Annotated in this window: 46 protein-coding genes, 1 tRNA gene and 2 pseudogenes; 24 read left to right on the forward strand and 25 right to left on the reverse strand. The window is 60.2% G+C overall.

Going from position 1 to position 57,671, the window contains the following annotated elements; genetic code table 11:
- Window positions 1-173: 173 nt before the first annotated feature.
- Both HBO11_RS25770 and HBO11_RS25775 read left to right on the forward strand, forming a co-directional pair.
- On the forward strand, window positions 174-1,736 hold the full coding sequence (locus HBO11_RS25770) for a hypothetical protein (RefSeq protein ID WP_170059006.1): 1,563 nt from the start codon (window positions 174-176) through the stop codon (window positions 1,734-1,736).
- Window positions 1,737-1,932: 196 nt separating this feature from the next.
- Window positions 1,933-2,844 carry a DUF4365 domain-containing protein gene (locus tag HBO11_RS25775; protein WP_169957067.1) on the forward strand — a complete coding sequence of 304 codons (912 nt, stop codon included), beginning with the start codon at window positions 1,933-1,935 and terminating at the stop codon, window positions 2,842-2,844.
- Window positions 2,845-2,863: 19 nt separating this feature from the next.
- Here the strand turns inward: HBO11_RS25775 and HBO11_RS25780 are convergent.
- Window positions 2,864-3,079 (reverse strand): annotated as a pseudogene (locus HBO11_RS25780) (DUF4113 domain-containing protein); the annotation flags it as partial.
- Between HBO11_RS25780 and HBO11_RS25785 the strand changes: the two are divergent.
- A pseudogene (locus HBO11_RS25785) lies at window positions 3,077-3,289 on the forward strand (hypothetical protein); the annotation flags it as partial. The pseudogenes HBO11_RS25780 and HBO11_RS25785 sit on opposite strands and share 3 nt — an antisense overlap.
- A gap of 5 nt (window positions 3,290-3,294) precedes the next feature.
- The gene (locus HBO11_RS25790) at window positions 3,295-4,071 is read left to right on the forward strand and encodes a tyrosine-type recombinase/integrase (RefSeq protein WP_262381119.1); all 777 of its coding nucleotides are present in this window, start codon (window positions 3,295-3,297) and stop codon (window positions 4,069-4,071) included.
- A gap of 99 nt (window positions 4,072-4,170) precedes the next feature.
- On the opposite strand, the gene HBO11_RS25795 is transcribed toward HBO11_RS25790, so the two are convergent.
- From HBO11_RS25795 to ggt, 3 genes are all read right to left on the reverse strand, one after another.
- A complete protein-coding gene (locus tag HBO11_RS25795; protein ID WP_169957068.1) occupies window positions 4,171-5,052 on the reverse strand; it encodes a serine protease in 882 nt (293 codons plus the stop codon).
- 192 nt (window positions 5,053-5,244) lie between these two features.
- Window positions 5,245-5,318, reverse strand: a tRNA-Cys gene (locus HBO11_RS25800).
- Between the two features lie 239 nt (window positions 5,319-5,557).
- Window positions 5,558-7,282, reverse strand: coding sequence for a gamma-glutamyltransferase (gene ggt, locus HBO11_RS25805; RefSeq protein WP_169957069.1), 1,725 nt, complete (start codon window positions 7,280-7,282; stop codon window positions 5,558-5,560).
- A gap of 144 nt (window positions 7,283-7,426) precedes the next feature.
- On the opposite strand from ggt, the gene HBO11_RS25810 reads away from it, so the two are divergent.
- Window positions 7,427-8,713 (forward strand): MFS transporter, encoded by a 1,287-nt coding sequence (locus tag HBO11_RS25810; RefSeq protein ID WP_169957070.1) that lies wholly within the window; start codon window positions 7,427-7,429, stop codon window positions 8,711-8,713.
- Window positions 8,714-8,819: 106 nt separating this feature from the next.
- Here HBO11_RS25810 and HBO11_RS25815 read toward each other — a convergent pair whose 3' ends face one another.
- From HBO11_RS25815 to HBO11_RS25880, 14 genes are all read right to left on the reverse strand, one after another.
- Window positions 8,820-9,323, reverse strand: a complete 504-nt coding sequence (locus tag HBO11_RS25815) for a nitrous oxide reductase accessory protein NosL (RefSeq protein ID WP_169957071.1) — start codon at window positions 9,321-9,323, stop codon at window positions 8,820-8,822.
- A gap of 26 nt (window positions 9,324-9,349) precedes the next feature.
- Complete coding sequence (locus HBO11_RS25820) at window positions 9,350-10,180, reverse strand: ABC transporter permease subunit (protein ID WP_169957072.1); 831 nt, start codon at window positions 10,178-10,180, stop codon at window positions 9,350-9,352.
- Entirely contained in the window at window positions 10,177-11,088 is a 912-nt protein-coding gene (locus HBO11_RS25825) for an ABC transporter ATP-binding protein (RefSeq protein ID WP_169957087.1), read from the reverse strand. Before HBO11_RS25825 ends, HBO11_RS25820 begins: the two co-directional genes overlap by 4 nt.
- Window positions 11,088-12,335: a nitrous oxide reductase family maturation protein NosD gene (locus HBO11_RS25830; RefSeq protein ID WP_169957088.1), complete on the reverse strand. Its 1,248-nt coding sequence runs from the start codon at window positions 12,333-12,335 to the stop codon at window positions 11,088-11,090. The genes HBO11_RS25825 and HBO11_RS25830 overlap by 1 nt, the downstream gene beginning before the upstream one ends.
- A 189-nt stretch (window positions 12,336-12,524) precedes the next feature.
- Window positions 12,525-14,447, reverse strand: a complete 1,923-nt coding sequence (gene nosZ, locus HBO11_RS25835; RefSeq protein ID WP_169957073.1) for a TAT-dependent nitrous-oxide reductase — start codon at window positions 14,445-14,447, stop codon at window positions 12,525-12,527.
- A gap of 38 nt (window positions 14,448-14,485) precedes the next feature.
- On the reverse strand, window positions 14,486-16,666 hold the full coding sequence (locus HBO11_RS25840; protein ID WP_169957074.1) for a NosR/NirI family protein: 2,181 nt from the start codon (window positions 16,664-16,666) through the stop codon (window positions 14,486-14,488).
- Window positions 16,667-16,776: 110 nt separating this feature from the next.
- The gene (gene dctM / locus HBO11_RS25845) at window positions 16,777-18,057 is read right to left on the reverse strand and encodes a C4-dicarboxylate TRAP transporter large permease protein DctM (RefSeq protein WP_169957075.1); all 1,281 of its coding nucleotides are present in this window, start codon (window positions 18,055-18,057) and stop codon (window positions 16,777-16,779) included.
- Window positions 18,057-18,689, reverse strand: a complete 633-nt coding sequence (locus HBO11_RS25850) for a TRAP transporter small permease (RefSeq protein WP_169957076.1) — start codon at window positions 18,687-18,689, stop codon at window positions 18,057-18,059. The genes dctM and HBO11_RS25850 overlap by 1 nt, the downstream gene beginning before the upstream one ends.
- Before the next feature lie 145 nt (window positions 18,690-18,834).
- Window positions 18,835-19,818, reverse strand: a complete 984-nt coding sequence (locus tag HBO11_RS25855) for a TRAP transporter substrate-binding protein (protein ID WP_169899204.1) — start codon at window positions 19,816-19,818, stop codon at window positions 18,835-18,837.
- 123 nt (window positions 19,819-19,941) lie between these two features.
- Window positions 19,942-20,763, reverse strand: coding sequence for a CoA ester lyase (locus HBO11_RS25860; protein ID WP_169957077.1), 822 nt, complete (start codon window positions 20,761-20,763; stop codon window positions 19,942-19,944).
- Between the two features lie 14 nt (window positions 20,764-20,777).
- A complete protein-coding gene (locus HBO11_RS25865) occupies window positions 20,778-21,974 on the reverse strand; it encodes a CaiB/BaiF CoA-transferase family protein (protein ID WP_169957078.1) in 1,197 nt (398 codons plus the stop codon).
- 9 nt (window positions 21,975-21,983) lie between these two features.
- Complete coding sequence (locus tag HBO11_RS25870; RefSeq protein WP_169957079.1) at window positions 21,984-23,333, reverse strand: MmgE/PrpD family protein; 1,350 nt, start codon at window positions 23,331-23,333, stop codon at window positions 21,984-21,986.
- Between the two features lie 10 nt (window positions 23,334-23,343).
- Window positions 23,344-24,507, reverse strand: a complete 1,164-nt coding sequence (locus HBO11_RS25875) for an acyl-CoA dehydrogenase family protein (protein ID WP_169957080.1) — start codon at window positions 24,505-24,507, stop codon at window positions 23,344-23,346.
- Between the two features lie 28 nt (window positions 24,508-24,535).
- On the reverse strand, window positions 24,536-25,354 hold the full coding sequence (locus tag HBO11_RS25880; protein WP_169957082.1) for a MaoC family dehydratase N-terminal domain-containing protein: 819 nt from the start codon (window positions 25,352-25,354) through the stop codon (window positions 24,536-24,538).
- Between the two features lie 131 nt (window positions 25,355-25,485).
- Between HBO11_RS25880 and HBO11_RS25885 the strand changes: the two genes are divergently transcribed.
- Complete coding sequence (locus HBO11_RS25885; protein ID WP_169957083.1) at window positions 25,486-26,373, forward strand: LysR family transcriptional regulator; 888 nt, start codon at window positions 25,486-25,488, stop codon at window positions 26,371-26,373.
- Between the two features lie 92 nt (window positions 26,374-26,465).
- Complete coding sequence (locus tag HBO11_RS25890; RefSeq protein ID WP_169957084.1) at window positions 26,466-27,257, forward strand: MipA/OmpV family protein; 792 nt, start codon at window positions 26,466-26,468, stop codon at window positions 27,255-27,257.
- Window positions 27,258-27,819: 562 nt separating this feature from the next.
- On the opposite strand, the gene HBO11_RS25895 is transcribed toward HBO11_RS25890, so the two are convergent.
- From HBO11_RS25895 to miaE, 3 genes are all read right to left on the reverse strand, one after another.
- Window positions 27,820-29,100, reverse strand: a complete 1,281-nt coding sequence (locus HBO11_RS25895; RefSeq protein WP_169957368.1) for an ATP-binding protein — start codon at window positions 29,098-29,100, stop codon at window positions 27,820-27,822.
- 4 nt (window positions 29,101-29,104) lie between these two features.
- Window positions 29,105-29,812, reverse strand: a complete 708-nt coding sequence (locus tag HBO11_RS25900; RefSeq protein ID WP_169957369.1) for a winged helix-turn-helix domain-containing protein — start codon at window positions 29,810-29,812, stop codon at window positions 29,105-29,107.
- Between the two features lie 161 nt (window positions 29,813-29,973).
- Entirely contained in the window at window positions 29,974-30,576 is a 603-nt protein-coding gene (miaE, locus tag HBO11_RS25905; protein ID WP_029294839.1) for a tRNA isopentenyl-2-thiomethyl-A-37 hydroxylase MiaE, read from the reverse strand.
- Window positions 30,577-30,733: 157 nt separating this feature from the next.
- On the opposite strand from miaE, the gene HBO11_RS25910 reads away from it, so the two are divergent.
- Window positions 30,734-31,600: a universal stress protein gene (locus HBO11_RS25910; protein WP_169957370.1), complete on the forward strand. Its 867-nt coding sequence runs from the start codon at window positions 30,734-30,736 to the stop codon at window positions 31,598-31,600.
- 655 nt (window positions 31,601-32,255) lie between these two features.
- On the opposite strand, the gene HBO11_RS25915 is transcribed toward HBO11_RS25910, so the two are convergent.
- Window positions 32,256-32,726, reverse strand: coding sequence for a DUF1289 domain-containing protein (locus tag HBO11_RS25915; RefSeq protein WP_170059007.1), 471 nt, complete (start codon window positions 32,724-32,726; stop codon window positions 32,256-32,258).
- 395 nt (window positions 32,727-33,121) lie between these two features.
- Here HBO11_RS25915 and acnB point away from each other — a divergent pair, with 395 nt between their 5' ends.
- The 5 genes from acnB (at window position 33,122) to HBO11_RS25940 (ending at window position 39,688) form a co-directional block, all read left to right on the forward strand.
- Entirely contained in the window at window positions 33,122-35,731 is a 2,610-nt protein-coding gene (gene acnB, locus HBO11_RS25920; protein ID WP_169955792.1) for a bifunctional aconitate hydratase 2/2-methylisocitrate dehydratase, read from the forward strand.
- A 315-nt stretch (window positions 35,732-36,046) separates the two neighbouring features.
- Window positions 36,047-36,940 carry an alpha/beta hydrolase gene (locus tag HBO11_RS25925; protein WP_169955741.1) on the forward strand — a complete coding sequence of 298 codons (894 nt, stop codon included), beginning with the start codon at window positions 36,047-36,049 and terminating at the stop codon, window positions 36,938-36,940.
- A 25-nt stretch (window positions 36,941-36,965) separates the two neighbouring features.
- Window positions 36,966-38,237 (forward strand): glycosyltransferase, encoded by a 1,272-nt coding sequence (locus HBO11_RS25930; RefSeq protein WP_169955742.1) that lies wholly within the window; start codon window positions 36,966-36,968, stop codon window positions 38,235-38,237.
- A 118-nt stretch (window positions 38,238-38,355) separates the two neighbouring features.
- Window positions 38,356-39,081 carry an autoinducer binding domain-containing protein gene (locus HBO11_RS25935; RefSeq protein ID WP_170059008.1) on the forward strand — a complete coding sequence of 242 codons (726 nt, stop codon included), beginning with the start codon at window positions 38,356-38,358 and terminating at the stop codon, window positions 39,079-39,081.
- A gap of 28 nt (window positions 39,082-39,109) precedes the next feature.
- A complete protein-coding gene (locus HBO11_RS25940; RefSeq protein ID WP_169955744.1) occupies window positions 39,110-39,688 on the forward strand; it encodes an acyl-homoserine-lactone synthase in 579 nt (192 codons plus the stop codon).
- Window positions 39,689-39,730: 42 nt separating this feature from the next.
- On the opposite strand, the gene HBO11_RS25945 is transcribed toward HBO11_RS25940, so the two are convergent.
- Entirely contained in the window at window positions 39,731-41,008 is a 1,278-nt protein-coding gene (locus HBO11_RS25945) for an HAAAP family serine/threonine permease (RefSeq protein WP_169955745.1), read from the reverse strand.
- 237 nt (window positions 41,009-41,245) lie between these two features.
- Here HBO11_RS25945 and HBO11_RS25950 point away from each other — a divergent pair, with 237 nt between their 5' ends.
- The 8 genes from HBO11_RS25950 (at window position 41,246) to HBO11_RS25985 (ending at window position 47,933) form a co-directional block, all read left to right on the forward strand.
- The gene (locus tag HBO11_RS25950) at window positions 41,246-41,440 is read left to right on the forward strand and encodes a hypothetical protein (protein WP_169955746.1); all 195 of its coding nucleotides are present in this window, start codon (window positions 41,246-41,248) and stop codon (window positions 41,438-41,440) included.
- 433 nt (window positions 41,441-41,873) lie between these two features.
- Window positions 41,874-42,368, forward strand: a complete 495-nt coding sequence (locus HBO11_RS25955; protein ID WP_169955747.1) for a DUF4822 domain-containing protein — start codon at window positions 41,874-41,876, stop codon at window positions 42,366-42,368.
- A gap of 54 nt (window positions 42,369-42,422) precedes the next feature.
- Window positions 42,423-42,842 (forward strand): hypothetical protein, encoded by a 420-nt coding sequence (locus HBO11_RS25960; protein ID WP_169955748.1) that lies wholly within the window; start codon window positions 42,423-42,425, stop codon window positions 42,840-42,842.
- 157 nt (window positions 42,843-42,999) lie between these two features.
- On the forward strand, window positions 43,000-43,953 hold the full coding sequence (locus tag HBO11_RS25965) for a 2-hydroxyacid dehydrogenase (RefSeq protein WP_169955749.1): 954 nt from the start codon (window positions 43,000-43,002) through the stop codon (window positions 43,951-43,953).
- A gap of 129 nt (window positions 43,954-44,082) precedes the next feature.
- Window positions 44,083-45,150, forward strand: a complete 1,068-nt coding sequence (locus HBO11_RS25970) for a phosphotransferase family protein (protein ID WP_169955750.1) — start codon at window positions 44,083-44,085, stop codon at window positions 45,148-45,150.
- Between the two features lie 17 nt (window positions 45,151-45,167).
- Window positions 45,168-45,935 carry an SDR family oxidoreductase gene (locus HBO11_RS25975; RefSeq protein ID WP_169955751.1) on the forward strand — a complete coding sequence of 256 codons (768 nt, stop codon included), beginning with the start codon at window positions 45,168-45,170 and terminating at the stop codon, window positions 45,933-45,935.
- A gap of 72 nt (window positions 45,936-46,007) precedes the next feature.
- Window positions 46,008-47,441: a PLP-dependent aminotransferase family protein gene (locus HBO11_RS25980; protein ID WP_169955752.1), complete on the forward strand. Its 1,434-nt coding sequence runs from the start codon at window positions 46,008-46,010 to the stop codon at window positions 47,439-47,441.
- A gap of 84 nt (window positions 47,442-47,525) precedes the next feature.
- On the forward strand, window positions 47,526-47,933 hold the full coding sequence (locus HBO11_RS25985; RefSeq protein WP_169955753.1) for a cupin domain-containing protein: 408 nt from the start codon (window positions 47,526-47,528) through the stop codon (window positions 47,931-47,933).
- Window positions 47,934-47,962: 29 nt separating this feature from the next.
- On the opposite strand, the gene HBO11_RS25990 is transcribed toward HBO11_RS25985, so the two are convergent.
- Window positions 47,963-48,592, reverse strand: a complete 630-nt coding sequence (locus HBO11_RS25990) for a DNA-3-methyladenine glycosylase I (RefSeq protein ID WP_169955754.1) — start codon at window positions 48,590-48,592, stop codon at window positions 47,963-47,965.
- A 217-nt stretch (window positions 48,593-48,809) separates the two neighbouring features.
- On the opposite strand from HBO11_RS25990, the gene HBO11_RS25995 reads away from it, so the two are divergent.
- The 3 genes from HBO11_RS25995 to HBO11_RS26005 all read left to right on the forward strand — a co-directional run bounded on the left by HBO11_RS25995 (window position 48,810) and on the right by HBO11_RS26005 (window position 51,682).
- The gene (locus HBO11_RS25995) at window positions 48,810-50,135 is read left to right on the forward strand and encodes a C4-dicarboxylate transporter DctA (protein ID WP_169955793.1); all 1,326 of its coding nucleotides are present in this window, start codon (window positions 48,810-48,812) and stop codon (window positions 50,133-50,135) included.
- 152 nt (window positions 50,136-50,287) lie between these two features.
- Window positions 50,288-50,989, forward strand: coding sequence for a FadR/GntR family transcriptional regulator (locus HBO11_RS26000; protein WP_169955755.1), 702 nt, complete (start codon window positions 50,288-50,290; stop codon window positions 50,987-50,989).
- A gap of 15 nt (window positions 50,990-51,004) precedes the next feature.
- On the forward strand, window positions 51,005-51,682 hold the full coding sequence (locus tag HBO11_RS26005) for a GntR family transcriptional regulator (RefSeq protein ID WP_169955756.1): 678 nt from the start codon (window positions 51,005-51,007) through the stop codon (window positions 51,680-51,682).
- A gap of 1,003 nt (window positions 51,683-52,685) precedes the next feature.
- Here HBO11_RS26005 and HBO11_RS26010 read toward each other — a convergent pair.
- Window positions 52,686-57,545 carry an NAD-glutamate dehydrogenase gene (locus HBO11_RS26010; protein WP_169955757.1) on the reverse strand — a complete coding sequence of 1,620 codons (4,860 nt, stop codon included), beginning with the start codon at window positions 57,543-57,545 and terminating at the stop codon, window positions 52,686-52,688.
- Between the last annotated feature and the right edge of the window lie 126 nt (window positions 57,546-57,671).

The raw sequence follows: 57,671 nt of genomic DNA on the forward strand, positions 1-57,671 counted from the left end.
GCGACATCAGCTATTACCTGATGCATCGGTACAACTGGATTAGACCGCATCAGTTCAATAATGGGCTGGCCCCGGCTCAGGCCGAGAAAAAACTTAACGTCGTGTCCGGGATTAGTTGACCACTACAAATGGTATTTTGACATTCCTAAAAAACTCCGAAGGAAGGGAGCAGAATGAACATCGCGCAGAGCCTAGGTCTCAAGGGAAATCCTTTTGAGCATTATAATGCTGAAAAAGAACCCGACATTGCTGCTTACGCAGTTCGACCTCCTTACCTAGAAACCATTGCGCAACGCTCAATAGGACTTAGTTCGTTTATATTATTTGGAGATCGTGGCGCCGGAAAAAGCGCCACGAGACTGACTGTATATAAAGAGGCTTGGGAAGCTGCCGCCAGCGACCCTACTATCGCTCAGCCTTTTATTGTAAACCTTACAGACTTCGGACAAATTCTTGATAAGTTCAAACGCGGCCACCTAACAGACAAAGACATCTGCGCACTTGCTGCATTTTTTGTAATAGAACAGATGTTTGCCTGGCTTTCTTCTTTAGAAGACAAAGATCGCGAAAAGCATTTGAGCGAACTGGACGAACACGACAAAGCATTAATTCTAGCGTTACTCGAAGGCTTGTATTTAACAATTCCAGAAATGGATAGGGATACGTCCACATCAGAAGCATTCAAACTACTCGGCAGCGCATGGACCACTAAAAGCAAGATCTGGCTTACTAGACGATGGGGATCTGTAAGCAACATATTCGCAGGACTTCTTCACGCTTTTGTCAAAAACAAAGTGGATGAGAGTCTAGACATTAAAGATTCTGCTGAGCGCATATTGACTAGCCTGATTAGTGACTCCGCCAATACCCCAAGGGCCATTCTTTCTAAGCTAGTCGAACTAAGTCGAATGTTTGGGTTTACAGGCGTGTGTGTTCTTGTCGACAAGCTTGATGAAACCAATGAAACAGACAATTCTGTAGAGGCCACTGCCCGCCTAATCCATCCTTTACTTGCAAATATTCAGCTCCTTGAAGTGGACGGATTCTCGTGGATGTTTTTCGTCTGGGGCAATGTGGAGGACCATTTCAACAACAAATTAAAAATTCGACTCGACAAAATTGCCAACGCCAAAATCGTATGGACAGCCGAACAACTCCAACAGATGTTGGATCGCAGAATTCAGTTCTACTCTGAAGGCTCCACTAATTTTTCCAATATGTTTTCTGATGACTTAAACTCAGACGTCATCTTTAATCAGTTTTGCGCACTAACGTTACGTTCTCCACGAGAGTTGATCAGACTAATGGATACTGTCTTCAGGGAGCATGATGCTCGCGGAAGTGAAGCCCCTCCAAAAATTGACTCAATCTCTATCGAACTTGCCCAAGACAAATACGCAAGAGACACCATTCAAACCTGGTACAAAAAAGACACTCTACTTCAGCTTTATCGTCTTGGAAAAACGACCTTCATAAACAAGGACGTTCAAACAACATTTCGGATCGGTGATCAAGGCGCACGCAACAAAATCACAAAATGGAGCGATGTTGGCTTAGTCCGTCAGAGCGGCTCCGTGCCCGGCGACTCCGGAGGAAAACCCTCCTTTTTATACGAAGTTTCGGATCCCCGAGCAGCTAGAATTATTGAAAGAGGGCTTGATGATTTGGTCGGAGCCTCTCTAGAAACAGCAGGTATCAGAGACGAGGACCATATTTCTGATGAAGCCGAAGCATGACATTCAGAATGACAGCCCCTTAGCTTAAGCACTCTGGCAGCCAACATCCGACCGCTCAGTTCATGGACGGACAGACGGTCCGATGCTAGCCAGCACTGTGGGTTTTCAGTGCCCATACGTGAAAGGCCGCTCAGGGTCGAAAACAGTCCGCCCCGACATAGAGGCACACACATAAACTTAAGGACCATTGCCGTCGATGAGTCGATACAACAAGACCGAACGCCTAGGTATAAATGCAGTTTCAACTGTCATCACCAGTGAGCTTGAGTGGATATTTAGAGAGCAGCCCATTGTCGACATGGGCATTGATGCACAGATAGAATCGGCTATGGATGGCGATCCAACTGGAAAACTAATCGCAGTCCAGATAAAGTCTGGCAGAGGAAACTTTTCTGAGTCAAAAGATTCATTCACCTATCGCGGCGATCTGGTACACCTTGATTACTGGATAAACCACTCTCTCCCCGTTATTTTGGTGGCTCATTTACCTGACACCAATACAACGCTTTGGCAACACGTATGCAAAAATAACATTCGCAGAACTCCAAAGGCCTGGTCCATAAAAATTCCAAAAACAAAAATACTTGACCGAAAATCTCTCCGCCACCTATCAGAAATCATTGATGGCCCACCACACGAGCAAAAACTTAGACGACTCACATTAGACCTAGAACTTATGAAACTCATAAAGTCGGGCCTCAAGGTTTCTGTCGGATTTGATCACTGGTACAATAAAAGTCTTGGGCGCTCTGAAATTGAAATATTTGCACATGACAAATATGGAACAGAAACCCTTTCAAGGGAGTGGTTTCAATACTATGTCTGCTCCGACCCGAAGAAGCTCATGAAATTGATCTTTCCTTGGGCCATTGCCAGAGTCGACGAAGAGTTTTACGACGATAACGTTGAGCATGAAGAGTCCGATCACGAAAGGTTAATGAGAGCAACAGATATTGACAACGGATTTGATCCGTATGTACCTAACCCTAATGATATCTATCCGTACAGCGACTCAGCAGGCGAGGTTGCCTCCTATAGAGTACGCTTACATCTCAACAATTTAGGAAAAAGTTTCCTGACACTAAATAATTATCTCGAGCTTGAATAAAAAATTCAGTCATCACTAGTCAAATACAACTTACTCTCCAAAGCTGGTCTAATTTAGTTGTATAGCTTTGACTCATCATTTCACGACGCATACCCCAGTCAGGATCAACCGGCACACTGGCCGAACGCAGCGTGCCCCTGGCCCATCGTTCGTTTATCTGGTCCAGCACCACCATCACCCGGCTCGTCTCAGCCCGCTGTGATATAGCAAATAAATCATCGGTGTACTCACCTGGGAGGAAGCCAACCACATGAACGCCGCGTTCCTCAGTAACGAGATTATGCCCTGGCCGATCGCGCCCAGTGATCGGCGAATGCTGGTGCTTTGGCCGATGGAGACGCTACCGGTGGAACGGCAGAAGGCGGTGGGTCGAGAGCTGGAGAACGGTGGTGTTGCCGCGCTGTACGCGTGGTTGTTGTCCGTTGACCTGGGCGACTTCGACCAGACAACATGAAGGAACTTAAACAGCTCAGGAAAGCATTTGAGAAGGCGCCCATTGACTCGATCACACCCCAGGTAGTCGCGCAGTACAGGGACGCCAGGACCGCAAAGGTCAGGGCCAACCGGGAAATCGCGCTGCTGTCGCACATTTTCACAATCGCCCGCGAGTGGGGGCTGACCAGCAATGCTAACCCTTGTTTCGGTGTACGACGCAACAAAGAAAAGCCCCGGGACTACTACGCCGGCGATATGGTGTGGAATGCGGTGTACACCGAGGCCGTGCAGGAACTAAAGGACGCGATGGACCTGGCCTATCTCACTGGCCAGCGTCCTGCCGATGTGCTCAAAGTGGCCGTCACCGACTTGAACGCAGGGTTCTTGATGGTCAAACAGGGAAAAACCGAAAAAAAGCTGCGCCTTCTACTGGAGGACGACGGAGTGCAATCCGGGCTCAGTGCTTTTATCAGCAATCTACAGGAGCGCCGGACCCTCGCAGGGATCAAAACGTCGAGACTGATCACCAACACATCCGGTCTTCGCATGAGCGCGCAAATGTTACGCAACCGCTGGGACGAAGCCCGAGAAAAAGCCGCCATTAAGGCCGGTGCCGACGGTGACACGGCCCTAGCCGTGCTGATCCGTCAGTTCCAGTTCAAAGACATTCGCCCAAAAGCTGCTAGTGAAATCGAGTTAACTCATGCCAGTCGGCTTCTCGGCCATTCCACAGAAGAAATGACCAAAAAAGTGTATAGAAGAATAGGTGAGATAGTGAAGCCAACAAAATAAAACCATCTCTTCTCTTAAAATAAAATATAAAAAGTGTGCGGCGTATTCCGCCGCATCAAAGACATCTAAAGGGATATAAAATAAAGATGGGTATTACCATCACTGGTTATTTTCAATCAGACGACTAATTATGGGAATAAAATCATCCAACGCATCAGCATGAATTACAAACCCCAAATTCATCATTACTTCTATAACAGGGATAGCGTCTGCGTCAGCAGCCAAAAGAGATGGAACCGGCTTTGGAATGAGCTTACCTTTATTTGAATACGTCGGCCCCCCCCATAGCGTACCTATGAGCTTAGCACCCGTGCCGGGGGCATATTTGTCTCCACCCACTCGATAAATTCCATCTTCGTAAAGAAATACAGGCGATCCACTTGAGCCTGGAAAACAAGCGCAGTCTATTACAAAATATCTGTTGTTATCCCACCTAGTTAAGCAATGGGTTGCGGTCATTCCCTTCCGCACAATAGGCTTATTATTATGTTTATCCCACATTCCATTTGGATATCCAACCATTACCACTGACTCGATTGGTCTTATGTGCGGAAAATCATCCACACCAAGTCGCCATCGTTTATCCAAGAAATGATTTTTCGGAGTGTAACCCTCAGCAATTCGACCTAATATTTGCCCCATCCGTATCACACACAAATCTACTTCATCATCAGGATGCATCAAAATAGATCCACCAAGCGGATCCAACTCAAAGGTATGCCTTTCCTGCCAATCAACACTACCATCTTCATTTATATGCGAGCCGCTTTTTGCAACATCCAAAGTAACTTTAATTAACTTAGACCCACACACCACGTGCTTATTAGTGACAATCAAAGGAGTTACATTAACAAATCCCGACTCTGCAGCAGGGGTTTCTATATTATAAAAATAACCAGTGCCAACACTTTTCCCAGCCTCTGAATAAGATTCAATTCGGACAGTACTTAGTGAAACAGCTGTTGCAGGATTCATTGCCATAATCGCGTTCCTTGTCTGCCCACTGGCGTGATAGTACCGAGTGGTTAGGGGAAATTTAGCACCTACATCAAGGTCAATGTGTGATATTTCACAAGGTTTGCGAACGTCAAAACTGTAGAGGTTGCGGAAACGATCTGAAATCCCAGGCAATAAAAAACCCCGTAGACCATTGATCTACGGGGCTTTCAAGAGTGGAGGCCGAGGTCGGAATCGAACCGGCGTAGGCGGATTTGCAATCCGCTGCATAACCATTTTGCTACTCGGCCTCAAACGATCAATGCCAAAACCACTGACATTCACCGCATATAAACTTGAGTGGGCTATGTGAAGCTTGCCTCTACTCTATCTCATTGAAAACATTGAAGTTTTTTATGTCTCAGCGCGTTCAATGGCGGCAATTATGTACTCATTTGCCGGGGCTGGCAACCCCTTGATTTCAAAAAATATTCTTCTGTAGGGCAGAGCCGGGGCGGTCTGGGAGAACACGCCCCTGCCCTGCCTATGCTTAGTAGCCCAGTGACAACCCGGTATTGCGCCGTGGGTCGTTGGCGCCGTAGAAGCGGTTGTTGCCCACGGGCTTGCCGTCCAGGGACGGGGCGCCGACGAGGATCGCGGCCAGGTGATTGGCGTCTTGGGGGCCGGCGAATTTGTGGCCCCAGCTTTCGAGGATTTTCTGGGTGTCGGGGCTCAAGGCGAAGGTTTCGAGGTTGGTGGTGTCGGGCATCCACTGTTGGTGGAAACGTGGAGCGTTGACGGCCTCCTGGATGTTCATCTTGTAGTCGATGACGTTGAGGATGGTGAACAAGGTGGCGGTGATGATGCGGCTGCCCCCCGGTGTGCCGATGACCATCACGGCCTTGCCGTCCTTGGTCACGATGGTCGGGCTCATGGACGACAGGGGCGCCTTGCCCGGGGCGATGGCGTTGGCTTCGCCCTGGACCAGCCCGTACATGTTTGGCACGCCGACCTTGACGGTGAAGTCGTCCATTTCGTCGTTGAGGATCACCCCGGTCTTGCTGGCCATGACGCCGGCACCGAACCAGTCGTTGAGGGTGTAGGTCACCGACACCGCGTTGCCCCATTTGTCGACGATGGAGTAATGGGTGGTGTTGCTGCCTTCATGGGGCGCAACGCCGGGCTTGATGGCCATGGAGTCGCCGGCCTTTTGCGGTTCGATGGCGGCGCGCAGTTTGGCCGCGTAGTTCTTGTCCAGCAGATGCTCCACGGGGTTCTGCACGAAGTCCGGGTCGCCCAGGTAGCTGTTGCGGTCGACGTAGGCGTGGCGCATGGCTTCGATCTGGTAATGGGTGCCCTGGGCCGAGCCGTAGCCCAGTTCGGCCATGGGGTAGCCTTCGAGGATGTTCATGATCTGGCAGATCACCAGGCCGCCCGAGCTCGGTGGCGGCGCCGAAACTACGTGGTAGCCGCGGTAGTCGCATTCGATGGGGGCCAGCTCGCGGGTCTGGTATTTGTCCAGGTCGGCCTGGGCGATGATGCCCTTGCCGGCCTGGCTGGAGTCGACGATGGCCTTGGCCACCCAGCCTTTGTAGAAGCCATCGGCGCCCTTGGCGGAGATTTCCCGCAGGGTCCGCGCGAGGTCTTTTTGCACCAGTTTCTGCCCAACCTGCAGCGGCTCGCCTTTGTTGAGGAAGATGCCACGCAGGTCCTGGTCTTTTTTGAATTCTTCGGTGGCGCTGTGCAGCATGTCGATATCGCCCTGGTCGAGGGCAAAGCCGTTTTCTGCAAGCTTGATAGCCGGTGCGATCACCTGGGCGCGCTTGAGGGTCCCGTATTTACTCAGGGCCAGCTCCATGCCGGAGACGGTGCCGGGCACGCCGACCGCCAGGTGGCCCTTGGCGCTGAGGCCAGGGACGACATTGCCGTCTTTATCCAGGTACATGTCGGCGGTGGCCGCCAAGGGGGCTTTTTCGCGGAAGTCGAGGAAAGTCTTGCGCCCGTCCGCCAGCTGCACGGTCATGAAACCACCGCCGCCGAGATTGCCCGCTGCCGGGTAGACCACCGCCAGGGCGTATCCCACGGCCACTGCCGCATCCACGGCGTTGCCGCCAGCCTTCAACACATCGACACCCACGTGGGTCGCCAAATGCTGGGCCGTCACCACCATGCCGTTTTCACCGGCCACCGGGGCCTGGGAGGCCGCCTGCACACCGCTGAATGTCAGGACCAGGGCCGTCGCGATCAAGGTTCGGGTAAAGGGTTGGTAGCTCATCCGTGGATACTCTGTTTATTAGAAGCGTTAAACGTAGCTTCTTTCGCACAGCAACCCCAGCCAAGTGGCGCTTTTCAGACAGAGCTTGTCGGTGACGGAATGCTATATTCGCCCCGCCCTCCTCATTGCCCATGAGACACACCAATGCCCACGGTCGCCGACCCAATCCACGCGCTGTACCACAAGATCACCTGGAAGCTGATTCCGTTCCTGTGCTTCTGCTACCTGGCGGCCTACCTGGACCGCATCAACATCGGTTTTGCCAAGTTGCAGATGCAAGACCAGTTGCAGTTCAGCGAAACCGCGTTCGGCCTGGGCGCCGGCCTGTTTTTTGTCGGCTATATCCTGTTTGAAGTGCCGAGCAACCTGATCCTCGAGCGCGTCGGCGCACGGATCTGGATCGCGCGCATCATGATCACCTGGGGCCTGCTCTCGGCCTGCACGTTGCTGGTCACCTCCACCACCCAGTTCTATGTGCTGCGGTTTTTGCTCGGCGTCGCCGAAGCGGGATTCCTGCCGGGGGTGTTGTATTACCTGACCACCTGGTTCCCCACCCATCGCCGGGGGCGGGTGATTGCGCTGTTCATGATCGGCCTGCCGCTGTCCAGTGTGATTGGCGGGCCGTTGTCCGGCTGGATCATGGGTCACTTCGACCAGGTGGGTGGCCTGCGTGGCTGGCAATGGCTGTTCCTGCTCGAAGCGCTGCCCAGCGTGCTGTTGGGGGTATTGGCGTTCTGGGCCCTGCCCAATACCTATCACCAGGCCAAATGGTTGTCAGCCGCCGAAAAGACCCTGCTGCAACAGCAGTTGCAGGCCGATGACAGCCAGGCCAGCCAAAGCCCACGGCGCTTTCGCGAGGGGTTCTTCAACCTCAAGGTGTGGATGCTTGGCGGGATTGATTTTTCGATCCTGCTCAGTGCCTACGCCATGGGCTTCTGGATGCCGACCCTGATCCGCAACGCGGGGGTCAGCGACACGTTCCATATCGGCCTGCTCACCGCCCTGCCCAGCGTCGCCGCGCTGGCGGGCATGCTGCTGATCGGCGCCAGTTCCGACAAATACCGTGAACGCCGCTGGCACATTATCGTGCCGTTTTTGGTGGGCGCCGCGGCCATGGCCAGCAGCACGTTCTTCACCCATAACGTGATCGCCACCGTGGCCCTGTTTGCCGTGGCTTCGGCAGCGATCCTCGGTGCGGTGCCGGTGTTTTTCAGCCTGCCGGCGACCTTCCTTACCGGCACTGCGGCGGCCACCGGTTTTGCCCTGGCGTGCTCCCTGGCGAATATCGCCGGGCTGGTCAGCAACTCGTTGATGGGCCTGGCGATAGATATCACCGGCAGCAGCGCTGGGGCCATGTGGTTCTTTGCCGCCAGCCTGCTGCTCAGTTGTTTGCTGGTGATTGCGTTGCCGGCGAAATTGGTCAACCGCTAGGCTGTGGGAGCTGGCTTGCCTGCGATAGCGGTGTGTCAGCCGCCAGAAATGCTGACTGAACTGCCGTCATCGCGGGCAAGCCCGCTCCCACAGGGGGGAGGCAGGCTCAATGACCGCTATGGGCCATGCCACTCGGCTGCTGCAACAGTGCCAGGTCTATCTCCTCGAAACGCAGCACCCGCCCGCCGGTATCTGCCGCGACTTTCTGCGCCACCGCCTGCTCGGCAAACGAGGCCAGCACCACGCCCATGGCGCCCTTGAGCCCGGTGCCGAGCACGTAGTAGGCGGTCTTGGCGTCGATCAGGTGGGCATCGTCCGGGGTATTCCAATGGCTGCGCCCCATGTCATGCACATACAGCTTTGACTGGGCATGATGATTTTCCGGCTGCAACCACCAGCCGAGCATTTCTGCGGTCGAGCAGAACTTCTTCGCCGCGCCCTGCTCCACCACCTCGCCCTTGGGCCCCGGGAATTCGCTGATCACCATGCCACACACATGGCACTCATCCGCCGGATGGAACGCCACCGGCCCATCACCTGCCCCCGCCGCCACCGGCTTGTCACACCCCACCAACAGCAGGCTCAACAGCAACACCCATCCGATTTTCATGCTCAGCTACTCCACCGATAAAAAATTCATGCCGCGCGCCGCGCGAACAGCCAATAGGCCCAGGCCAGCGGCCCGGCGACCCACGCCGCCAGGCACAGCCACAACGCCGCCTCCGGCACTGCCAAGTCACCGCCCAGGGCCATCACGCCTACCGACGCGGGGCCGGCATCGAAGCCCGACAGGTTGATCAGCCGGTACACATCCGCCGGGTTGAACAGCAACAGCCAGGGCAGCAGCGTCGGGCTGAACTGCCCCTCGCTGAGCACCAGCAGCGCCAGCAATGCCAGGTCAAAGACCAGCACAAAAAAGAACCACACCCCCAGGGCCAACCCGGCCGCCGTGGATTTCTCCGCCGAGACGCTGCTCAACACATACGCCATCCCCAAAAAGCCCCAGCCGAGCAAGGTCGAGGTCAGCATGAAGCGGCCAAAGGCCCAGAGCAGCAGGCTGAACTCGACGTCATCCACCAGCAGCGCGATGGCGAGCATGGCGCAGCCGAATCCGATAAAGGTCGCCAGCGCCAGGATCAGCCCATGCCCGACAAACTTGCCGAGCAGGATCTGCCCGCGCCCCAGGGGATAGGTGAGCAACAGCAGCAAGGTGCCGCTTTCGTCCTCGCCGACAATCGCGTCATAGGCCAGCAGCAGCGCAATCAATGGCATCAGGAAGGTCGCCAGGCTAGCCAGGCTGGCGATGGTTGCCGGGATCGAGGTAAAACCCAGTTGCCCGGACGCCGCCGCACCGAGCCACCCAATACCGATGGCCAGCACCGCGAACAACAGGCTGATGGCCAATAACCAACGGTTGCGTAGGCCATCGCTGAATTCTTTGCGGGCCATGTTCCAGATCGGCGTCATTGGGCACGCTCCACAGGGCTGTCCATGTAATGGCGGTACAGGTCTTCCAGGGACGGCACGACAATTTCCACGTCAGTGGGGCTGTCCTGGTCGAGCAACTGGCGCAGCAGGTCCAGCTTGTTGCCATTGAACGCCGCCACTTGCAGCCCTTGCGCGCCCCAGCGCTGGGTCACGTGGCCGGCCTCGCTCCAGCGTTTTTGCAAGAGCGCCGCACGTTGCAGGCCGCTGCTGCGGATCAGGGTCGGCAGCCCCGCTTCTTCGCGCAAGGCCGCCAGGGTGCCGAGGGCCAGCAGGCGGCCCTGGGTGAGGATCGCGGCACGGTTGATATGGGCCTCCACGCCCGGCAGCACATGGGAGCAGAGGATGATGCTGGTGCCCTGCCCGCGCAGGCGGTCGAGCAAGCAATACAAATCCTGGGTGGCGATCGGGTCCAGGCCCACGGTGGGTTCGTCGAGCAGCAACAGGCGCGGCTCGCCAAGCAAGGCCTGGGCCAGGCCGAGGCGCTGGCGCATGCCCTTGGAATAGGTCTTGACCCGCCGCCGCGCCGCCGCTGTCAGGCCGACGTCTTCCAGCAACGTCGAGACCTGGCTCATCGGCGCGCCCTTGAGCCGGGCAAAATGCTGCAAGGTCTCCAGGCCGCTGAGTTGCGGGTAGAACGTGACGTTTTCCGGCAGATAGCCGAGCATCCGGCGCACCTGGGGATCACTGGGCGCGCGGCCAAACACCCGTACCTGGCCGCTGCTTGCCTGCAATAAACCGAGGATCAGTTTCATACTGGTGGTCTTGCCCGCGCCGTTATGGCCGAACAGGCCCAGAACCTCCCCGGGCGCCAGGCTCAGGCTCAAGTCATGCAGCACAGTGGCGGGCCCATAACGCTGGGTCACGCCTTCGATTTCGACGACAGGCATCATGCGGGCTCCTTGAGCAGGGAAAGCGTGGGGTCTTTCATCAGCGGATGGCTGTCCATCACCCCCGGCGACTTGATCACCGGAAACGCCCGTTGCACCCAGCGCAGCAACTCGATGCCGGGGCTGTTCATCAGCAGGCGCACCTGGGGATACAGCCACAGCAGGCGGTCGACGTTATCGTTGGGCTCGTAGGCCACATCCCCCAGGCCGTCGTTATTGCGGTCCCAGCCCAGGTAATCGCTCCAGTAATTGCCGCGACCATCTGCCGACCATTCCTGCAAGCGGGTGGCCACGTACTTGACCTGGCGCTGGTTGCCGACAAACGCGTTACCGGCAATCCGGTTGTCTTCGGAGCCGGCCGTGAGGTGGATGCCCACCGCGCTGCGCCCAAAGTGGTTGTGTTCGATGCTGTTGAACAGCGAGTTGTAGATAAACAGCGCCTTGCCTTCGGCACCGGTGATCATGGTGTCGCCGGTGGTGCCGTCGCGCACGTCGTTGACCACGTTGTCGCGCAGGGTGGAATAGGTGATGTAGTTCATCAGGATCCCGTAGTTCTGGTCCTGCTCGGAGCGATTGCCGATCACCGTCAGCTTGCGGCTTTGCATCAGCGCATAGCCGGTGCGGGTGCGGCGGGTGATGTTGCCGAGCACCTGGTTGTCGTTGGCGAACATGTAGTGAATGCCGTAGCGCAGGTCTTCCAGGGTGTTGCCTTGCAGCAGGTTGCCGTTGGAGGTGTCGATGTAGATGCCATCGCGGGCATCGCGCACCAGGTTGCCGATCACCCGCGCGCCCTTGACCGCGTACAAATGGATGCCATTGCCCCGGTCCTGGGAACGCATGGTCGGGTCGCCCTGGATCTGGTTGTCGATCACGCTCACATCCGCCGTGCCATCGACCCACACGCCAAACCCCTGGCCGCGCAGGCGGTTGTTCTTGATCAAGGCGCCGTGGGCCTTGGGCTGGATGAAAATGGCCGCGTTCATCGCGGTGAGGTCATGGCCCCAGTCGAGGAAGGTGCAGCCCTCGACGGTGACGTCGGCAGCGTTGATCAGCAGACCATTGCCCTGGCCCTGGCTGTGGATCACCGCACCGGGTTCGCAAATCAGTTGCAGGGGCTGGTCGATGCTGAAGGAGCCCTGGTAGTCACCGGCGGGCAATTGCCAGCGGTGCGGGCCTGCGGCTACCAACGGCAGGTCGGTGATGGGCAGTACAGCGGCACTGGCGGTGGCCGAAAATAGCAGCCACACACACCCGGTCCATAACGTGCGGGGTCGAGCCACGGAGTATTCCTTTTGATCAAAGCCCAATCTGTGGAGCGACACAGATCTGGTGTGGGAGCGGGCTTGCTCGCGAAGGCGGTGGATCAGTCAAGTAATGCCTGGCTGACACACCGCCTTCGCGAGCAAGCCCGCTCCCACATTGGTTGGTGCTCGCCGTTAAGTGCGCTCCACCAGCATCCGCCCCACCATCTCCATATGCAGCGCATGGCAGAACCAGCTGCAGTAGTACCAATGCAGCCCCGGTTTGTCGGCGATGAAGGTGATGGAAGAGGTTTGCTGCGGGCTGATTTCCATGCTCACGCCATGGTTGGTCATGACAAAGCCATGGGTCACGTCCTCGATCTGGTCGATGTTGGTGATGGTCACGGTGACCTCATCGCCGTGCTTGACGGTGAATTCCGTCAGGCCGTAGGTCGGCGCCATGGAGGTCATGTACACCCGCACTTTCTTGCCGTCGCGGATCACCTTGTTATCGGTCTCCAGCTTGATCCCGTCCTTGGCCGCAATGGCCACGGTTTCGGCAAAGAACGGGTCGTTGCGCTCCCAGATTTTCTTGGTCTTGATCTGGTCGCGCCGCGCCATCACGCAGTCGTGGGGTTCGGCGAAGGTCGGGCCGTCGTGGACCAGTTTCATTTCATCGCCGGAGATATCGATCAACTGGTCGTTTTCCGGGTGCAACGGGCCGGTGGGCAGGAAGCGGTCCTTGGAGAACTTGCTCAGTACCACCAGCCATTGGCCGTCGGCATCCCGGGTTTCGGTGAGCGAGGCGTGGTTGTGGCCAGGCTGGTAGTGCACATCGAGCTTCTGCTTGATGTAGTTGACCTTCTCACCGCCGTAGGCGCGGATGGCTTCGGCGATGTTCCACTTGACCACCTGGCTGTCGATAAACAGCGTGGTGTAGGCAAAACCCCGGCCATCGTAGGTGGTGTGCAACGGGCCCAGGCCCAGCTCCGGCTCGCCGACTACCACGCCGCGCGGGTCTTTGATCTTGTCGCTGAACAGGTCGTCGAGCTTGTCGATGGCAATGATGGTGCAGGTCGGCGACAGCTTGCCGTTGGCGATAAAGTACTTGCCGTCCGGCGAGGTGTTGCAACCGTGGGGGTTCTTCGGCACCGGGATATAGCGGGTGAATTCGCTGTCCTTGCCGTCGTCGCCCTTGCGCCCGTCCACCACCGGCACCTTGACCCCGTCAAGGTTGATGAACTTGCCGGCCTTGATCGCCGCCTCGATGCGCGGGATGTTGAATACCACCACCCAGTCGCGTTCGTTGCGCATCATGCCGCCCAGGTCGGAGGCCTTTTCCGAGTTGTAGCAGGTGGCCGCCGCGTATTTGCCGGTGTAGTCCATGTCGGCGTTGTCAAGGTTACCGTCGACGATGACCTGGAAGGCCATTTCCATCTTCTCGGCGTCGATGGCGTTGAACAGGGTGAAGCTGTTCTTGTCCTGCAGGTCGAAGGTGTGGCCGTCATTGGGGTGCGGGATGATGAACTCGGCGTTGCAGAACACGTACTTGGTGTACGGCACCTTTTGCAGGCGCAGGCCGTGGATCGCCTGGGCGTTGGGCACGGTGACGATCTTGTCGCACTTCATGATGTCCAGGCGGATCCGCGCCACGCGGGTGTTGGCCTTGTCGTTGATAAACAGGTATTTGCCGTCGTAACGGCCATCGGTGGTAGACAAGTGCGGGTGATGGCAATCGCCGTTCTGGTACTTGGCGCCCTCCCCCAGGATGCGCTTGCTCTCGTTGGTCAGGCCCCAGCCGGTAGCCGAATCAACGTTAAACACCGGGATGCGCATCAGCTCGCGCATTGACGGCACGCCCAACACCCGCACTTCGCCCTGGTGGCCGCCGCTCCAGAACCCGTAGTACTGATCCAGCTCCCCTGGGCCCACATGGATTTTCGACTTCGCTTCCTTGGCCGCCGCCGCAAAGGACTCGCGGGTAAACACCGTACCGCCGAGGGCCGAGGCCCCTGCCAGCACCGCGCCGGTGACGGCGCCAGTGCCAAGGAAGCCACGCCGGCTCATGCCTTCGGGTTCCGGGGTGGTCCCGGTTTTGTTCGATTCGCTGTCGTTCATGATGTGCTCCAGATATGAAAAGTGGGTGCCCAAGGCCGTCATTCAGGCACCGCCACCTGCACCAGCGGGATCAATTGCCCAGTGGCGGGTGCGGCCTTGTTGCGTTTCTTGCGCTTGTTGATCAGGGGCGGGCATTTGTGGTCGTTGTGCCAGGTCATCTGGCAATCGAGGCAGTAGTGGCATTCATTGGCGTTGATATGGCCGTCGGGGTGGATCGCCTGGATCTCGCATTCCCTGGCGCACAACTGGCACGGATCGCCACACTCCTTGCGCCGCTTGAGCCAGTCGAACAACCTGAATTTGCTGGGGATCGCCAGCGCCGCGCCCAGTGGGCAGAGGTAGCGGCAGTAGACTTTGCGCGTGAACAGGTTGATCACCAGCAGCGCCACGGCGTACAGCACGAACCACCATTGGCGGTCGAAATGCAGGGTGATGGCGGTCTTGAACGGTTCCACTTCGGCAAAACGCTCGGCGGTGGCCATCGACTCCAGAGACAGGCCAAACAGCCCCAGCAGGATCAAATACTTGATCGCCCACAGCCGCTCATGCACGGCAAACGGCAGCTCGAACTGGCGCACCTTGAGCCTGCGCGCCGCCTCGTTGAGCAACTCCTGCAGCGCCCCGAACGGGCACAACCAGCCACAGAACACCCCCCGGCCCCACAGCAGGATGCTGGCGGCGGTGAATACCCAGAGCATGAAGATCAGCGGGTCGGTGAGGAACAGCTCCCAGCGGAACTGCTGGAACAGCGCATGCACAAAGGTCAGCACATTGACCACCGACAGTTGCCCCAGGGCGTACCAGCCGATAAACACCACGGTAAACAGCAGATAGCCACGGCGCACCCAGTGCAGCAGACGCGGGCGCCGGGCCAGGCTGTCCTGCAAAAACAGAATCACCGTCAGCAGCACCAGGGCGGCGCCCAGGATCAGGATCTGCACGTGTTTCTGGTACCAGATCGTCAGCCACATCGGCCGGTTGGCTTCGTCGATGGCGGCCTGTTCGGCGGCGGTGGGCAACGGGCGCTCCAGATACGCCTCGGGCATCTGGTAGGGCAATTCAAAACTGCTGAAGGTGCCACTGACCGGGCCGGTCTGGCGCCGTACCAGCAGCTCCAGGGTCCACGCTGAGCCTGGATCGAACGCAGCCTGGGGGCGCACGATAAACACCGACATTTCATCGAACTCGGGCATGCCCTCGGCGAACACGTCGTACAGGCGCTGGTGGTCCATATCGCGGAAGCTGATGACATTGCCGAACTGGCGCAACTGCACCCGATCAAAAATCCCGCCGCGCACATAGCCCGAGCCCTTGAACGAAAAAATCCCGCGTCCCAGCACCGCGATGGCCTGCTCGCCGGGCTTGAGGCCCTGCATCAACACCCGGTACTGCGCGTCACCCAACAGGTTGCGGCCGATGGTCGGCGCGTTGAGATCGGCCACATACAAGTCGATAAACGTCTCGTCGACCTGCCCCGCCCCCGCCACGTCCACGCCTTCGGCCTCGGTGCCCTTGAAGGCGGCATCCACCTGGCCGCGCGTCAGGTGCAAGCGGCGCACCGCGCCATTGCCGGTCAACTGCGCCCAGTTGGCCGGCTCGAACAGGTCAGCGCGCACCAGCGCGACTTTCTGCGCGGTGCTGGCCTTGTCCTCGATCAGCTTGAGCGACACCGCCACTTCGTGGGCGGCGCGCATGATCACCTCATTGACCACCATCGCCGTGACCGTGGCACCGGCCACCGCATCCACGGTCACCGCCTGGCTGTCACTGGAATGCCCCACCACCACCCGCTGCTTGACGTTGATCCCGCTGTAGCGGGCGGTGAAGTCATGCAGCTTGGCCTCGGGAATGCCGATCAACAGAATCGGCTCGTGGTGCTCCAGCACATAGGCATCACGGATCACCCCGGCCGGGTCGAGAATCACCTGGGTGTTGATCGGTTTGCCGGAGTACGCCGGGATGTCCACCACGTCCAGGCTCTGGAACACATAGCCGATGACCGCGCCTTTGGCCGACAGCGTGCGCACCTTGAACGGGCCTTGGGCGGCGGAAATGGCGTCGGCCTGCGGGAAAATCTTGTCGATGCGCTGCTGTTCAATCGCGCCGTAGGACTTGGCCTGGGCCGGGCCGGCCAGGCTGAACAGCAGCACCAGGACAACCAGCCAGGTAACGGGACTTGCAGCCAGGGTAGCGAGGGTCGAGGGCTTGGGGCGGTTCATGGGCTCACTGACTTCAACGGCCGGGATATGCAGCCGATGGTAGGTGGCACGTGGCCAGTGAGCCCTTGATTGAAATCAAGTCTGGGGGTGGTGCGGCGTTTGGGCGCTGGCTACATGCCCAACCACTGCGGCAGCGCCAGTGAGATAAACGGCACGTACGTCACCAGGACCAGGAACGCCAGGAGGATCATCAGCCATGGCATCGCTGCGCGGACCGTCTGGCCCAGAGTCAGGCCGGTCACCGCCGAGGTCACGAACAGGTTCAGCCCAACGGGCGGATGCACCAGGCCGATCTCCATGTTCACCACCATCACAATCCCCAGGTGAATCGGGTCGATGCCCAGCTTCATCGCAATCGGGAAGAAGATCGGCGCCAGGATCAGCACAATGGCCGAGGGCTCCATAAAGCTGCCGGCGATCAACAGCACCACGTTGACCATCAGCAGGAAACCGATCGGCGTCAGCCCTTCGGAGATGACCCAGGCCGTGATTTCCTGCGGGATCTGTTCGGTGGTCAGCACATGGGCAAACAGCATGGCGTTGGCGATGATGAACATCAGCATGATCGACAGGCGCCCAGACTCCAGCAGCACCTTGGGGCAATCCCTCAAGCGCATGTCCTTGTACACAAACAGCGCGACAAACGCCGAGTACACCGCCGCCACGGCTGCAGCTTCAGTGGGGGTGAACATGCCGCTGTAGATACCGCCGAGGATGATCACCAGCAGCAACAGGCCCCAGAACGCGCGGCGCGCGCAGCCCAGCCACTGGGCAAAGGTCGCCCGGGGTTGTGCCGGCAGCTTTTTGATACGCGCCACGATGTAGATCGCGATCATCAGCATCAGGCCCAGCAGCAAGCCGGGGATCACCCCCGCCATAAACAGCTTGCCCACCGAAGTTTCCGTCGCCGCCGAGTACACCACCATCACGATGGAAGGCGGAATCAGGATGCCCAGGGTCCCGGCATTGCAGATGATCCCGGCGCCAAACTCCTTGGGGTAACCGGAGCGCACCATACCGGCCACGGCAATCGACCCCACCGCCGCCACCGTCGCCGGCGATGAACCGGACAGCGCGGCGAACAGCATGCACGCCAGCACCGCCGCAATCGCCAGGCCGCCACGGATATGGCCGACACAGGCGTTGGCAAAATCGATCAAGCGTTGCGCCACGCCGCCGGTGGTCATGAACGCCCCCGACAGCAGGAAGAACGGAATCGCCAGGAAGGTGTAGGCATCGCTGGTTTCAAACAGCTTGATCGCCAGGGAGCTTAACGAGTCCTGGCTGAACATCAGGATCGACATCGCCCCCGACAACCCCAGGGAAATCGCGATGGGCACGCCGAGAAACATGAACACCAACAGCAGTAAAAACAGACAGAGAACGGCCATCAGTCACGCTCCTCATGGCTACCGGCCAACTTGCTGGCTTCACCGGCTTCGTCGGCCAGCCCCAACCCGACCTGACGGTGGGTAAACAGGCGGTAGAAAATTTCCAGGTAGCGGATCAACACCAGGGCAAAGCCGATCGGCACGATCAGCGCGATATGCCCCACTTCCAGGCCGAAATGATCGAGGTCCTCGGCCCCGATCCCGGCCGCCAGCACGGCACTCACCCACTTGTAGCTGGCCACCATGAACAACCCGGCGTAGGCCAGGCAGCACAGGCACGCGAGCATTCCCAGCAGGCGCTGGACCCGGCGTGGCGTCAGGCGCACCAGGGCATCGACCCCCAGGTGGCCGGCGGTGCGCACGCCATAGGAAATCCCGAAGAAAATCAGCCAGCCGAACATCGCCTTGGTCAGCGCAACGCTCCAGGTCATGTCCTGGGCCCAGGTCATGGTGCCGTCGCCCAGGGCGTTGAAAAAACTGCTGCTCCAGGCCCACTTGTCGGCCAAGGCAAAAAACAGGGTGTAGATGTTGTTGAGCATGACGTAGACAAACGTCACCAGGGTCATGGCGGCCAGCAGGAAGGCGATAAAACCTTCCTCCAGGTGCTCCCAGACGCGCCTTAGGGATTGCATGGCAAAACCTCGCTTACAGGGAAAGGGGTCGCAACATGTGGGAGCGGGCTTGCCCGCGATGGGGCATCAACGGCCTCTCGGCTGGCTCAGACGCCGCCATCGCGGGCAAGCCCGCTCCCACCTTGGGTCGGGGTTGCGCAGGCGATCAGTGGTTGGACGCGTCTGCGGCCTTGATCAGGTCAGCGCCAATCGGCCCCTCGAACTTCTGCCACACCGGACGCATGGCTTCGCGCCATAGCTGGCGTTGCTCGGGGGTCAGCTCGATGATTTCGCTGGTCTTGGCGTCGATAATCTTCTGCTTGGCCGACTGGTTCAGCGCTTCGGCCTGCTTGTTCACCTCGACGGTGACTTCGACCATGATCTGTTCCAGGCTGCTGCGGATGTCCGGCGCCAGGCCGTTCCAGAACTTGGCGTTGGTGATCACCATGTAGTCGATCAGGCCGTGGTTGGACTCGGTGAAGTACTTCTGCACCTCGTTGACCTTCTGGCTTTCATAGTTCGACCAGGTGTTTTCGGTGCCGTTGACAGTGCCGGTCTGCAAGCCTTGGTAGACCTCGGCAAAACTCATCTTGCGCGGGTTGGCACGGATCGCCTTGAACTGCTCTTCCAGCACACTGGAGGCCTGCACGCGGAACTTCAGGCCCCGGGCATCCTTGGGCTCGTGCAGGGCCTTGTTGGCCGACAGTTGCTTGAGGCCATTGTGCCAATAGGCCAGGCCGAGGATGTTCTTGTCCTGCATCGACGTCAGCAGTTGCTTGCCTTCAGCGGCCTGGAAACGGTCGACGGCGGCCAGGTCGTTGAACAAAAACGGCAGGTCGTAGATCTGCACTTGCTTGGTGTACTGCTCGAACTTGGCCAGGGACGGCGCCAGCATCTGCACATCGCCCAGCAGCAGCGCTTCCATCTCCTTGCCGTCGCCAAACAGCGACGAGTTGGGGTACACCTCGACCTTGACCTTGCCCGCCAGGCGCTCTTCGGCAAGTTTCTTGAACAGCAGCGCGCCCTGGCCTTTGGGGGTGTTTTCCGCTACCACGTGGGCGAACTTGATGATGATCGGATCAGCCGCCTGGGCCAGGCCTGCGGCAAACAACGTGGCGGCGCACAACAGCGCCCGAGAAAGCTTGAGCATGGGTATCACCTTTTTATTGTTGTGGTGGTGTCAGGCAAGGTGCCTGATGTGATGCGTGTAGTGAATTTGAAATTTTTAAACACTGCGTTCGGCCAAGCCGAACACCAACCTGGGGAGCAATGCCTATCCCGCGTGGGAGTTCTGTGCTGCCAGCAGCCTTTGGGCCCGCAGCAACACCGGCGCATCCACCATCTGCCCATCAATCTGGTAGGCCCCTGCCCCATGGGCACCGGCCTCCACCACCCGTTGCGCCCAGGCCAGGTCCGCCGCACTCGGCGCCAGGGCCTCATGGATCACCGGCACCTGCTTGGGATGGATACACAGGGCCCCGGCAAAGCCCATTTCATAGGCATGCCGGATCGAGTGGCGCAGGCCCTCCGGGTCGTCGATCGCCGGGTGTACACCGTCCAGCGGTGCCACCAGGCCGGCGGCGCGCGAATGCACGATCAGCGCCAGGCGCGCCTGATCCAGGGCAAAATTCGCCGCCGCCGAGTGGCTGCTCAGGTTCAGGTCCAGCGCCAGGTCCAGGCCACCGAACGACAGGCGCTGCACTTGCGGCGCATGGGCGATTTCGGCCACCGCCAGCAGGCCTCGTGCACTTTCGATAATCGGCCAGATGACTTTGCCGGCAGCGGCGACCACCGCCACCTGGGCGGCACTTTCCACCTTGGGCAGCAACACCCCGGCCACGTTGCCGTGGGCTTTGCAGAACGCCACATCGGCAAAGTGCTCGGCGTGTTCTGGGGCATTGATGCGCACCCACACACAGGCATCGGGGTTGACCGTTAAAAACCCGCCGAGGTTGTCCCGGGCCTGGCGCTTGAGCGGTTCTTCCACCGCGTCTTCAAAATCCACGATCACCGCATCGGCACCACTGGCCAGTGCTTTGGCAAAGCGCTCCGGGCGGCTGCCCGGCACGAACAAGGCAGAACGAATCAAAGGCATCACAGAACTCCTGATTAGATAACGCCGCGCGCGCGCAGGCTGTCGATGGCCTCACCCGAGTAGCCCAGCGCCTGGAGAATTGCCTGGCTGTGCTGCCCCAGTCCCGGTACGCCGTCCATACGCGGGCTAAACGCGGCGTTACGCGCCGGTGGCAATAACGACGGTAACGGCCCGGCCGGGCTGTCGATTTCACGCCAGCTGTCGCGGGCCTTGAGTTGCGGGTGGTCCCACACGCCTTGCATATCGTTGACCCGTGCACTGGCGATCTGCGCGTGTTCCAGGCGCTGGATCACGGCCTCGGTGTCGAGTTGGGCAAAGCTGTCGACAATGATCTGGCGCAGCACTTCGCGGTTGGCTGAACGCTTGAAGTTGGCCGAGAAGCGTTCATCCGTCGCCAGCGTCGGGGTGAGCAGTACCTTGTCGCAGAACGCCGCCCATTCGCGTTCGTTCTGCAAACCGAGCATCACCGTGCCTCCATCGCCGGTGGGGAACGGCCCGTAGGGGTAGATCGTCGAATGCGCCGCGCCGGCCCGCGGTGGCTGCGGGGCACCGTCGAAGGCGTAGTACATCGGGTAGCCCATCCACTCCACCAGGCTTTCCAGCATGCTCACGTCAATGCGGCTGCCCTTGCCCGTCTTGCCGCGCAATAGCAGTGCCGACAGGATGCCGCTGTAGGCGTACATGCCGGCGGAGATATCCGCGATGGAACAACCGGCCTTGGCCATCTGCTCTTCACCGGGGCCACCGGTCACCGAAAGAAAACCGCCCTCGCTCTGGATCAGCAGGTCATAGGCTTTCTTTTTCTCGTAGGGCCCGCCTTCACCGTAGCCGGAAATATCACACACAATCAGTCGTGGAAAGCGCGCCTGCAGCGCCTCGAACGCGAGCCCCATACGCGCCGCCGCACCGGGTGCAAGGTTCTGCACCAGCACGTCGGCATCGGCCAGCAAGGTGTCGAGGATAGCGCCGGCCTCCGCCTGCTTGAGGTCCAGGGTCAGGCTTTCCTTGGAACGGTTGGTCCACACAAAATGCGAGGCCAGGCCGCGCACGCGCTCGTCGTAGCCACGGGCAAAATCACCGCTGCCCGGGCGTTCGATCTTGATCACCCGCGCCCCCAGGTCGGCCAGTTGGCGGGTACAGAACGGCGCAGCAATCGCGTGTTCCAGGCTGACCACGGTGATGCCGTCCAGCGGTCGTTGATTAGCAGTCATGACAATTCCTCAAAGCCAATGGGCCATGGATGCGACGTTGCGCAGGTTCCAGACTTTTTCGATCAAGGCGCTGGCCTGGGCCGGCGTGCGGGCGCCGCTGAACTGGCAGAGGCGTTGGAACTTGTCCGCCAACTGCACTCGGTCCAGGGTGTTGCCCGGGTCGCCCTTGGGCTCGTCAATCGCACCATGCAACGTGCGGCCATCGACGCAGGTCACGGTGACGCGGCCCAGCCAGCGCTGCGGATAGGCGTCGTCGACTGCGCGGTCGAAGATCATGCTGACCTTGTCGCGGAACGCAGCGACGGCGGGATCGCTCAGGGCCCACTGATGAAACTCGGTAAGCCCGGCTTTGCCGTGCACAGCAATCAGGCCGAGCACGGTGCCCATGGAGAACTTGGCCTGGTGCACGGTGGCCGGTACGGTCACGCGGCCGAGCACATCAATAGCGCCTTGGTACACGCGGGTCTCGACCCTGGCGATATCCGCAGCGGCCAGGCCTTCGCGCTGCATCAAGTCCAGCAACGCATCGGCGGCCGGGTGGGTATGGCGGCACGAAGCGTGGAACTTGAACGAGGTTTCCAGCAGCGCCCAGCGGCTACCGAGGCCTGCGGACAATTTGCCCGGCTCGGCGTCAGTGGACATACCCGCCGCCAAACCCTGCTCGCCTTCGAGGATATTGCGCGCACCGCTCAGGCCATCCGCCGTCAGATACGCGGCCAGCAAGCCATCCGCTGCGGCCTTGGCGGTGTGCAACTGCTTGGAGTCAGCGGCATCGCGCAGGAACTCCCAGAGCCCGGCGGCCTGGGTGCCGGCGCTGCCGAGCAGGTTGATGAATTGTTCTTCGTTGAAGTCCAGCAACTTGCCCACGGCCACCGCCGCCGCCAGGGTGCCGACTGTGGCCGTGGTGTGGAAGATCCGGTAGTGGGAACGACCCATGAACTCGCCGATGCGAATCCCGGCCTCATAACCGGCCACCGCGGCCAACAACAACTCGCGACCGGATTTGCCGAGGTCTTGCGCGGCCGCCAGGGCAGCGGGAAACACCACCGTCGCGGGGTGCAGCACCGAGCTGTTGTGCAGGTCGTCCTGCTCCACCAGGTGCGATGAGGCCGCGTTGACCAGCGCGGCAAAATACGCGCTGCTGCTGCCACCGTTGACGATTATCTGCGAAGGCCCGGTGGCCGGGCCCATCTTTTGTGCATAGCGCTCGAACAAGGGAATCGGGTGCGAACCTTGGCTGGCCAGCGCCGAGGCCAGCCAATCCAGATACAGTTCTTCGATACGCGCCAGCACCGCGTCGGGCAATTGCGCGTCATTCAACTCGGCGAGGAACCGGCACAAGTCTTGGGTATGGCTCATGCTCAGGCCCTCAGAAGCTGCGTGGCAGCTCGAGCAGATGCTCGGCCACGTACGACAGGATCAGGTTGGTGGAGATCGGCGCCACCTGGTACAGGCGCGTCTCGCGGAATTTGCGCTCCACGTCGTACTCGCAGGCAAATCCGAAGCCGCCGTGGGTTTGCAGGCAGGCGTTGGCCGCTTCCCAGGACGCCTTGGCCGCCAGGTACTTGGCCATATTGGCGCTGGCCCCAGCATTGACGCCGCGGTCGTATTCCTCGCAGGCACGCCAGCGCATCAGGTCCGCCGCCTCGATTTCGATATGGGCTTCGGCAATCGGGAACTGCACCCCCTGGTTCTGCCCGATTGGCCGGCCAAACACCACGCGGTCGCGGGCATAGGCACTGGCCTTTTCGATAAACCAGCGGCCATCGCCGATGCATTCGGCGGCGATCAGCGTGCGTTCGGCGTTGAGGCCGTCAAGGATGTATTTGAAGCCCTTGCCCTCCTCGCCGATCAAGCTGTCGAGGGGCAGCTCGAGGTTGTCGAAGAACAACTCGTTGGTCTCGTGGTTGACCATATTGGCGATGGGCTGCACGGTCAGGCCGTTGCCGATGGCCGCGCGCAGGTCCACCAGGAAGATCGACATACCCTCGGACTTTTTCTTCACCTCGGCCAGCGGCGTGGTACGCGCCAGCAGGATCATCAGGTCGGAATGCTGCACCCGCGAGATCCACACCTTTTGCCCGTTGATCACGTAGTTGTCGCCGCGCCGAATCGCGGTGGTCTTGATCTTGGTGGTGTCGGTGCCGGTGGTGGGCTCGGTAACGCCCATGGACTGCAGGCGCAATTCACCGCTGGCCAGCTTGGGCAGGTAGAAGCGCTTTTGCGCCTCGCTGCCATGACGCAACAGGGTGAACATGTTGTACATCTGGCCATGGACGGTGCCGGAGTTGCCGCCGCAGCGGTTGACCTCCTCGAGGATCACCGAGGCTTCGGCCAGGCCCAGGCCGGAGCCGCCGTATTGCTCAGGAATCATCGCCGACAGCCAGCCGGCGTCCGTCAGGGCCTTGACGAAGGCTTCGGGGAAACCCTTTTCTTCATCGATTTTGCGCCAGTAAGCGGCGTCGAATTCAGCGCACAAGGCGCGCACGCCTTCGCGAATAGCGTTGAGTTCTTCGTTGTCATGGGGGTTCATTAACGGCTCTCCGCCTGTTGTTCTTGGATTATTCGAAATGCGCTTCAGCCTGCTGCGCCAGGCCAGCAGCGTTACCGGCCCACAGCTGGGCGACACCGGCCGCCGTCACTCGCCCGCCCACCTCAAACGCCTGTGGCGCAATCAACGGACGCACGCCGCGATAGGCAAAACGGCGCAAGGTGGCTTCGGGATGTGCCCGGCAAAAGGCGCGCAGGCTCAAGGTGGCGATCAGCGGCCCATGCACCACCAGCCCCGCATAGCCTTCGGTGCCGGTCACGTAGGGGTAGTCGTAGTGAATGCGGTGACCGTTGAAGGTCACGGCGCTGTAGCGAAACAGCAAGGTCGGCGTGGGCTCGATCGCCTCGTACCAGTCGCCCCGGGCCAGGGCATCGCCGCTGCCGGCCTTGGGCGGTGTGGGCTCGCGGTAGACGATATCCTGTTCCTCTCGGATTGCCAGGCGGCCCTCCTGGGAGTAGTCGTGGCGCACGGTGACAAACAGCAACGAACCGCTGCGCCCGGTCTTTTCCTCGACCTGGGTGATGGTCGACACGCGGGTCGCCGCCTCACCGGCACGCAAGGCGTGCAGGAACTCGATACGCCCACCGGCCCACATGCGGTTGCGGTTATCGGCCGGCGGCAGGAAGCCGCCACGGGCCGGGTGGCCGTCGGCGCCCAGGGCGGTTTCCGCCAGCGGGTCCTGGAAGAAGCACCACTGCCATAGCGGTGGTAAATCTGCTCCGTCGTCCGGCACCGCCTCGCCGAAGGTGGCGGCAATACGCTTGAGTAGGTTACGGCTCAAATGGTCGTGGGCGGTTTCGCTTCGGCCAATCCAATCAGTGGCGCTCATCGGGGGCAGGTCCTCGGGCAGTGAGTGTCTGCCCCGGATCATGCAAGCGCCTGGCCGTTCTGAGAATTTGCATTTCAATAAGCCAGCGTTCGGCTATGCTGAACGCCGCTATCTTCACCTGGGAGCCTTGCATGCACTTCGACCTGGCCGACCTGCGCCTGTTTATCCATATCGCCGAATCCCCCAGCCTGACCCAGGGTGCCAAGCGTGCGTTCCTCTCGCCGGCAGCCGCCAGTGCACGGATCAAGGCCCTGGAGGGCCAGTTGGATACGCGCCTGCTGTACCGCGACAGTCGCGGCGTGGAAGTCACCCCGGCCGGTGAACGGCTGCTGCACCACGCGCGGCTGATCATGCGCCAGGTCGATTACCTGAAAAGCGAATTCACCCAATATGGCGCCGACTCCGCCGGGCATATCCGTATCTTTGCCAATACCACGGCAGTCACCGAGTTTCTCCCGGAAATCCTCGCTGGTTTCCTCTCCCAGCGCCCCGGCGTGACGGTCGACCTGCAGGAGCGCCTGTCCCGTGACATCGTGCGCGGGGTGCTCGACGGCACCAGTGACATGGGCATCATCGCCGGCCCCGTGCAGGCGCCGGGCTTGCAGGTCTTGCACTTCAGCACTGACCACCTAGTGCTGACGGTGCCGGTGGGCCATCCCCTGGCCAAGCAGCCGTCAGTGACCCTGGAACAGACCCTGGCCTATCAGCATATTGGCCTGCACGAAGGCAGCACCTTGCTCAGCTTCTTGCGTGAACACGTCGAGCACCTGGGCAAGCAACTGTCCTTGCGCATCCAGATGTCGAGTTTCGAAGCCATCTGCCGCATGGTCGAGGCCGGAGTCGGCATCGGCATCATCCCCGAGTCCGCCGCCGTGCGGCACAGTCGGACCATGCAACTGGTGAGCATCAAGCTTGATGAAAGCTGGGCGGTGCGCGAACGCAGCATCCTGGTACGCGAACTGGATGCCCTGCCGGGCGCGATCCGCGCGCTGATTGCGACCCTGAGGCCAGCCGTTTAACAGTCTTTGACAGTTTCCCGACAAAGCTGTCAAAGACCCCTGCCCCCGCCGTCCCTAGGATTTGAGCCTCCCTTGGAACGACGAAGGCCATCATGCGTTCAAAAACGATCTACCTCGCTGCCACTTCTGTGTGCCTGATCAGCTGCACCCAACTGTCAGCCGCCGCCGACTGGCAATACAGCCTGCAAGCCGGGGCAGCCAACCTGCCGCGCTACAGCGGCAGCAATGAGCGCATGACCGCGCCCATGCTCGGCGCAAATGTCGTCAGCCCGTGGGGGATTTTTCTCGATACCAACAAGGGGCTGGGTTGGGGTTATGAAGATGACAACCTCAGTTTCAATGCCTATGTCGGCGCCAGCACTGCGCGCAAGGACCAGAAGAAAAGCACCCACCTGGGCTCTGACCGGCTCAAGGGCATGGGTCAAATCAAATCGCGGCCGCAGTTCGGCGTGAGTGCCAGCTATACCCTGGGCACCGCAATCCTCGGCGCAACCCTGGAACATGCGCTGGAGCAAGACGATAAAAAAGACAGCGGCAAGGCGTTTACCTCCCTGGAACTGAGCATTGGCACCAACCTGTATGACGGTGACTACGGCACCGTGGACGCCAGCCTCAACAGCCGCTTTGGCGATGGCAACTATGTGCAGACCTGGTATGGCGTGACCACCGGCCAAGCCCAAAGCAGCCGCTTTCGCGCGTATGACGCCAAGGGTGGGATGGTCAGCCGGGGCTTGAACCTCGATTGGAGCGTGCCGTTGGGCGACCACACAACCTTCTCGACCTTGCTGGATGTGCAGTATTTGTCCGGTGATGCGGGCAAAAGCCCGATTGTGGAACGCAGGATGCAGACGTCGGTGATGGGTGTGTTGAACTACAGCTTTTGATTTGCAAACCCAATCAGACAGGGGGGGCTGGCTTGCCGGTCGCCGCATTGCTGCGATGATCATTCGCTCTTTTTGGGTTGTTGGGGGGGTGTATATATCCATTGCTGCGGTTACGGCCACTTAGGGTTCCGCCCTTACGGCGGGTCACTTTCGAAGAGCGCGAAAGTAACCAAAGCGCTTTTGCCCCACCACTCGGTGCCTCGCCTAGGCTCGGCATGCCCGCAGTCAGGCATTGCTCCGTGGGCCCGCCGCGATCGGCCATCCATGGCCGTGTCGCGGCTACCCCGGCATCCATGCCGGGGTGCCCACTGCGCAATACCTGCCTGCGGCCATCGTGGTTTAACGGGGCGCCTAAGATCAAAAGCCAGATCAAAAGCAGAGCAACAGCAAAGCCAGAGCGCGAAGCTGCATTCGCCTGTGGGAGCTGGCTTGCCTGCGATGGCGGCCCAATAGATCGCCACAGAGTGTCAGGTACCCAACGTCATCGTTTACGACCATCGCAGCGAGGCGGCGACCCGACTAGCCAGCCCCACATTTACAACCTTCATGAGTTTGCAAAAGGTTAGTCGGCGTAGGCCCAGGTCATGCGGAACGACGCCCCGCCCCACTGCGAATCCAGCACCTGCACCTGTCCGCCATGCCACTGGCTGACCCGCTGCACCAGCGCCAGGCCCAGGCCAAAGCCGCCGGTGCGGCGGTCGCGGCTGGCGTCCAGGCGCATAAACGGCTGGAAGATTTTCTCCCGGCCGTCTTCGGGTACGCCGGGGCCGTCGTCGCACACCCGTACCTCGTAGCCACTGCCAAATTTGACCAGCGATACCTCTACCCGCTGCTCCGCGTAACGAATGGCATTGCGCAGCAGGTTGATCACCGCGCGCGCCATAAACCGTGGTTCGATCTGGATGAAATCAACTTCACAGGTGCGCAGCGACAACTGGACGCCTTCGGCCTCGGCTTCCAGGGCCACGCTGCCGATCACACTGTCGAGCCAGCTTTGCGCCTCGATATTCTCGCGGGTGACCTGCGTCGCGCCACGCTCAAGACTGGCGTAGGTCAACAGCTCAGAAACCATATCCTCCAGCTCGCCGAGGTCGGCGTACATGTCGCCAATCAGCGCGCGGCTCTGGCGCGGGTCGGCTTCCTGCTTGAGCTGATCGAGCTCAAACGACAAGCGCGCAATCGGGGTGCGCAACTCATGGGACACCGCGTTGGTCAGCTCACGCTGGTTGGCGATCAGGTGCTCGATGCGCTCGGCCATCTGGTTGAAGTGCCCGGCCAGCTCGCGCACGCTCGAGCGCCGTGGCAGCAAGATGCGCGAGCCCAGGTCATTGTTACCAAAACCCTGGGCCGCCACGCGGATATGCTCCAGGTCGCGCCAATGCGGGCGCACCCAGAAATACAGGACGATGGCCAGGCACAGGCCCAACAGGCTATAGGCCCACAGGTACAGCCAGCGCGGTTCCACCGGGAGTTTGACCTGGAGCAACTGCGCGCCGCCGTCGATTTCGGTGATGAACTCCATGAAGTCGCCGCGCACCACCAACTTGCCGTCAGCCAGTATTTGTTGCTCGCGAGGGTCGAATCCCGCCGCCTTGCGGTCGATAAAACCCAGGCGCAATCCATAGTGCTTTTGCAGCTCGGCCAGGCGCGCCTCGCGAGCTGCGCCCGCCGGCAACGGGCGTAATTGCTCCACCAGGCCGTAGGCCGGGCCGCGCATGGCTTCGCGGTTGTAGGTCTCGTTGGCTTCGGGCAGCAATTCATCGAAGGTGTAGTTCACCAGCCAGATCGCCCCGGCCAGGCCCAGGGCCAGGATGATGTACAGACGCAGGAACAGGCGCAACATCGGGCTAGACCTCCCAGGCAAACGGGTTGAACAGGTAGCCCTTGCCCCAGATGGTCTTGATGCACACCGGCTCACGGGGGTTGTCATTGAGTTTGTTGCGCAGCTTGCTGATATACACATCGACACTGCGGTTGAGCCCGTCAAAGGCGATCCCGCGCATGCGGTTGAGGATATCGTCGCGCGAGAGGATCTTGCCCGCACTGCTGGCCAGCAACCACAGCAGCTCGAATTCCATGGTGGTCAGGTCGATCTTTTCGTCACCCAGGCTCACCCCTCGGCAACTGCGGTCAATCGCCAACTGGCCGAACGCCAGGGAGCCGCGCACCGTCGGCTCCGGCAGATGGCGGCGCTGCAAGGCCCGCAAGCGTGCCAGCAACACCGGCGGCTTGATTGGCTTGATCACATAGTCATCGGCGCCGGACTCCAGGCCGAGGATATGGTCCAGGTCGTCTTCCTTGGCGGTGAGGATCACGATGGGGGTGTCGGACACATTGCGGATCTCGCGGCACACATGCAGGCCGCTCTGGCCCGGCAGCATCAGGTCGAGCACGACGATCTTCGGTTTGAACGCCAGGAACACCGCCAACGCCTCATCGCCCCGGTGCACCACGCGCACTTCAAAGCCATGCTGTGACAGAAAATGCGCGATCAGCCCTGCCAGCTTCTCATCGTCCTCAACGAGCAGGACCTTGCCCAGACCCAAGTTTTCCATAAGTTTCCACTGTGCCAGCGCCGATTGAAGTGCGCGCATTATAGTGGGCAACAGCGATCCACAAGCGCACGCAGGGCCCCATACAGCAGGGCTTTGACGCAAACTTCATGTTTTTAAGAGTTTTTTACAAATAGCCCGCAGTCTTTCACGGGCGTTTGAGATCAGGCCGGCACGCCGCTGTGGAAACGGAACTCGACGTCCGGTGATTCGATCAGTTCCTGCTCAGCGGCGCGGACCCGCTCGATCACTTGGGCAACATCCTTGGCATCGCCGTATTGATAGGCCAGCTTCAGATAGCCCTGAAAGTGTCGCGCCTCGCTTTTCAGCAGGCCAAAGTAGAACTTGCCGAGTTCTTCGTCCAAATGCGGCACCAGTGCTTCGAAACGCTCGCAACTGCGCGCTTCGATAAAGGCGCCCACCACCAGGGTGTCCACCAGTTTCACCGGCTCGTGGCTGCGCACCACCTTGCGCAAGCCCGAGGCATAGCGGCTGGCGTGCAGTTGGCGCAGTTCGATCTTGCGCTTTTTCATCAAGCGCATGACTTGCTCGTGGTGGACCAGTTCTTCGCGGGCCAGGCGCGACATCATGTTGATCAGGTCAACATGGGAGTGGTACTTGGCAATCAGGCTCAAGGCGGTGCTGGCGGCCTTGAACTCGCAATTCTTGTGGTCGATCAGCAGGGTTTCCTGGTCGGCCAGTGCGGCCTGGACCCAGGCGTCAGGGGTGCGGCAACCGAGGAATTCATGGATTTCGGGCAGGTTCATCGGGCTCACGGGCAAAGGATCACAAAAGGCCGCCGATTATACCGACCCCGCCGCAGACCACCAGTCACGGGCCTTGATGTGCATCAACATGACGTACGGCGGGCAACAACTATAGTTGTTCGAAGCCTTGTCCTTCCCACCCTTGGAGATCCCGCTCATGAACGAAATTGGCAAAATCCTGGTGATCATCGAGCCCGAACACTCGGAAAGCCTGGCGCTCAAGCGCGCCAAGCTGATCGCCGGGGTGACCGACGCTCACTTGCATTTGCTGGTGTGCGATGAAAAGCATGAGCATTCGGCCTTGTTGAGCTTGCTCAAGGCCGGCTTGCAAGAGGATGGCTATAGCGTCAGCACCGAACAGGCCTGGCACGACAACATACATAAAACCATCATCAGGGTGCAGCAGAGCGAGAGCTGCAAGCTGGTGATCAAGCAGCACTACCCCGACAGCCCGCTGAAAAAGGCCCTGCTGACACACGAAGACTGGAAACTGCTGCGCTTGTGCCCGGCCGCCGTGCTGCTGGTCAAGACAGCGACCCCATGGACCGACGGGGTGATCCTGGCGGCCATCGACGTGGGCAACCTCGATAACGAGCATAAAGCCCTGCACGCCGCCATCGTCGATCATGGTTTTGACATCGCCAGCCTGGCCAAGGGCCAGTTACATGTGATCAGCGCCCATCCGTCGCCCATGCTGTCGGCAGCTGACCCGGTGTTCCAACTCAAGGAAACCATCGAGGCCCGCTATCGCGAGCAGTGCAAGGCGTTCCAGGCCGAGTTCGACATTGACGACAGCCGGCTGCACATCGAAGAAGGTCCGGCCGATGTGCTGATCCCCCATGCCGCCCATAAACTGCGCGCGGCGGTCACGATCATAGGCACCGTGGCACGCACCGGGATTTCCGGGGCGCTGATCGGCAATACAGCGGAAGTGGTGCTCGATGCACTGGAGAGCGACGTGCTGGTGCTCAAGCCCCAGAGCATCATCGATCACCTGGAGGAACTGGCCAGCAAGGCAAAATGAAGATCAAACATGTGCGAGCGGGCTTGCTCGCGATGGCGGCGGGTCAGTTGATACATCCCTGACTGAACTGGCGCCATCGCGGGCAAGCCCGCTCCTACAGGGGATCTTGGCAAGGCAAGATATTTTGGCCACACCACAGAACAATTGTAGGAGCTGGCTTGCCTGCGATAGCGGTAGGTCAGCTGATACATCTCTGACTGAACTGACGCCATCGCGGGCAAGCCCGCTCCTACAGGGGATCTTGGCAGGGCAGGATGTTTTGGCCACACCACAGAACAATTGTGGGAGCTGGCTTGCCTGCGATGGCGGTGGGTCAGTTGATGTATCCCTGACTGAACTGGCGCCATCGCGGGCGAGCCCGCTCCTACAGGGGATCTTGGCAGGGCAAGATATTTTGGCCACACCACAGAACAATTGTAGGAGCTGGCTTGCCTGCGATGGCGGTGGGTCAGTTGATATATACCTGACTGAACTGGCGCCATCGCGGGCAAGCCCGCTCCTACAGGGGATCTTGGCGGTGCAGGATATTTTGGCCACACCGCAGAGCAATTGTGGGAGCTGGCTTGCCTGCGATAGCGGTAGGTCAGTTGATATATCCCTGACTGAACTGGCGCCATCGCGGGCGAGCCAGCTCCCACAGGTTGATCAGCGACAGTCAGTGGCCTAGTGCATCCTTGAGGAAGCCTGGCGCGATGTAGCGCTGGTAATGTGCCTCGGACAGGATAAAAAACTCCCGATCAATGGCATCGCGCAGTTCCGGCAGGTTCCACTCGCGAAACTCGGGCATCAGCACCATGCCATAGGCGTCCAGGTTGTTGATCACCCGGGCGCCCCGGGCGATCAACTGGTAGGCCCAGCAGTATTCGGACTGGTGCGGCACAAAGCGAATTTTGCGCTGCTCCAACTGCCAGCGCAGCCGTTTGGGGTCGAACACCTCCAGTTTGCCCGCCATCACCTGCACCAGCAGTTGCTCAAGCCGCAGCCATACTGCGCGCTTTTCTTCCTCGCCATAGCCGTTCCACTGAATCACTTCGTGGTGGAAACGCTTGCAGCCCCGGCACACGAGATCGCCGTAAACCGTGGAGCACAGGCCGATGCAGGGGGTCTTGATGGTGTGATTGGACATGGGTGGCAGCGCACAAATCAGCGAAACAGTGGCCCATGTTAGCCCTTTGTCTAAGGTTCATCACCCTGCAAACTTGCTGCGGCAACTTACCTTTAGAAATTTTTTGCCGTAGAATCATCCGGCCTTGTAAGGCGCCAAATAATCCGTTGGAAGCTGTTTTCAAAGCGTCACGAGCACAGTCGTTCCTTCAGAACGGTGTTGGCGCTGGTTATTTACCCTCCAAATAACCAGCACCAACCCTCATCAGCTCCGTTCTGCAGGCGTAAAACTTTGAAAGCAGCTTCTGTGAGAAATGCCGGCAGCGCTGGCTCTACGGCCCAAAAAGCCCTCGAGCGCATGCGTGCCGTGCATGTCTGGATGAGCGTCCCGTGGGACCACTGATGAGGGTAATAACTGTGCTTGAAGCCTACCGCAAACATATCGAAGAGCGTGCAGCCCTGGGTATCGTTCCCCAGCCGCTAAACGCCGAACAAACCGCAGGCCTGGTCGAGCTGCTGAAAAATCCCCCGGCTGGCGAAGAAGAGTTCCTCGTTGACCTGATCACCAACCGCATTCCACCAGGCGTTGACGAAGCTGCCTACGTCAAGGCCGGTTTCCTGTCTGCCCTGGCCAAGGGCGAAGTTTCTTCTCCCCTGATCGACAAAAAACGCGCTGTTGAACTGCTCGGCACCATGCAAGGCGGCTACAACATCGTGACCCTGGTCGAGCTGTTGGACGACGCCGAACTGGCGGCCGTTGCAGCTGCCCAGCTCAAGCACACCCTGCTGATGTTCGATGCGTTCCACGACGTCGCGGAAAAAGCCAAGAACGGCAACCAGCACGCCAAGGAAGTGATCCAGTCCTGGGCCGACGGCGAGTGGTTCAAGAACCGCCCGACCCTGGCCGACAAGATCAGCCTGCGCGTGTTCAAGGTCACCGGCGAAACCAACACCGACGACCTGTCCCCTGCTCCCGATGCCTGGTCCCGTCCTGACATCCCGCTGCACGCCCTGGCCATGCTGAAAATGGCCCGTGAAGGCATCGTGCCGGACGAGCAAGGCAAGACCGGCCCGATGAAGCAGATCGAAGAAATGCGCGGCCAGGGCTTCCCGATCGCCTACGTCGGTGACGTGGTCGGTACCGGTTCGTCCCGTAAGTCGGCGACCAACTCGGTACTGTGGTTCTTCGGCGACGACGTACCTTATGTGCCTAACAAGCGCGCTGGCGGCTTCTGCTTCGGCAGCAAGATCGCTCCCATCTTCTACAACACCATGGAAGATGCTGGCGCACTGCCAATCGAATTCGACGTCACCAACATGCACATGGGCGACGTGATCGACCTGTACCCGCATGCTGGCAAAGTCTGCAAGCACGGCACCGATGAAGTCCTGACCACCTTCGAAATGAAGACTCCGGTCCTGTTGGACGAAGTTCGTGCCGGCGGCCGTATCCCGCTGATCATCGGCCGTGGCCTGACCGAGAAGGCTCGCGCCGAGCTGGGTCTTGGTCCTACCGACCTGTTCAAGCTGCCTGAAGCCCCTGTCGACACCGGCAAGGGTTTCACCCTGGCCCAGAAAATGGTCGGCAAGGCTTGCGGTCTGCCAGAAGGCAAAGGCGTTCGTCCAGGCACCTACTGCGAACCGAAGATGACCACCGTGGGTTCCCAGGACACTACTGGCCCCATGACCCGTGACGAACTCAAGGACCTGGCATGCCTGGGCTTCTCGACCGATCTGGTGATGCAGTCCTTCTGCCACACCGCGGCCTATCCAAAGCCGATCGACGTGACCACCCACCACACCCTGCCTGACTTCATCATGACCCGTGGCGGTGTATCGCTGCGTCCGGGCGACGGCATCATCCACAGCTGGCTGAACCGCATGCTGCTGCCGGACACCGTGGGTACCGGTGGTGACTCCCACACCCGTTTCCCGATGGGCATTTCGTTCCCGGCCGGTTCTGGCCTGGTAGCGTTCGCCGCAGCCACTGGCGTAATGCCACTGGACATGCCGGAATCGATCCTGGTGCGCTTCAAAGGCAAAATGAAACCTGGCATCACCCTGCGTGACCTGGTGCATGCCATCCCTTACTACGCGATCCAGTCCGGCCTGCTGACCGTTGAGAAGAAAGGCAAGAAAAACGCCTTCTCCGGCCGCATCCTGGAAATCGAAGGCCTGAACGACCTGACGCTGGAGCAGGCTTTCGAGCTGTCCGACGCCTCGGCCGAACGTTCGGCTGCCGGTTGCACCATCAAGCTGTCCAAAGACTCCGTCACCGAGTACCTGAACTCCAACATCACCCTGCTGCGCTGGATGATCGGTGAAGGCTACGGTGATGCACGTACCCTGGAACGCCGTGCCCAAGCGATGGAAGCCTGGGTTGCCAACCCTGAGCTGATGGAAGCCGATGCCGACGCCGAATACGCCGAAGTCATCGAGATCGACCTGGCTGAAATCAACGAGCCAATCCTCTGCGCGCCAAACGACCCGGACGACGCCCGTCTGCTGTCCAGCGTTGCTGGCGAGAAGATCGACGAAGTGTTTATCGGTTCGTGCATGACCAACATCGGTCACTTCCGCGCTGCCGGTAAGTTGCTGGAGCAGGTCAAGGGTCAGCTGCCAACCCGTCTGTGGCTGTCGCCGCCGACCAAGATGGATGCTCACCAACTGACCGAAGAAGGCTACTACGGCATCTACGGCAAGGCTGGCGCGCGCATGGAAATGCCGGGCTGCTCGCTGTGCATGGGTAACCAGGCTCGTGTTGAGCCGAACTCCACTGTAGTGTCGACTTCGACCCGTAACTTCCCGAACCGTCTGGGTGATGGCGCGAACGTCTACCTGGCTTCGGCCGAGTTGGCGGCAGTCGCTTCCACCCTGGGTCGCTTGCCGACCGTCGAAGAGTACATGGGCTACGCGGCGAAACTGGACACCATGGCCAGTGACGTCTACCGCTACCTGAACTTCGACCAGATCGCCGAGTTCCGCAAAATCGCAGCAAGCGCCAACATCCCGGTGGTTCAAGCCTAAGGGTGTGTTGATGTGAAGAACGCCGCGTATCGCAAGGTACGCGGCGTTTTTTTATGCCCGGAAAAACCTGCCAGGCACTGGCTGTCGACGACCTTTCTCCCACGACCTACCAGATCAGGTAGTTGTCCCGCCACACCTTGAAGACCGAAACTCTCTACACCCTGATGCCCGCGTCATGGGATCTGCCTGCTTTGGATGTACTCGCGCTGTATGCCGTACTACTTCTAATAAAAACAGCCAAACCTTGTCCTCGATGCCCGAACCCGGTGGCAGGGGCGCTCTCACCCGTTTTTAAGTGATTAATGGAGGTGTGTTATGTGGCGCAACCAATACGTGATCAAGAACGTCTTCAAGGACTATGCGGTGTCGGTAGAACAAATCGGCGATGCCCCCGATAAAAAGAACGTACTGCTGGTCAATGGCGCCATGGCCACCACATCGGCCTTTGCCCGCACCAGCAAATGCCTGGCCGAACACTTCAACGTGGTGCTGTTCGACTTACCGTTCGCCGGAAACTCCCGGGCTCACAACCCGAGCCGCTGCCTGGTGACCAAGGACGACGAAGTACAGATCCTGCTGGCGCTGATCGAAGGCTTCAACATTCACCATCTGGTCTCCGCCTCCTGGGGCGGCCTGTCGACCCTGCTGGCCCTCGCGCAAAAGCCGGACAACATCGAAAGCTCGGTGGTGATGTCATTTGCCCCCGGACTCAACGGCCCGATGCTCGACTACGTCAGCGGTGCCCAGGCCCTCATGGCCCGGGATGACAATGCAGGTATCGGCCACTTGCTCAACCAGACGCTGGGCAAGCACCTGCCGCCCCGGCTCAAGACCGCCAATCAACAGCACATGGCGCAGTTGATCAACGCCGAACAACATCAAGCGCGATTCCATATCGACCAGGCCCTCAAGCTCAATGAAGGGGCTTACCTGCCGCAGTTGTCGAACATCGATAGCCATGTGCACTTCTTGAACGGTGCCTGGGACGAGTACACCAGCGCCATGGACGTGCAGCGCTTCAAACAGTACATCCGCGACTGCAGCTTCTCCACGGCCGAGTGCAGCGGGCATTTTCTCGATCTGGAGTCCAGGGCCGCGGCCAACGGCGTGCACCGCGCGCTGCTCGGCCATCTACTGACGCAGCATGACGCCCGGCCAGAGGCGTTCTGCATGCCGCCCCCTCAGCAAGCGCAGTTGAGCTTCGCCTGAACACTTTTGAGCAAGGATGTAGATGATGCGAGTAATCATGATTGCCATCGGATCGGCCGGTGACGTTTTTCCCTTCATCGGCCTGGGCGCAGCCCTGACCCTGCGCGGCCACCAGGTGACGCTGTGCAGCATGCCGGCGTTTCAGCGCACCATCGAGGCACGGGGCCTGGCGTTCGTGCCGTTGTGCGATGAAGCGACCTACAACGCCGCCATGGGCGATCCTCGGCTGTGGGATCCGAAAACCTCCTTCGCCGTGCTGTGGCAAGCCATCGCCGGCCTTTTAGAACCGGTCTACGATTATGTAACCGCCCATAACACCGACGATACGGTGGTGGTGGGCTCGCTGTGGGCCCTGGGCGCTCGAATCGCCCATGAAAAATATGGCTTCCCTTACCTTTCCGTCCAGGTGTCTCCCTCAACGCTGCTGTCGGCCCACTTGCCGCCCGTACACCCCACGTTCAATGTGTCGCCCCGCTTGCCATTGACGGTGCGCAAATTGCTCTGGCGCGGGATCGAATACCTGAGCCTGGACCGAACCTGTGCCCCACAAATCAATGCGTTACGTCGCAAGCGTGGTTTGCCAGGCGTGGCGAAGAACATCTTCAGCCAATGGATGCATGCGCCCCACGGGGTGATTTGCCTGTTCCCCGAATGGTTCGCCCCCGTACAGCAAGACTGGCCACAACCCTTGCACATGGCCGGTTTCCCGCTGTTCGACGGTGGCACCCTGGGGCTCGATGAACAGACCCGGGCCTTCCTGGATGCAGGATCGGCCCCCATTGTCTTCACCCAAGGTTCCACTGAGCACTTCGACCAGCAGTTTTACCGCTTCGCCCTGGAAGCGCTGCACAGGGTCGGCGCACGTGGCATTTTTCTGACCGGTGATCGGCCACTCCTCAACGACCTGCCACCCACTGTGCTGCAGTGTCCGTTTCTGCCGATGAGTTCGCTGTTGCCCCGCGCCGCCGGCCTGGTCCACCCCGGCGGCATTGGCGCCATGAGCCTGGCCCTGGCGGCCGGCATTCCACAGATTGTCCTGCCGATTGCCCATGACCAGTTCGATAACGCCGAACGACTGGTGCGCATGGGGTGTGGGATACGTCTTGCCCTGCCATTGGACAGGCATGACCTGCAAGGTGCGATCTCAGCGCTCTTGCATGACACCCGGTTGCAAGGGGCCTGCCTTCGTGCGAGCAACCTGATGCCCACGGATGCTGCGTCCTGTGAAACAGCGGTCATGGCCATTGAGCAGTGCCACGCGCGCCATTCCCTGCCTCGCCTGTGCCGAGCGTCATAAACACGGCCTCCACGGCAAAAGTACCGTGCCAGAGCCGTCGGCACAGCGCCGGAAAAGTTTGACAGAAATATCTCGTGGGCTAGATTGCCAAAGGTTCCAGGAATCGAGGCGACTGTCCATGGAGAAGGAGAACGACCTCATCCGCTGGTGGAATCGCTTGCGGATAGAGATGCTCACGCAACAGGAAGGGGCACAAGTGTTCGCACTGCTGGAGCGGGAAGTGTTGCAACTGGGGTTCGAGTACTACGCCTATGGCGTACGCCACCTGACCCCGTTTACCCGCCCTAAAACCAAGATTTACGGCTCCTACCCCGAAACATGGCTGGAGCATTACAAGGAGCAAAACTACGCGGCGGTCGATCCGTCGATTCTCAGTGGCTTGCGTTCCACCGAGATGGTGCTGTGGAACGACGCACTGTTTGATAACAGCCGCAAGCTATGGCTGGAAGCCCGGGATTGGGGCTTGTGCATCGGCGCCACACTGCCGATTCGCAGCCACGATCATTCGCTGCGGGTACTGTCGGTGGCCCGGCGCCAGGACCAGATTTCCCAGGCCGAAAGCAACGAGATTCAATTGCGCCTGCGCTGCATCCTCGAACAGGTGACACAGCGCCTGACAGACCTTGGCCATAGCGAACGCTGCCATCAGTCGGTATGCCTCAGCCAGCGGGAGCGGGAGATTTTGCAGTGGACCGCCGATGGCAAGAGTTCAGGCGAGATCGCGCTGATCCTGACCATCTCCATCAACACGGTGAATTTTCACCTCAAGGCCATCCAGAAGAAATTCGGGGCGGCCAACAAGACACTGGCGGCAGCCTATGCCGCCGCACTGGGCCTGATCTAGGGCCCGCCGATCACGATAAGGACATCCAATGATCAGCATCATCACCCGCCATCACCATGAACTGTCTGCAGCCCTTGAGGACGATCTGGGTCGCTACCGGCACGAAGTGTTCATCCAGCAACTGGGCTGGCAACTGGACTCCACCTACGCCCTGCCCCAACGCGAATTCGACCAGTTCGACCAGGCCGACACGCGCCACATCCTCGCCCTGGACCCAAAAGGCCAGGTCTGCGGTTGCGCGCGGCTGCTGCCAACCACACAACCTTATCTGCTGTCGGAAGTCTTCGGCTTTCTGTGCGACCAGCCGAGCCCACGCAGCAGTGACACCTGGGAAGTGTCGCGCTTTGCCGCCCGCGCCCTGGAAAAAGGCCGCCTGCCGATGCGCGTCTGGTGGAACAGCCTGCACCATGCCTGGAGCCAAGGCGCCAACCGGGTGGTGGCGGTGACCACGCCGGCGCTGGAGCGTTACTTCCTGAAAAATGGCGTGCAGCTGAGTCGCCTCGGCTCCCCGCAACGGGTGAACAAAGACCATGTGGTAGCGCTGAGTTTTCCTGCCTGGCAGAAAAACGGCCGACTCGCGTTACAGGCGCAGTCGGCCGTTGCCTAGCTGAATGTACGAATAAAGCCGAGGTAGCCGGCTCTGGTCACGTCAAGGGATCAGCGAGTAAATCAGCGAGGAGATGGCCACCAGGCCGACCAGGGTCACGAACACATTGGACATCTGCCCGCGGTACTTGGCCATGGCCGGCACCTTGCGGATCGCGTACATCGGCATCAGGAACAGGATCGAGGCGATGATCGGCCCACCCAATGTCTCGATCATCCCCAGGATGCTCGGGTTGAGCGTGGCCACGATCCAGCACACCACCAGCATGAAGCCTGCGGTCATGCGGTCCAGGGCCTTGGCGCCCGGCCGACGGCCGCTCTTCACGATCAGGCCCTTGAGGCCTTCGCTGGCACCGATGTAGTGGCCCAGGAACGACTTGGCAATCGCCACGAACGCAATCAACGGCGCAGCAAAGGCGATGGTCGGGTTATCGAAGTGGTTGGCCAGGTAAGACAGGATCGACAGGTTCTGCGCCTTGGCCTCGGCCAGTTGGCCTGGCGACAGGGTCAGCACGCAGCTGAACACGAAGAACATCACCATCGCCACCATCAACAGGTGCGCGCGGGACAGGATCTGCGAGCTGCGCTCTTCGGCGTGGGCGCCGTACTGGCGCTTTTGGTCAACGGCAAAGGCCGAGATGATCGGCGAGTGGTTGAACGAGAACACCATCACCGGAATCGCCAACCACAGCGTGTGCAGCAACGCCGACGGTGCCGGCACAGTGCTGGCAGTGCTGAGAATGCCGCCGTTCCAGTGCGGCACCAGGTACACCGCCAGAAACAGCAAGGCGACGATAAACGGATAGACCATCAGGCTCATGGCCTTGACGATCACCTGCTCGCCGCAACGCACCACGGCCAGCAGGCCCAGGATCAGCACGAACGACAGCAGCGCCCGTGGCGGTGGCTCGATGTGCAACTGGTGCGACATGAAACTGCCGACCGTGTTGGTCAGCGCCACGCTGTAGATCAGCAGGATCGGGAAGATGGCAAAGAAGTACAGCAGGGTGATCAGCGCACCGGCCTTGATGCCGAAATGCTCTTCAACCACCTCGGTGATGTCCGAGCCCGCACGCCCCGACAGCACAAACCGGGTCAAGCCACGGTGTGCGTAGTAGGTCATGGGGAACGCCAGCAACGCGAGGATCAGCAACGGCCAGAAGCCGCCCAAACCTGCGTTGATGGGCAAAAACAAAGTACCGGCACCAATCGCCGTGCCGAACAGGCCAAGCATCCAGGTCGTGTCCTGGCGGCTCCAGCCCGTGAGGGTTACAGGTGTCGTTGCGTAGCGTTCATCGACGCTATTGGCCTGATCATTCATCCGCTCGGTTCTCCGCTTTCATACGATCGCGACGAGTCAGAAAAACCTGACAGGCAGCGCCACAACCGCAACAGGGGCGCGATTGTCCGGGATTCGCTTGAATAAGCAAAGACTTAGCTGAGGAATGGTTGTGCGTAGCAGATAAATCAGATTGACGACAATTTGTTTGAACCCGGAACGTTACGCCGGTGCGGGCCACTCAAAAAGCGCTCTTTACCAAACCCTGGAGACTCAAGCATGACTACATTAGGACTGAATTTGTTCAATGCCGGCCAATTGGTCGATAGCGTAACGTCTTGCGTTGCCGATCACATCGAGGCACGGGAAAAGCTCAAGCAACCCCAGAATCAAACCTTCTCGTTTGGTGGCGTTGAATACACCGCCGCGCCCAAGCCTCGCAACACCCTGATCCCCACACCTCGAATCGGCTAAACGTTCGCGACCTGCCCAAGGCACGGATCTATTGCGCAATAGATTCGTCGCCCTCTATCCGCCCCGCCGTCGCCCCGTGGCTGGGATGCAACGGCCCGGGACACGCTTGAACATGCACAGGTGTCGATGAGGAATGGGTGAGCAGTGCAACTGCGCTCAATCAGCCAAGAACCCTATAAGCGCCACCCAAACACAAAGTTTATACATACTTAAAACCTGCAAGTTACGCCGACTTATTTGTAGGAATAGACCTACTTACCTATCCCACTTCATATTTAACATTCAAATTATCTTTTAACTTAATTACCAATGGAATTGTTACAAACATATACCCAGGCATTGATAGCGCTCCCTATCAGCCCTATATTTCCCCCGCCCCAATATAGACAACAACAAAAAAACAACTTATCAAATCCCCTCCCGGAGTTATTTAATGCGTAAATACAATGCTATTTTTGCAGGCCTGTTTCTCGCTGGGCTGCTTACCCCGCTCACCAGCCAGGCACAATGGGCAACGTCCGATATTCGCGCACTGGCCGCCTCGCCTCAGTGGCTGACCACCAAGGTCTACATCGAGGGCGCACCGCACGTAGACGTCAAGGACAAGTACCCGGGGGTGGTTGGCATCTCCATGTGGGACCCGGAGCGCAATCGTTATGAGTTCTTCTACGCCGACACGGGGCTGTCAAAGTATGAGCATGGCGGCGGCGGTTACTTCCTGGTCACGGGCGACAAGAAAAACCACATCCTGGTGCCCGACAAAGGCCCGATCAGAAGCGTGGTGCGCCGGCTGGAAGTCTTGAACAACCAGGAGTTCACCTACTCTCGGGAAGTCCCGCGCGACATGCTCGAAACTAATGAAACCGTGCGCATCTATGTTGTTCACGCACCTTACAAAGGGCCGATCAAAACGTCCACCTCCCACTAACTTCATATTAATACCCCACGCAATATCCATAAAACCAACAAAAAGACACTACCTATGAAAACCCAACTCAAGTCCTTACTGATATCTACCGTTTGGTTATCCGCCCTTATTTCGAGCGGTGCCAATGCACAACCGATAGCCAAAGAACCTGTTGCCACTCCCGACAACGCAGTCATGCTGACGGTATTTCTAAAACATGACCAATCACGCCCACTAAGCGAACTAAGGGCACAACTGGCCAAACAGGAGTTCTATAAGGTGTTTCCACCGGCGGGTGTAGAAGTCGTCAGCTGGAACATCACCATGGGTATCGGACAGGTCATCGTCCTACGCCTGCCCGCCTCTCGCCTGTCGGCGGTCAACCTGGCATTGGAAAACACCGCATGGGGGACCTACAGGACCGAGTTCTTCCCGACCTATGATTTCAAGGAAATCGCCCAGGCCGAACAAAACAAGGTACGCCAGGCCCAGTAACGCCCCACTCGATGCCAGCGTCTTCAGCCTATGCAGACGCTGGCATCCCCGCGCGCCAAAGCCTTGCATCCAGGGAAGATCTTTCACCCGCAAGCATTTCGCACTGCAAAAAATGCCGCATAATCCAGGACTCAAACCCCACAACAAGAGCCGCCCCATGCCCGCCACTGTTCTGGTCCTGGTTGAAACCATCAATGACTACCTGCCCATCATCGAGAGCAATGGCTTTCATGTGATCCTGGCCCCGACACCGGCCGAACGCAGCCAGGCCATCAAGAGCCATGGCGCACAGATCCAGGCCGTGCTGACCCGTGGCCCGCTGGGCTTGCATGCCGATGAGATCGCCGCCCTGCCCTTGCTGCAAATCATCTGCGTGATCGGCGCGGGCTATGAGCAGGTGGACCTGCAGGCCGCCAGCAATCGCGGGATCGTGGTGACCAACGGTGCCGGCGTGAATGCACCGTCGGTGGCGGACCACGCCATGGCGCTGCTGCTGTCGATGGTGCGCGATATTCCCCGGGCCGATGCTGCGGTTCGCCGCAGCGAATGGCCCAAGGTCATGCGCCCGTCCCTCGCCGGCAAGCAATTGGGCATCCTCGGCCTGGGCGCGGTGGGCCTGGCGATTGCCCGGCGCGCGGCCCTGGGGTTTGACATGCAGGTCAGCTACCACAGCCGCCAGCCCCGCAACGATGTGGACTACACCTACTGCGCCACGCCAGTGGAACTGGCCCGCAACTCCGACTTCCTGGTCATCGCCACCCCCGGCGGCCCTGGCACCCGCCACCTGATCGACCGCCAGGCCCTGGATGCCCTGGGCCCCAACGGTTTTGTGGTGAACATCGCGCGGGGCAGCGTGATCGTCACTGCCGACCTGATCAGCGCCCTTGAACAACGGCGCATCGGCGGGGCAGCGCTGGACGTGTTCGATGATGAACCCAACGTGCCCGACGCCCTCAAGCGGCTCAGCAACACCGTACTCACCCCGCATGTGGCCGGGCTGTCGCCTGAAGCGGCCCACGACACCGTGCAACGGGTGGCAGACAACCTGCTCGAATACTTCGCCGGGCGCCCGGTCCTTACACCGGTCGCCTTGCCTGCGCCCGAAAAGTGACCGATCAGGCACGCTGATTGCCGTCCAACACGCTAGCCTATTAAGCCGTCGCCGCCTTGTGGCGGGTCGGCTGTGCGCATTAGATTAGCCAATAGTCCAAGGCCTCAAGAATAAGCAGAAGGGATAAGCATGGCGCTCAATGACCAATCCACCCAGATTCGCCCCGGCGAAGAACTGGATGCCAGCCTCATCGACCCCTACCTCAAGGCCCATATCCCGGGCCTGAGTGGCAGCGCCAGAATCAGCCAGTTTCCGGGCGGCGCCTCCAACCTGACCTATCTGCTGGAATACCCCGAACAGGAATTCGTGCTGCGGCGCCCGCCCTTCGGGCACAAGGCCAAGTCAGCCCACGACATGGGCCGAGAGTTCCGCATTCTCAACCAGCTCAAGGATGGCTTCCCCTACTGCCCCAAGGCCTACGTGCACTGCACCGACGAATCGGTGATCGGCGCCGAATTCTATGTAATGGAGCGGGTCAAGGGCATCATCCTGCGCTCGGACCTGCCGCCGGAGCTGGGCCTGGACGCAGAACGCACCGAAGCCCTGTGCAAGAGCTTTATCGACAAGTTCGTCGAACTGCACCAGGTGGACTACCACGCCTGCGGCCTGGCCGACCTGGGCAAGCCCGAAGGTTACGTGGCACGCCAGATCAGCGGCTGGAGCGATCGCTACGAGAAAGCCCTGACCCCCGACGCCCCGAAATGGGAAGCCGTGCGCGCCTGGCTCAACGACAAGATGCCCGCCGACCACCCCACCTCAAGCATCGTGCACAACGACTATCGCTTCGACAATGTGATCCTCGACCCCGACAACCCGATGCAAATCATCGGCGTGCTGGATTGGGAACTGACCACCCTGGGCGACCCGCTGATGGACCTGGGCAACAGCCTCGCCTACTGGATCGAAGCCGCTGACCCCGCGCCCGTGCAACTGATGCGCCGCCAACCGAGCAACGCTCCCGGTATGCTCACCCGCCGCCAGTTTGTCGACTACTACGCCGAGCGCTCAGGCATCCAGATCGACAATTTCGACTTCTACTACACCTACGGCCTGTTCCGCCTGGCCGGCATCGTGCAGCAGATCTACTACCGCTTCTTCCATGGCCAGACCCAGGACAAACGCTTCGCGCAGTTCATTCACATGAACAAGCTGCTGGAGCAGATGAGCCTGAACGTCATCCACAAATCCACGCTCTGACCCGACAAGGAACCACCATGTCCAAGACCAACCTGTTCGACCTCGACGGCAAGATCGCTTTTGTCTCCGGCGCCAGCCGTGGCATCGGTGAAGCCATTGCCAAGCTGCTGGCCCAGCAAGGCGCCCACGTGATTGTCTCGAGCCGCAAGATCGACGGCTGCCAGCATGTGGCCGATGCGATCATCGCCGCCGGCGGCAAGGCCACGGCCATCGCCTGCCATATCGGCGAGATGGAGCAGATCAGCGAGGTGTTTGCCGGCATTCGCCAGCAGTTCGGGCGCCTGGACATCCTTGTCAACAACGCCGCGACCAACCCGCAGTTCTGCAACGTGCTGGACACGGACCTCGGCGCGTTCCAGAAAACCGTCGACGTGAACATCCGTGGCTACTTCTTCATGTCGGTGGAAGCCGGCAAGCTGATGCGTGAGAACGGCGGCGGCAGCATCATCAACGTGGCCTCGATCAACGGCATCTCCCCAGGGCACTTCCAGGGCATCTACTCGGTGACCAAGGCCGCCGTGATCAATATGACCAAGGTGTTTGCCAAGGAATGCGCGCCGTTCGGCATCCGCTGCAACGCCCTGCTGCCAGGCCTGACCGATACCAAGTTCGCCTCGGCGCTGGTGAAAAACGAATCGATCCTGAACATGGCCCTGGCCCAGATCCCCCTAAAGCGCGTAGCCGACCCCAGCGAAATGGCCGGCGCGGTGCTGTACCTGGCCAGCGATGCGTCAACCTACACCACCGGCGTTTCGCTGAATGTGGACGGTGGGTTCCTCTCCTGATCCCACATTTTTGATCGGCGTTGCCCTTGCATACGAGTAACCTTGGCAGGATTGACCGCCTCGGAATGAAACATGGAACTGCACGTCGTCATCCAGGGCCGCAAGGACCTGGCCGAACAGCTTTACCAGCAACTGCGCGACGCCATTGAGTCAGGACGCCTGGCCGCTGGCGCGCAGTTGCCCCCCAGCCGCTTGCTGGCCGAGCAGTTGGGGATCTCGCGCAAGACCGTGTCCGACACCTACACCACCCTGACCTACGAAGGCCTGCTGATCGGCAAGATCGGCCGTGGCACCTTCGTCAGCGCCCATGCGCTGCGGCCGAAGGGCCTGCAAAGTGCGGCCGACCTGGCCTGCGCCGCCAACCTCGCCAAGTGGCAAGCCCTGCCCTCGCCCATGCGCCACCCGACGCGCGAGAGCACGTTGCGCTGCGAGTTCATCGGCGGTGCCACCACCCGCAGCCTGTTCCCCCAGGACGAATGGCGGCGCTGCACCCAGGACGCCTTGCGGCGCATCGCCCAGAACAGTGGTTTCTACGGCCAGCCCGAGGGCTTGCCGGCCTTGCGCAATGCGATTGCCGGGCACATCGCGTTTTCCCGAGGGGTCAACTGCCGGGATGACGACATTGTGGTGTGCAACGGTGCGCAGCAGGCATTGGACCTGATCGCCCGCGTGGTCCTCGAACCGGGCAGCATTGTCGCCATGGAAGACCCCGGCTACACCCCGGCGCGCCTGCTGTTCGAAGCCATGGGTGCCACCGTGGCCGGCGTGCCGCTGGACGCGCAGGGGATCCAGGTCGAGTTGATTCCCGAGGGCACCCGGCTGATCTACGTCACCCCGTCCCACCAGTTTCCATTGGGCATCCCCATGAGCCAGCCACGCCGCGAAGCGCTGCTGGCGCGGGCGCTGGCCCTGGGCGCGATTGTCATCGAGGACGACTACGACAGTGAGTTCCGCTACGAAGGCCGCCCCACCGACGCCCTGCAGAGTATGGATACACGGGGCATCGTCGCCTACGTCGGGACCTTCTCCAAAACCCTGCTGCCGGAGCTGCGCCTGGGCTATACGGTGCTGCCCCCGGCCATTCGCGGCGCGGTGCTCAAGGCCAAGCAACTGAGCGACCAGCACAGCTCGACCCTGCCGCAATGGGCCCTGGCCAAGTTCATCAGCGAAGGCTACCTGCTCAAGCACATCCGGCGTTGTCACACCGTCTACAGTAGCCGCCGCGAACGCATTCTCAGCCGCCTGGCCGGCGACCTGTCACCCTGGTTCGAGGCCGTGCCCAGCGTGGCCGGGTTCCACCTGGCGGCACTGTGCAAAGTGCCGATCAACATCCCCCTGCTGATCGAACTGGCGCGGCAGGTGGAAGTCGGGCTGTATCCGCTGGATGTGTTTTTCCATCAGGCGCCGGTGCGTAGCGGCCTGATCATCGGTTTTGGCGCCATCGAGACCCTGGACATCGACCCGTCCCTGGACAAGGTGCGCGATATCCTGCAGCAGATTGGCTGAGGGGTTTTCCAGCAGATTGGTTATAGGTACGCCGCGCGCCCGGGCGTAGGGTGAGGGGATCTGAAACGATGGGAACCCCGCACCATGAAAACACTGCTCGGCACCACCCTCCTGCTGGCTTCGCTTAGCGCCTTTGCCCACGAGCCGGTGTACAACCAGGAATCGATCAAGGTCCTGCAAGAGCACGCCTTGAGCAACGTACCCGGCAAGAAAACCCTCATGCTCACCGTGGATTACGCGCCGGGCCAGGCCACCGTGCCCCATAGCCATACTGGCACGGCAGTGGCCTACGTACTTGAGGGGCAAATCACCTCGCGCGTCAATGATGAACAGGCCATTACCTACAAGGCCGGGCAATCGTTCTACGAACCGGCCGGTTCGCGCCACTTCGAATCAAGCAATGCCAGCCAGACCCAGCCGGCCAGGCTGCTGGTGGTGATGGTGCTGGATGACAAGGCCGAGGTGCTGACGCCCCTGCCACCGCAAAACTGAACGGTAGGAGGCTTGCCAGCTCCTACCATTCAGGGACGCTTGAACTGACGCCGCAGGTCTTCGATCGGTTGCCGACAGGCGCAGCCCTCCAAGTGATCGTTGACCATGCCCATTGCCTGCATAAACGCATACATCGTCGTCGGCCCGACGAACGTCCAGCCGCGTTTCTTCAAGGCCTTGGACAAACGTACCGAAGCCGGCGACGTCGGGTTGCCCGTCCAATAGGCCATGTCCACCACCGCCGGGCGCTCGGCCGCCGTCGGTTCAAACGCCCACAGCCACGCCGCCAGCGAGCCGTGCTCATCCACCAGCTCGCACGCCCGGCGCGCATTGTTGATGGTCGAGACGATCTTTGCGCGATTGCGCACGATGCAAGGATCAGCCATCAGGCGCTGGACATCCTCCTCGGTGTACTGCGCCACCCGGCGAAAATCAAAACCGGCGAAGGCCCGCCGAAAATGCTCGCGCTTGCGCAGGATGGTGATCCACGCCAGGCCGGCCTGGAAGCCTTCCAGGCAGATCTTCTCGTACAGCGCCCTATCCTCGGCCACCGGCACCCCCCATTCATGATCGTGGTAATCGGGGTATTCGGCGGCGGCCGTCCGCCATGTACAGCGGGTCAGTCCCGCTTCATCGGTTGTCAGTCCCGGCTTATCCATACATCACCTCAGCGGCCAAGCCCGGGATGATAAGCGAAAAATTTTCCAGGCCGCCAACCGCTCAAGCATCACGGTTACCGAGCAACTGGTAAGACCGGAGCACACAAACACCCCTTCATCCCCTTGTAGTTTGCAAAAAACCGAGCGTAGACTGGCCGCGCACTGGACTTACCGGTAAGACCACAACAATTAAGCCCTGGACCCACCAGGGCACCGAATAGAGATCCCTCCCATGCTCAGATGGTGCTCGCGTTCGATTTTCCTGCAAGTCGTCATAGGCCTGATGCTCGGCATCGCGTGCGGCTTGGCCCTTCCCGAATTCTCCTCACAACTCAAACCCCTGGGTGACGGCTTTATCAAGCTGATCAAGATGCTGATCGGCCTGATCGTGTTCTGCGTGGTGGTCAGCGGTATTTCCGGCGCGGGCGACCTGAAAAAAGTCGGGCGCATCGGCCTCAAGTCGGTGATCTATTTTGAGATCCTCACCACCATCGCCCTGGTGCTCGGCCTGGTACTGGCCTTCAGTACCGGAATTGGCAGCGGCGCCAATATCCACCTTGAACAGCTGTCTTCCGCAGGCCTCAATGAATTGGCGGATCGCGGCCAGCATATCAAGGGCACCAGCCAATTCTTGATGGACCTGATCCCCAACTCCGTGATCGGGGCCTTCGCCGACAACAACGTGTTGCAGGTGCTGTTGTTCTCGGTGCTGTTTGGCAGTGCGCTGAACCTGGTGGGCGAAGCGGCTTCGGGCATTTCACGGCTGATCAACGAACTGAGCTATGTGATCTTCCGGATCATGGGCATGATCGTGCGCCTGGCGCCCATTGGGGTTTTCGGCGCCATCGCCTTTACCACCAGCACCTATGGCCTGGATTCGCTGCAGCACCTGGGCAGCCTGGTGGGCCTGTTCTACCTGACCTGCATGGCCTTTGTCGCGCTGATCCTGGGCGCGGTGATGCGCCTGTCGGGCCTGCGTATGCTGCCGCTGCTCAAATACCTTCGCGAAGAGTTGCTGATCGTGATGGGCACCGCGTCGTCCGATGCGGTGTTGCCACAGATCATGCGTAAACTGGAACACCTGGGCATTGGCAGTTCCACCGTTGGCCTGGTGATCCCCACCGGGTACTCGTTCAACCTCGATGGTTTCTCGATCTACCTGACCCTGGCCATTGTGTTTATCGCCAATGCCACTGGGACACCGTTGTCGATGACCGACCTGCTGACCATCCTGCTGGTGTCGCTGATCACCTCCAAGGGCGCCCACGGCATACCGGGCTCGGCCCTGGTGATTCTGGCGGCCACCCTGACGGCTATTCCTGCCATCCCGGTGGTGGGCCTGGTGCTGGTGTTGGCGGTGGATTGGTTCATGGGGATTGGTCGTGCGCTGACCAACCTGATCGGCAACTGCGTCGCGACCGTGGCCATTGCCCGCTGGGAAAAGGACATTGATCTGCAACGGGCCAACAAGGTACTGGAGGGGCAGCAAGGGTATGCGTTCCAGGCCAAGAAGCCGGTACTGCCGGCGCACCAGGAGTTCTAGCGCAGATCGAATGTGGGAGCGGGCTTGCTCGCGATAGCGGTGTGTCAGCCCCTACATGTGCTGACTGATCCACTGCTATCGCGAGCAAGCCCGCTCCCACCGTTAATCGTCGCCATTTTTACCGTTTGTGTTTGCAACATAAGGAGCCCGGCGTGATCAGCACTTCAACCGTCGTCAATTCAGTCGTAGAAAAACTGCGCGCCGCCCTGGCACGGGGCCAATGGCGGCGTGGCGAAATGCTCCCCGGCCAGCGCGAACTGGCCGAACAACTGGGCATCAGCCGCCCCAGCCTGCGTGAAGCGGTGATCGTCCTGGAAACCCTCGGCCTGGTGCGCTCGATGCCCGGCAAAGGCGTGGTCGTGCTGGAAACCAGCGTCAGCGAGCCACAAGCCCATGACGCCGTGGCCGACGCCAGCCTCGCCGATATCCTGCAACTGCGCTACACCCTGGAGCCGTTTATCGTCGGCCTGGTGGCCCAGTCCATCACCAGCAAGGAAATCGGCCAACTGCGCCTGACCCTGATGGACATGCGCGAAGCCCTGGAAGCCAACGACAGTGAAGCCGGGATGAACGCCTACATTGCCTTCCATGAGGAGCTGTTCGCCCTGACCTCCAACCCGATTTTCCAGAACGTGGTGCAGCAGACCAGCAACGCCCTCAAGCAAAGCGCTCAGGTGTTGCGCAATTCCCCCGAACACCTGGCCGAGCGCCTGCAGGAAAACGAAGCCGTGGTGCGCGCAATCCGCAACAAGAACAGCGCCCTGGCCAGCGCCGAAATGCGCCGCCATATCCTCAACGAGGGCCAGCGCATGGGCACCGCCCTGAATATTCCCGACGACCATCTCGGCAACTGACTCTGGAGGCTGGCCATGAGCGCTCACGCCCTGCAACGCACTTTTGCTGTCACCGCCCCACCCGCCATGCGCCTGGTGCCCGATAAACGGCCATCGGTGGATGACCTCTACCCACGACTGTTCGATGCCATCCTCGAACAGCGCATCGTGCCCACCAGCCGCTTTACCGAAGAAGGCCTGGCCCAGCAATTTGGCGTCAGCCGCAGCGTGCTGCGCCGGGTCCTCGCGCGCCTGGCCGAGCAGCAAGTGATCATCCTGCGTCCCAACCTGCGCGCCCAGGTGGCGGCGCCGGATGCCGAGCAGGTGCAACATATGCTTGAGGCGCGGCGCTTGATGGAAGTGACCGTGGTCCAGTTGGCGTGCGTACAGGCCAGCCCTGGGCAGGTGCGGCGCCTGCGCGAACTGGTGGCCCGCCAGCGGGCGTGCGTCGAGCAGGGCCAGCAAGGCCCGGCCATCCGCCTGTACGGCGAGTTTCACCTGTTGCTGGCGGCCATTGCGGGCAACCGGCCATTGGTGCAGTTTCTCAACAGCCTGGTGCCGTTGACCTCGCTGGTCATTGCCCGGCAAGGGGCGTTCACCGGCGCCTGGCTTGAGCAGGCAGAGATTGTCGAAGCGGTGGAGCGACGGGATGCGGGTACGGCAGCATGCTTGATGACCCGCCATCTGGATCATCTGCAAGCAAAACTCGCGTAAGCCCATAGAGATTCAAATGTGGAAGCTGGCTTGCCTGCGATGGCGGTGGGTCAGCCGCCAGCAACAGTGACTGGACTGCCGCTATCGCGGGCAAGCCAGCTCCTACAAGGGATCTCACTGGGACAGAGAATTTTGGCTCCACCACAGATCAAATGTGGGAGCTGGCTTGCCTGCGATGGCGCTGGGTCAGCCGCGAGCAACAGTGACGGAATTGCCGCTATCGCGGGCAAGCCCGCTCCTACAAGGGATCTCACTGGGACAGAGAGTTTTGGCCCTACCACAGATCAAATGTAGGAGCTGGCTTGCCTGCGATGGCGGTGGGTCAGCCGCCAGCAACAGTGACTGGACTGCCGCTATCGCGGGCAAGCCCGCTCCTACAAGGGATCTCACTGGGGCAGAGAATTTTGGCCCCACCACAGATCAAATGTGGGAGCTGGCTTGCCTGCGATGGCGTTGGGTCAGCCGCCAGCAACAGTGACTGGACTGCCGCTATCGCGGGCAAGCCCGCTCCTACAAGGGATCTCACTGGGGCAGAGAATTTTGGCCCCATCACAGATTAAATGTGGGAGCTGGCTTGCCTGCGATGACTGTGGGTCAGCCGCCAGCAACAGTGACTGGACTGCCGCTATCGCGGGCAAGCCAGCTCCTACAAGGGATCTCACTGGGGCAGAGAACTTTGGCTCCACCACAGATTAAATGTGGGAGCTGGCTTGCCAGCGATGGCGCTGGGTCAGCCGCCAGCGACAGTGACTGGATTTCCGCTATCGCGGGCAAGCCCGCTCCCACAGGGGATCTCACTGGGGCAGAGAATTTTGGCCCCAACCACAGATCAAGTGTGGGAGCTGGCTTGCCTGCGATTGCGGTGAGTCAGCCGCGAGCAACAGCGACCCCACAGGGGGCGGTCGGGGCAGCAAATTTTGCATACGCCCCACCTTGTGCCGAACCCACAAAAAAGCCCCGTCTCTCGCGAGACGGGGCTTTGCTTTAACGCTCCAGCAGCCGATTACAGCACCGCTTGACCACTCATTGCCAGGTCCAACAGTTCCCGATTGGCCACCGCGTACATGGCGTAGTCCGTACCGACCGCAGCACGGATTTCCACCATCATCGCGCGCCAGCGCTCGACCATGCTCGCGTTCTGCTCCAGCCACAGGGCCACGCGGGCTTCCATGTCTTCTGGCGCATCGGCCATTTGCAGAACCTTGATGGTGATCGCCCGTTGCTGCCAGTCCACGTCATCGCGGAAGGCTTCGCGGGCCTGGGCCTGCCAGTTGTTGCCCACCGGCAGATCGCTGATCTGCTGCAGGTACCACGGCAAGTCCAGGGCGCTGCCCACGGCGAAGTAGGCCTTGGCCACATCGGCAGCGCTCTGGCCGGTAACGTCAGCGGCTTCGATGATCGGCAGCAAGGTGTACAGGTGCGTGGTGCCAGCAACCATGCGCGCCAACAGCTCCGGTACACCGGCTTCGACATAGGCCTGGTAACGGTTCTGCCAGCCTTCGCGGGTCGGGCCTTCCAGCAGTTCGTCGAGCTTGAGGCCCAACGCTGCCAGGTGCGGACCGAAGTGCGCCACATCGCGCGCGGCGTCCTGCTCGTTGCGACGGCTGCGCAGGAACCAGCGGGTAGCCCGACGGCCCAGGCGCATCAGCTCGTCCATCAGCGCCAGTTGCACCTCGGCGGAGACCTGGTGATCCAGGGCTTCGATCTGCCGGAACCAATGCGGGAGGTGGAAGATGTCACGCACGATCACATAGGCGCCCGCCACGTTCGCCGGGCTCATGCCGGTCGACTCTTTGAGGCGTTGCACGAAGGTGATGCCCATGTGGTTGACCAGGTCGTTGGCGATCTGGGTGCTGACGATCTCGCGCTTGAGGCGGTGGCGACGCATGGCCTCGGAGAACTTGGCCACCAGGCTCGGTGGGAACGCGGTCTCCATGTCGCGGGTCAGGTAGTCGTCATCCGGCACCAGGGACTTGAGCAGCGCTTCCTTGAGGTCGATCTTGCTGTAGGAAATCAGCACCGACAGTTCCGGGCGCGTCAGGCCCTTGCCAGTCGCGGCGCGCTCGACGAGCTGCTCCTCGGTCGGCAGGTACTCGATGGCGCGGTCCAGCTTGCCACGGCCCTCCAGGTCGCTCATCAGGCGCTTGTACTCCGCCGCACGCTCGTAGGCTTTGCGAGCGGCCAGGGACAGGGCCTGGGTCTGCTTGTAGTTGTTGCCCAACACCAGGCTGCCGACTTCGTCGGTCATGCTCGCCAGCAACTGGTTGCGTTGCTTGTCGGTCATGTCGCCAGCCTGCACCACTTCGTTGAGCAGGATCTTGATGTTCACTTCGTGGTCGGAGCAGTCCACGCCACCGGCGTTATCGATAAAGTCGGTGTTGGAACCGCCGCCATTGAGGCCGAATTCCACACGACCCAGCTGGGTCATGCCCAGGTTACCGCCCTCACCCACTACCTTGCAGCGCAGCTCGTTGCCGTTGACGCGCAGCGCGTCGTTGGCCTTGTCGCCCACATCGGCGTGGCTTTCCGTGCTGGCTTTGACGTAGGTGCCGATACCGCCGTTCCACAACAGGTCCACCGGTGCCTTGAGCAAGGCATTCAGCAGCTCGGTCGGGGTCAGCTTGTCGGCCTGGATGTCGAAGCGTTCTTTCATCTGTGGCGAGATGGCAATGCTTTTGGCGCTACGCGAGAAGATACCGCCGCCTTCGGACATGATGCTGGTGTCGTAGTCCGACCAGGCCGAACGCGGCAGCTCGAACATGCGCTGGCGCTCGATGAAGCTGGTGGCCGGGTTCGGGTTTGGATCGATGAAGATATGCAGGTGGTTGAAGGCGGCGACCAATTGCAGCTTGTCGGACATGAGCAAGCCGTTACCGAACACGTCACCGGCCATGTCGCCGACGCCGACCACCGTGATGCTGTCTTGCTGCACGTTGATGCCGCGCTCACGGAAGTGACGCTGCACCCCGACCCACGCGCCCTTGGCGGTGATGCCCATTTTCTTGTGGTCATAACCGGCCGAGCCACCGGAGGCAAACGCATCCCCCAGCCAGAAGCCGTAGTCGATGGCGATACCGTTGGCGATGTCGGAGAAGGTCGCGGTGCCTTTGTCGGCCGCCACTACCAGGTACGGGTCATCGTTGTCGTGGCGCACCACGTTCAACGGAGGCACCAGGGCGCCGTCTTTCAGGTTGTCGGTAATGTCCAACAGGCCGGAAATGAAGATGCGATAGCAGGCGATGCCCTCGGCCGCGATCTCGTCGCGGCTGCCGCCCAATGGCAGGCGACGCGGCAGGAAGCCGCCTTTGGCGCCGACCGGCACGATCACCGAGTTCTTCACCTGCTGGGCTTTGACCAGGCCCAGCACTTCGGTACGGAAGTCTTCTTCACGGTCGGACCAGCGCAGGCCGCCGCGAGCGACGTTGCCAAAGCGCAGGTGCACGCCTTCGACGCGCGGCGAGTAGACGAAGATCTCGAACTTCGGCACTGGCTTGGGCAGCTCGGGAATGGCGTGGGGGTTGAACTTGAAGCTGAAGTAAGACTTGTTCTGGCCGTTGGCATCAGTCTGGTAGAAGTTGGTGCGCAGGGTGGCCTTGATCAGGTCCAGGTAGCGTCGCAGGATCCGGTCCTCGTTGAGCACCTGCACGTCGTCCAGGGCAGTGAGGATCGCTTGCTCCAGGCGTTGCTGCTTGTCTTCCAGGTCGTCGGCGGTGAGCTTGCGCGCCAGGTAGAAGCGGGTCTTGAACAACCGGGTCAACTCGCGGGCGATGTCGGTGTGGTTGTTCAGGGTGCTGGCGATATAACCCAGGTCGAAGCCCAGGCGGATCTGCTTCAGGTAACGGGCGTAGGCACGCAGCAGTGCAACGTCACGCCATGGCAGGCCGGCGGTCAGTACCAGGCGGTTGAACGCATCGTTCTCGGCGTCGCCGTTGACGATATGCACGAACGCGTCCTGCAGGGTGTCGTTGAGCTGCTGGATATCGAGGTTCAGGCCTTCGGCGGCGGTGAACGCAAAGTCGTGGATCCAGAACTCGCGGCCATTGGCGTGACGCAGGCGGTACGGGAACTCACCGAGCACGCGCAGGCCGAGGTTTTCAAGGATCGGCAACACGTCGGACAGCGCCAGCGGGGTATCGGCGTGATACAGCTTGCAGTGCAATTCCTGCTGGCCGGTCACGTGGCCCAAAGGCTGGTAGAAGCTCATCACCAGTGGCTTGGCTTCCGTCAGGTTCAACAGATGCTGCATGTCGACCACGGCTGAATGCGCGGCGAAACGCTCGCGATAGCCTGCGGGGAAGCCTTTGGGGAAGTCTGCCAGCACGTTGGTGCCGTGGGCTTCGCCGAAGCTCTCGACCACCAGGCTCGCGTAGTCGTCCTGCCAGCTGCGGCAGGCCTGCACCACTTCTTTTTCCAAAAGCAGGGGGTCGATATCCAGGCGGTTCTTCGGGTCAACCCGCAGAATCAGTTGGACACGGGCCAGCACGGACTCGGAGAAGAAGGTCCAGAACTCGCAATCCGAGGCCTTGAGGCGATCCATCAGCACTTGCTGGATCTTCTGGCGCACTTCGGTGGAGTAGATATCACGCGGCACGTAGGCCAGGCAGTAGCAGAAACGACCGTACGGGTCTTTGCGCAGGAACACGCGGATCTTGTTGCGTTCCTGGATCTGCACGATCGACATCACGGTGCTGAACAGCTCGTCCACCGGGGTCTGGAACAGGTCGTCGCGAGGCAGTACTTCAACCACCTGAGCCAGTTCCTTGCCCAGGTGCGCCTTGGCCTGGAAGCCCGAGCGGCGCTCGATTTCCGCGACCTTGCGGCGGATATAAGGAATCACCCGCACGCTTTCGCCGTACACCGAGGAGGTGTAGAGGCCCATGAAGCGGCATTCCTTGATGACCTTGCCATCGGCATCGATCTGGCGGATCGACACGTAGTCCGGGTAAGCCGGACGGTGCACACGGCTTGGGTGCGCAGCCTTGGCGAACGACAATACAGCCGGCTCGCGCAGATAGGCCACGGCGTAATCTTCGATGCGCAGGTCTTCAGCGGTGAGGCCGGCGCGCAGCAGTTTGGTCAGGCCGAGGAAGGAAGTGGCGTCATATTCCAGATGACCGCCGTCCTGCTCGTCATGCACCACAAACTCTTCGTAGCCCAGGAAGGTGAAGTGGTTGCCCACCAGCCATTCCAGGAAGCTCTTGATCTCGGCCTTTTCTTCGCCTTCGATGGCGAACTGGCTGTTGTCGATACCGGCCAGCAGTTCCTGGACCTTGGCCTTCATCGGCTCGAAATCAGCCACGGCCACGCGCACCTCGCCCAACACCTGCTCAAGTTCCGTGCTCAGGACATTCAGCTCGGCGGCATTGGCGCAGCGGTCGATCTCCAGGTACATCAGCGATTCTTGCAGGACGTCTTCGCCCTGGGTGCCCTTGGGCAGGATTTCCAGCAACTCCCCCTTCTTGCCACGGCGCACGCTCAGTACCGTGGTTTGCAGGGTATGGATGCTGTAGCCGCGGCGGTTCAGTTCGGTGCGCACCGAGTCGACGAGAAACGGTAGGTCGTGGTGCAAGACCTCGACCGCCGTGTGGGTCGACTGCCAGCCGTGGCGTTCGTAATCGGGGTTGTACACTCGCACTTGCGGCTGGGTGTGATCAAAGCGCTCAAGCAGGCGCCAGGCAGACAGGGTGCAACCGGCCAGGTCGGACATGCGACGCTGGGTCAGCTCGTCCAGGGAAATAATGCCGAAGAATTGTTCAGCGAACAGCGCCACTTGTGGCAGTGCCTGTTCACTGATGTGCTGCGCCAGTGCCGCTTGCAGTTGATGCTGGAAGTCGGCTTTGCTGGCTGCGGTGAAGAACGCCATCTGTGGTACTCCGCTTGGGCTTGTTATTGATGGAAGCGTCGCGTGTTATCCCCTGGTGGGGAGACCGTCATTTCTGTTCGCAGGTGATGATGATAAACACCATAAACGAATCAGGGTGACAGGTGG

The sequence above is a fragment of the Pseudomonas sp. WS 5010 genome (assembly GCF_012985565.1).
Taxonomy (GTDB): Bacteria; Pseudomonadota; Gammaproteobacteria; order Pseudomonadales; family Pseudomonadaceae; genus Aquipseudomonas.

Coding starts and splice junctions, on each gene's coding strand:
- HBO11_RS25770 (WP_170059006.1), top strand. CDS start 174: ATGAACATCGCGCAGAGCCTAGGTCTCAAGGGAAATCCTTTTGAGCAT.
- HBO11_RS25775 (WP_169957067.1), top strand. CDS start 1,933: ATGAGTCGATACAACAAGACCGAACGCCTAGGTATAAATGCAGTTTCA.
- HBO11_RS25790 (WP_262381119.1), top strand. CDS start 3,295: ATGAAGGAACTTAAACAGCTCAGGAAAGCATTTGAGAAGGCGCCCATT.
- HBO11_RS25795 (WP_169957068.1), bottom strand. CDS start 5,052: ATGGCAATGAATCCTGCAACAGCTGTTTCACTAAGTACTGTCCGAATT.
- ggt (WP_169957069.1), bottom strand. CDS start 7,282: ATGAGCTACCAACCCTTTACCCGAACCTTGATCGCGACGGCCCTGGTC.
- HBO11_RS25810 (WP_169957070.1), top strand. CDS start 7,427: ATGCCCACGGTCGCCGACCCAATCCACGCGCTGTACCACAAGATCACC.
- HBO11_RS25815 (WP_169957071.1), bottom strand. CDS start 9,323: ATGAAAATCGGATGGGTGTTGCTGTTGAGCCTGCTGTTGGTGGGGTGT.
- HBO11_RS25820 (WP_169957072.1), bottom strand. CDS start 10,180: ATGACGCCGATCTGGAACATGGCCCGCAAAGAATTCAGCGATGGCCTA.
- HBO11_RS25825 (WP_169957087.1), bottom strand. CDS start 11,088: ATGCCTGTCGTCGAAATCGAAGGCGTGACCCAGCGTTATGGGCCCGCC.
- nosZ (WP_169957073.1), bottom strand. CDS start 14,447: ATGAACGACAGCGAATCGAACAAAACCGGGACCACCCCGGAACCCGAA.
- HBO11_RS25840 (WP_169957074.1), bottom strand. CDS start 16,666: ATGAACCGCCCCAAGCCCTCGACCCTCGCTACCCTGGCTGCAAGTCCC.
- dctM (WP_169957075.1), bottom strand. CDS start 18,057: ATGGCCGTTCTCTGTCTGTTTTTACTGCTGTTGGTGTTCATGTTTCTC.
- HBO11_RS25850 (WP_169957076.1), bottom strand. CDS start 18,689: ATGCAATCCCTAAGGCGCGTCTGGGAGCACCTGGAGGAAGGTTTTATC.
- HBO11_RS25855 (WP_169899204.1), bottom strand. CDS start 19,818: ATGCTCAAGCTTTCTCGGGCGCTGTTGTGCGCCGCCACGTTGTTTGCC.
- HBO11_RS25860 (WP_169957077.1), bottom strand. CDS start 20,763: ATGCCTTTGATTCGTTCTGCCTTGTTCGTGCCGGGCAGCCGCCCGGAG.
- HBO11_RS25865 (WP_169957078.1), bottom strand. CDS start 21,974: ATGACTGCTAATCAACGACCGCTGGACGGCATCACCGTGGTCAGCCTG.
- HBO11_RS25870 (WP_169957079.1), bottom strand. CDS start 23,333: ATGAGCCATACCCAAGACTTGTGCCGGTTCCTCGCCGAGTTGAATGAC.
- HBO11_RS25875 (WP_169957080.1), bottom strand. CDS start 24,507: ATGAACCCCCATGACAACGAAGAACTCAACGCTATTCGCGAAGGCGTG.
- HBO11_RS25880 (WP_169957082.1), bottom strand. CDS start 25,354: ATGAGCGCCACTGATTGGATTGGCCGAAGCGAAACCGCCCACGACCAT.
- HBO11_RS25885 (WP_169957083.1), top strand. CDS start 25,486: ATGCACTTCGACCTGGCCGACCTGCGCCTGTTTATCCATATCGCCGAA.
- HBO11_RS25890 (WP_169957084.1), top strand. CDS start 26,466: ATGCGTTCAAAAACGATCTACCTCGCTGCCACTTCTGTGTGCCTGATC.
- HBO11_RS25895 (WP_169957368.1), bottom strand. CDS start 29,100: ATGTTGCGCCTGTTCCTGCGTCTGTACATCATCCTGGCCCTGGGCCTG.
- HBO11_RS25900 (WP_169957369.1), bottom strand. CDS start 29,812: ATGGAAAACTTGGGTCTGGGCAAGGTCCTGCTCGTTGAGGACGATGAG.
- miaE (WP_029294839.1), bottom strand. CDS start 30,576: ATGAACCTGCCCGAAATCCATGAATTCCTCGGTTGCCGCACCCCTGAC.
- HBO11_RS25910 (WP_169957370.1), top strand. CDS start 30,734: ATGAACGAAATTGGCAAAATCCTGGTGATCATCGAGCCCGAACACTCG.
- HBO11_RS25915 (WP_170059007.1), bottom strand. CDS start 32,726: ATGTCCAATCACACCATCAAGACCCCCTGCATCGGCCTGTGCTCCACG.
- HBO11_RS25925 (WP_169955741.1), top strand. CDS start 36,047: ATGTGGCGCAACCAATACGTGATCAAGAACGTCTTCAAGGACTATGCG.
- HBO11_RS25930 (WP_169955742.1), top strand. CDS start 36,966: ATGCGAGTAATCATGATTGCCATCGGATCGGCCGGTGACGTTTTTCCC.
- HBO11_RS25935 (WP_170059008.1), top strand. CDS start 38,356: ATGGAGAAGGAGAACGACCTCATCCGCTGGTGGAATCGCTTGCGGATA.
- HBO11_RS25940 (WP_169955744.1), top strand. CDS start 39,110: ATGATCAGCATCATCACCCGCCATCACCATGAACTGTCTGCAGCCCTT.
- HBO11_RS25945 (WP_169955745.1), bottom strand. CDS start 41,008: ATGAATGATCAGGCCAATAGCGTCGATGAACGCTACGCAACGACACCT.
- HBO11_RS25950 (WP_169955746.1), top strand. CDS start 41,246: ATGACTACATTAGGACTGAATTTGTTCAATGCCGGCCAATTGGTCGAT.
- HBO11_RS25955 (WP_169955747.1), top strand. CDS start 41,874: ATGCGTAAATACAATGCTATTTTTGCAGGCCTGTTTCTCGCTGGGCTG.
- HBO11_RS25960 (WP_169955748.1), top strand. CDS start 42,423: ATGAAAACCCAACTCAAGTCCTTACTGATATCTACCGTTTGGTTATCC.
- HBO11_RS25965 (WP_169955749.1), top strand. CDS start 43,000: ATGCCCGCCACTGTTCTGGTCCTGGTTGAAACCATCAATGACTACCTG.
- HBO11_RS25970 (WP_169955750.1), top strand. CDS start 44,083: ATGGCGCTCAATGACCAATCCACCCAGATTCGCCCCGGCGAAGAACTG.
- HBO11_RS25975 (WP_169955751.1), top strand. CDS start 45,168: ATGTCCAAGACCAACCTGTTCGACCTCGACGGCAAGATCGCTTTTGTC.
- HBO11_RS25980 (WP_169955752.1), top strand. CDS start 46,008: ATGGAACTGCACGTCGTCATCCAGGGCCGCAAGGACCTGGCCGAACAG.
- HBO11_RS25985 (WP_169955753.1), top strand. CDS start 47,526: ATGAAAACACTGCTCGGCACCACCCTCCTGCTGGCTTCGCTTAGCGCC.
- HBO11_RS25990 (WP_169955754.1), bottom strand. CDS start 48,592: ATGGATAAGCCGGGACTGACAACCGATGAAGCGGGACTGACCCGCTGT.
- HBO11_RS26005 (WP_169955756.1), top strand. CDS start 51,005: ATGAGCGCTCACGCCCTGCAACGCACTTTTGCTGTCACCGCCCCACCC.
- HBO11_RS26010 (WP_169955757.1), bottom strand. CDS start 57,545: ATGGCGTTCTTCACCGCAGCCAGCAAAGCCGACTTCCAGCATCAACTG.